Raw genomic sequence first — 57671 nt, 5'->3', positions numbered from 1 at the left:
TGGTCGAAACTGACGGGATTCTCGGGCACGGTTGCCTATCTTGGCTCTCTGGGTGCGCCGCTGCCGATGGTAGCCGCATCCATCGCGGTATTGATGGAGGTTGGCGCTGCAATTTTGCTGGTAATCGGCTTCTATACGCGGCCGGTCGCCTTTTTCTACACCTTGTTCGTCCTCGGCACCGCGCTGATCGGCCACCATTACTGGACGATGGTCGATCCGGAGCGTGCCGCCAACATGACCCAGTTCTACAAGAATCTGAGCATCATGGGTGGCTTGCTGCTGCTGGGCGTTACTGGCCCCGGTAAGTACTCGGTAGATGGCAAATAGGCAATTCCCACGCTCCAGCGGCCAGCCATGCTGGAGCACGACCTAAGCGATTTAAGGCTTGGGTTTCGAGCAGCGACCATTTCATATTCATCAGCCCTACGGAGGCTACCTAGTGGGACTACTGAAAGATCTGATAGCGCGAATAACTGGCAACGACTCTGGTACGACTCAATTCCATAATGAGGACTTAAAAATGGCAAAAGTATTGGTTCTATATCATTCGATGTATGGACACATCGAAACCATGGCTCAAAAAGTCGCGGAAGGTGCACGCAGCGTTGCCGGGGTCGAGGTCACGATTAAGCGTGTACCTGAAACTATGTCGGCAGAGGCCTTCAAGGCCGCCGGTGGCAAGGTTGAGCAGACCGCACCTGTTGCGAGCCCTGCTGAACTGGCCGATTACGACGCGATCATCTTTGGCACTCCGACCCGTTTCGGGAACATGTCGGGACAGATGCGCAACTTCCTCGATCAGACCGGGGGACTGTGGGCCAACGGATCTTTGGTTGGCAAGGTTGCCAGTGTGTTTACCTCCACAGGTACTGGCGGCGGTCAGGAAATGACCATTACCTCAACCTGGACGACCCTGGCCCACCACGGGATGGTGATCGTTCCAATCGGGTACAGCAATCCAGCCCTCTTCGATGTCTCGCAAGTGGGTGGCGGAACGCCCTACGGCGCGTCGACCATCGCCGGTGGCGACGGCTCTCGCCAGCCCGATGCGCGAGAGCTGGATATCGCTCGTCACCAGGGTGAATACGTGGCGAACTTCGTGGTGAAGCTAAACGGTTAAAGCTTTCCCCCACCCTGCTGAATAGCTCTCGTGATATTTAGCAGCGGTGGGGTTCTCGATCCAGAATAGTTGCGCTCAGGCTTTACACCTTGTGAACCCTGAGTCCCAGCTAAAAATAGTTAAGTAAGCTGCGCACTCAGTCGTTTCTGTCATTTTCAGAAGACGACTGCACCGTCGTGCTGGCTGAAACACCTGATGCGCACAGGACTTCTGATGACCGGTTGATTAATAGTTACATACATCATTGTCGATCCCCGTGCCTCGCCACCACGATCAGGTCGGCTGTTTACCGTTTTGGGATCAAGTGCTAATTCTCCGCTAGACCAATCCCTGTACCTCCACAGAATGCTGAGACCATGGGCCGGGCTTTCTTCATCCCACGCTAAACCAATGGCTTCCAGGGAGGCGAAGTAATCGTACAGATCTAACTTAGCTGCGCCTTACGGTCACCCGCTGAGAGGATTATTTCAGGGCATTGATGTTTTCGGGCTCAGTTTCGAGCTTGGTCTGATGAAGCCAGACCCTGAAATTTATCGATCCCTGTGCCGTGCCTTTGGCGTACAGCCAGGGCTCGGATGGACTGGTATCGCCCCTGCGGTTGTAATGAACGGCGACTCGCAGCGATGTGACCGGGATGGCCCCTAGGTCTGTAGGTGTCATGGGCTACCACCTCGACCGTCGCGGCGCGGGGAAAATCAATGATCTCGTCCAGTTTGCACAACTTGTTATCGACGAGAATCGGTTACTGTCTTGACTTGATGGGCGCGAAGGGCCGAGTGCTTTATGAGTCAGCGGGCCCGCTTCTGCCACTGTCTTTCGGGCGCGACCCTATCGCCGCCACTGCGAGGCTGCTGGTATTACCCGCCGCTATTCTTTCCGCCATAATTATTTCGATTCGTTCCAGCGCCGTCCTCCTAGGCGGCTATTTTTGATGTATTACAGGGAGGAGTTACGTCATGACTGACAATCAAGGGGCTAGTGTGGCTTTATTTTGTCAGGGTGTGCGGATCCCTGCTTTCTGTTTTGAGCCATTCGAGAATTGCGCGAATCTCAGGCGAGTTCTGTTTCCCCGGGGAGCACAGAAAGTGATACCCAGTGTCGTTCTCCATTTCTTCAGTGAGCAACTTCTGAAGCGCTCCTGTGCGGATTTCATCAGAAATATGTGATGTCCTGGCCATCGCAACGCCCAGGCCTCTTATCGCAGCCGAGACAGCCATATTGGAGTGAGGCACTACGAGCACGCAGTTGAGCGAGGAGGGTGCCAATGCGTTTTTCTGGAGCCAGTAATCCCAGGAGGGCGTTGAGATCTGCTCTCCATTGGCCATGCTCCGAGCGCGCAGAATGATGGGGAAGTTGAGAACGTCTGCTGGTGTTTCAGGAACACCGATCCGATCGATCAGCGTGGGGCTGCACACCGGAAAGATTCGTTCGGGAAGAATGAATTCCGAGTAGAAACCTGGCCACGTGGCCTCTTGGGTTTGCAAGCGTATGGCGGCTTGCCCGCTGGCATTGTCGAATCTGGAGAAGTCGTCGGTGTTGAGCTGAATTCGGATGTCGGGATGGGCAGCATAAAAGGCTGGCAAGCGCGGGATCAACCAAGTGTTGGCAAACGAGTCGTGGACGAACAATTCGATCAGCGTCGAGCCCTGAACGCCACGTTCGAAACGAGTGGCGAGCGCAGCGAAGTCTTTCAAAAACTGACGGACGATGGACAGCAGTTCGATGCCGGCTTGGGTCACTATCATTGCGCCTGCACTACGATCAAAAAGCTCGGTGCCAAGTAGAACGGCCACATTCGGGCTCTGTTAACCAAGGAGCGTGAGCGCACTCGTACTGGTGTGCGCGCCTGTCTTGATCGAGCGCGAGAATGCGGCGAGATCCCAGCGACGAAAGACGTTGCGACCCTGGCAACCCTATTCGAGACTTTTCTGTTCGGCATTACGATACAGGCGCGCGATGCAATGTCATTGCATGCAATCGACAGCGCGATTACCGAAATCATGATGCTGCTGGACCAACTCTCATCATAAAGGGCTCTGATCAGGGCGACCCGTGGACGAAAATTCTGAAGACAGGAGGGAGCCACAAAAGCTGCCTGTCTGGTTACTTCTCACTATACTGGGGAGCCTACAGAATTCGGAGAAATCGTACGTTAAGATTTCCGATCTGCCGTAGCGGTCTGATTTTACCGTCTTCCAGTTGCGGCTCTACCGCCAGACGAATCCCCTGTCAGGCTTATGTGTTAAAGGTATTGCAACAGGTCGGTGTTCGCCGGCTTCCCGGCGTTCGTCAGTTATCAAGATTGGTGCATGGGCCAAGACACGCGCTGGCTAAACAGTGAACCGCGCTTCCCGGACGAGCACATCGACATCGCGCCCGATGCCGTGAGAAGTAAAATCATGGCCCGCTGCGGCCAGCAACAAAGGAGTTCAACATGCCAATCCATGACCAGAGCGCCATCAACATCTCGCGACGAAGCGCACTGAAATTCGCCGGTGCCAGCCTTGCGGTAACAGCGCTTGCCGCTGGCCACGTGGCTGCCCAGACGCCGGAGGAAATCAGCAGCGCCGATCTCAATATCGTGCGCAGGGGCACCGACAAGAAGCTCGACATCTTCAACATCGACCTGTTGGAAGAACAGGCCAAGCAAGTGTACGGGCACGGCACCTACGTGTTCGTGGCCAACGGCTCCGGCAAGCAGTGGACATTGGCCGAAAACCAGCGCGCCTGGGGCGATTACGCCTTTGTACCGAAGCGCATGCAGGGCGTGGTGCGCGATAAGATCGACCTGTCGGTTGACCTGCTCGGGCTGCGCCTGCCGCACCCGTTCATCATCACGCCCTTCGGCAGCCACGGCCTGCACCATCCTCTGGCCGAAGTGGCCACGGCGCGCGGGATCGCCAAATCCGGCGGGCTGCTGACCGTGTCGAGTTCGTCCACGGCCAGCATGGAAGACATCGCCAAGGCGAGCGACGGTCCGAAGTGGTTCCAGATCTACCTGACCACCGACGACGGCTTTTCGCGCGCGGTGCTGCAGCGCGCCAAGGCTGCAGGCTTCAAGGCCATCGTGCTGACAGTAGACGCGATCGGCCAGGGCTCGTCCGACGAATACATGCGCCTGGGTAATCCACGCCCGTGGCTGCCCTACGGCAACTTCCCGGACGGCAAGCAACCAGCGTTCAAGACCAACCTGAGCTGGGCCGACGTCGAGATGATCCGCAACGTCACCGGCCTGCCGGTGGTCGTCAAGGGTATCACCCGGCCCGAGGACGCGCGCGCGGCGATTGCCGCCGGCGCTGCGGCGATTCAGGTCTCCAACCACGGCGGCCGCGCGCTCGACGGCACGCCGGCCGCCATCACCGCGCTGCCGGCGATAGCGGAAGTGGTCAAGGGCGAGGTGCCCTTGATTCTGGACAGCGGCATCCGCCGTGGCACCGACGTGGTGAAGGCGCTGGCGATGGGCGCCAACGCGGTGGCGATCGGCCGGCCGGTCATGTTCGGCTTGGCCCTGGGCGGTGCGAGCGGCGTCGACAGCGTGATCGACTTCTTGCACCGCGAAACCGTGAACACGCTTCTTCACCTGGGTGCCAGCAACCTCGGCGAGCTGCGCAGCGAGCACGTGCGCCAGGCTGCTGCGCCGGGTACGCACGGGCCGGTGAGGGTTGGCGCAGAGCGGCTGGGCTGACGAAACGGCGCGCGGCGGGCCTGGCCGCGCGCGTGACACTTGTAGGTGGTATACCTACTCCAACCCACGAATAAGACAGTGGCACACCAACCCCTGATGAAAGGAAATCCCATGAGCAGCTCTGACAAGAACAGTGTTTCGGGTTCGACGACCGGTTCCGGCGCGCCGGCCGCGAGTGATCGCAACTCCCTGACGATCGGCGCCGACGGCCCGATCGTTCTGCACGACGTACATTTCCTCGAGCAGATGGCGCACTTCAACCGCGAAAAGGTGCCCGAGCGCCAGCCGCATGCGAAAGGTGCGGGCGCGTTCGGCGTGCTGCAAATCAGCGAGGACGTCTCGAAGTACACCAAGGCGGCGTTGTTCCAGAACGGCGCGTCCACCGAGATGCTGGCGCGTTTCTCCACCGTGGCCGGCGAGTCGGGCAGCCCCGATACCTGGCGCGACGTGCGCGGTTTTTCGCTGAAGTTCTACACCACTGAAGGCAACTACGACCTGGTGGGCAACAATACGCCGGTGTTCTTCGTGCGCGACCCGATGAAGTTCCCTCACTTCATCCGCAGCCAGAAGCGCCTGCCCGACTCGGGCCTGCGCGACAACCACATGCAGTGGGACTTCTGGACCAACAACCCGGAAACCGCGCACCAGGTCACCTACCTGATGGGCGAGCGCGGGCTGCCGCGCAGCTGGCGCGAGATGAACGGCTACGGTTCGCACACTTACATGTGGGTCAACGCGAGCGGCGAGAAATTCTGGGTCAAATACCACTTCCACACCCAGCAGGGCATGGCCTTCTTCAGCAACGCCGATGCCTCTGCCATGGCGGGCAGCGACGCCGACTTCCACCGCCGCGACCTGTTCGAGGCCATTACCCGCGGTGAGCATCCGAGCTGGACGCTGTCGATCCAGGTGATGCCGTACGCCGACGCCAAGGCCTACCGCTTCAACCCGTTCGACCTGACCAAGACCTGGTCGCACCAGGACTACCCGCTGATCAAGGTCGGCACGATGACCCTGAACCGCAACCCCGAGAACTTCTTCGCCCAGATCGAACAGGCGGCGTTCTCGCCGGGCAACACCGTGCCCGGTATTGGCCTGTCGCCCGACAAGATGCTGCTGGCGCGCGCGTTCGCCTACGCCGATGCCCAGCGCAACCGCATCGGCACCAACTTCCACCAGTTGCCGGTGAACCAGCCGAAGGTGCCGGTCAACAGCTACCTGTTCGACGGCCAGATGACCTACCACCACAGTGGTGCCGCGCCGACGTACTTGCCCAACAGCGGCGGCCGCCCATGGGCGGACGAGACCGGCCCGGCGGCGGACGGCTGGGAGGCCGACGGCGAGATGGTCCGCAGCGCCTACACCCTGCATGCGCAGGACGACGACTTCGGCCAGCCCGGCACCCTGGTGCGCGAAGTGTTCAACGATGCCCAACGCCAGTTGCTGGTCGACCAGGTGGCCGGCAGCCTGCTCGGCGGCGTGCGCAGCCCGGTGCTGGAGCGCGCCTTCGACTACTGGAAAAGTGTCGACGCCGGTGTCGGCCAGCGCATCGAGGACAAGGTGCGCTCCGGCAGTGCGCCGCAACCCGCCGAGGGCATGGGTGAAGGCTGAAGCGTCGCCCGACGAGTACACTCGTCGGGCACTTTTCCCAAGGGAGATGCAACAGTTCTCGACGCCAGCAAGCCGTCCGATTGGATGCTGTTGGTCGAAGGAGGAAGCGTGAATACGCACGAACATCATCAGGACGAGCATGCGCATGGCCAGCGGGCGGCTGCTAGCGGCTGCTAGCGGCCGCCACGGTGCAGCGGCGCAAGCGTCCACATCCGACAAGGCGAACGATCCCGTCTGCGGGATGACGGTCGATCCGCAGACCTCGCCACACCACACCGAACACGTCGGCACGACCTATCACTTCTGCTCGGCCGGTTGTCTCGCAAAGTTCGTCGCCGATCCCGGCAAGTATCTCTCTCCGAAGCCGGCCGAGCCTGCGGCCGCGCTTCCGGGTTCAATGTACATCTGCCCGATGCATCCACAGATCCGCCAGGACCATCCCGGCACCTGCCCGATCTGCGGCATGGCGCTGGAGTCGGAGATGCCCGGTCTCGACGACGAGGAAAACCCGGAGCTGCGCGACTTCAGCCGCCGCTTCTGGTGGACGCTGCCGCTGACGCTGGTCGTGCTGGTGCTGTCTATGCTGGGGCATCAATTCGACTGGCTGCCGACCGATGTCCGCACCTGGATCGAACTCGTGCTGACCACGCCCGTGGTGCTCTGGGCCGGCTGGCCGTTCCTGCAACGCTGCGTGCAGTCGATCCGCAACCGCAGCCCGAACATGTAGACCCTGATCGGCATCGGCGTGACTGCGGCATTCGGTTACAGCGTGGTCGCGACCGTGGCGCCCGGCCTATTCCCCGATTCGTTCCGCGAGCACGGCCGCGTCGGCGTGTACTTCGAAGCCGCTGCGGTGATCATTTCGCTCACCCTGCTCGGCCAGTTGCTGGAGCTGCGCGCCCGTTCCAAGACCTCCGCTGCGATCAAGTCGCTGCTGGGCCTTGCCCCGAAAACCGCGCGCCGCCTGCGCGCCGACGGCAGCGAGGAAGACATCGAACTGAGCCACGTCCACGTCGGCGACCGCCTGCGCGTGCGCCCCGGCGAGAAGGTCCCCGTCGACGGCAAAGTGCTCGAAGGCCGTTCCAACATTGACGAGTCGATGCTGACCGGCGAACCGACCCCTGTCGAGAAATCGGTCGGCGACGCCGTCATCGGCGCCACCATGAACGCCACCGGCAGCCTGGTGATCCAGGCCGAGAAGGTCGGTTCGGAAACCGTCCTCTCGCAGATCGTGCAGCTGGTGGCACAGGCACAGCGCTCGCGCGCTCCGATGCAGCGCATGGCCGACAAGGTCGCGTTCTGGTTCGTGCTCGCCGTGCTGGCCGTGGCCGTGGCGACGTTCCTGGCGTGGGGACTGTTCGGACCGGAGCCGTCGTGGACGTACGCGGTGCTCAACGCGGTGTCGGTGCTGATCATCGCCTGCCCCTGCGCGCTCGGCCTGGCGACGCCGATGTCGATCATGGTCGCCACCGGTCGCGCCGCGCAGGGCGGCGTGCTGTTCCGCGATGCCGAGGCGATCGAGAACTTCCGCCGCATCGACACCCTCATCGTCGACAAGACCGGCACATTGACCGAAGGCCGGCCGGCGTTCCGCGAGGCGATCGCCTCGAATGGTTTTGCCGAGGACGAGGTGCTGCGCCTGGCCGCCAGCCTCGACCAGGGCAGCGAGCATCCGCTGGCCGACGCCATCGTCGCCGAGGCGCGTCGCCGCAACCTGGCGCTGGAGACGCCCGCAGACTTCGAATCGTCCACCGGCATCGGCGTGCGCGGCACGGTTGGCGGGCGCACGCTCGCAATCGGCAACACACAACTGATGCAGGAGCAGGGGGTCGATCCAACCTCACTGCAGGAGCAGGCCGAGGCGCTGCGTCACGAGGGCGCGAGCGTCATGTACCTGGCAGTTGACGGCACGCTGGCCGGACTGATCGCCGTGGCCGACCCGATCAAGGCGTCCACTCGCGAAGCCATCAAGGCCCTGCAGGCCGACGGCCTGCGCATCGTGATGGCCACCGGTGACGGCGTGACCACGGCCAACGCGGTGGCGCGCGAGCTGGGCATCGACGAGGTGCATGGCGAGGTGCGGCCGAAGGACAAGATCGATCTCGTGCAGCGGCTGAAGGCCGAAGGCCACAAGGTCGCGATGGCCGGCGACGGCATCAACGACGCCCCGGCGCTGGCCGGCGCCGACATCGGCATCGCCATGGGCACCGGCACCGACGTCGCCATGTCCAGCGCGCAGGTCACCCTGGTCAAGGGCGACCTGCGCGGCATCGTGCGTGCGCGCAACCTGTCCAACGCCACCGTGGCGAACATGAAGCAGAACCTGACGTTCGCCTTCCTCTACAACGCGCTCGGCGTGCCGATCGCCGCGGGCGTGCTGTACCCGTTCACCGGCCTGCTGCTGAGTCCGATGATCGCGGCGCTGGCGATGAGCCTGAGTTCGGTGTCCGTGGTGGCGAACGCATTGCGACTGGGCAAGACGCGATTCGAGTGACTGCCATGCGGGTGCGCCCGAAAACCGCGACCGCAGATCTCGGTTTTGGTGTCGTACCCCATCTTCCGAAGCGCGCTGTTCACGGTGTTTTCGGACATCGGTTTCCAGGAGTTGGTATCGCCTGCGAAGACCAAGTCAAATCTGCCTGTGATTTCGTGGATCTGCTCTAGCAGGGCGACCGCTTGCGGCGATAAGGGTACAAGATGGATATCGCCTGCCATCTTCGTACCTCTTGTGGAAAAGGGTACGCCTTCCAACGCTGGGCGCGTGTCGGGTATTTCCCAGACGCCACGCTTGAGGTCGAACTCGCTCCAGCGGGCGAAGCGCAGTTCGCTGGAGCGTACAAACACATGCAGTGACAGCATGACCGTCAGCCGGGTAAGTGCGCGGCCTTTATAGGTGTCGATCCGCTCCTGTAATTCAGGCAAGCGCGATAAGGGTAAAGCGGGGCGGTGGACTACCCGAGGAGCTTTGATCGAGCCTTCGAGGTCGTAAGCAGGGTTTACGGTGATAAGCCGGAGGCGCTTTGCCTCGCGCATGATGCTCTGCAGGTAGTATTGTACCCTTAAAGCAACGTCTATCGTTCCGCGCTTCTTGATCGCTTCCAAGGGCCGCAAAAGGTCGTGGGTGTCGAGGTCGACAATGGCGCGGGCGCCGATCAGTGGGAAGAGGTGGGTTTTGAGGCGACTCATCACTGTCTTGGAATAGTCTGGTGCCCACTTGGCTGACATTTCCGTGTGCCAGCTTAGGGCAACGCTTTCAAAGGTACGGCCTTTGATCAGGGCTTGGGTCTTGGCTTCTATGGGATCAATGCCATCCGCCAGCATTCGCTTGACCTCCAAGCGCTTGCGGCGCGCATCGGCGAGCCCTATAACGGGGTAATTGCCGAATGCAGTAAGTCCTTCCCGGCCATCAGGTTTGACGTATCTGAGACGCCAGCCTTTGCGGCCATTGGGTTGGACTAGAAGGTAAAGGCCGTCGCCGTCGAAAAGCTTGTAGGCGCGGTCTGTGGGCTTGGCCGAACGGCAAGCGGAATCGGAGAGTGGAGCAGTGGTGCGCGACAGAAGGGTACTCCCTTTTATCGAAGTGACCTTTACCCCCAACTCTACCCTTAAAACGGTTGGAATCCACCGGAGTCCGACGGAACGCCAAAACGAAAAAACCCGCCAGAAGGCGGGTTTTTCGGGGGTTTCAGAGATTTTGGAAGCCTTCTCTGGAACCTTGTATGGCTCCACGACCTGGACTCGAACCAGGGACCCAATGATTAACAGTCATTTGCTCTACCAACTGAGCTATCGCGGAATACGCCGTATGTTACTGATTAAAAAAGAGAAGTCAAGCATTTAATGCCTGCGAAGGACGTGAGTCTCGGCGTTCATCTGACTCGAACCGCAGTTAGCGACTTTGTCTCACACCACCTCATGGTGACGATAAAAGCCTTGCATGGAGATCCTTCTAAGTCGTGCGCCGCTCATTCATCAGGCGGGTGAGCGCAGTATTGTAGATGGGAGTAGTTCGCAATACTGACGATGCAGGCACACCGAGTGCAAGTGGCGATTAGCTAGCACGGTCCCAAGTCAACATAATGTGGGAGATGGCCGTGTCGATGAGATCATGGCCGATGCCATCCCGTGCCTGGATGGAAATACCTTGCAGGAAGCTGTCGAACACTGTTGCCAGGGCTTGCGCATTAGTGTGTGCAGGCAACTCACTATTGGCGATGGCGCGTTCGACACAGCTCACGATTCCTGCGCGGGTGCGTTCGCGGGACTGGGTCAGGGCGGCGGTCACTTCGCGGCTTTCCGGTGCCGGGGCGCTCATGACACCCAGGCTCACCATGCAACCCTTGGGGTGACCGTCTTCACACTGCATGCTGGCGGATTGGCGTAGGGCAGTCTCTACAGCCTCACGAGGTGCGAGGTTTTCATCCCACAAACACTCAGTAACCTGGGCAAAACTGGTCAGGTAACGCTGCACGCATTCCTGGAACAAATCCTCCTTTGAACCGAACGCGGCGTAAAAACTCGGCGCGGAAATCCCGCCGCCCAGGCCAGCCTTCAACTGGTTCAGTGACGTAGCGTCGTAACCGTACTCCCAGAACAGGTGCAAGGCTTGTTCCACCGCGTGGTCGCGGTCGAAGTTGCGGGGGCGGCCCATCTGCGCCATGACGAAATCCTCTGAGTGATAACTTAAATACTAGTCGATACAGAAGTCATTGACAACGACAGTCCGCCTCCCTAACATTTGTACCGATCAGTATTCATATAGCTCTTTGAGCTGCCCTCAATCAAGGAGCCTCCCTGTGACTGCCTCAATTTCCTTGCCGGCCGATGCCGTGCCGGATCGCTTGCCCGTCGGTGCCTTGTTGGCCCTGGCGATGACCGGCTTTATCTGCATCGTTACCGAAACCCTGCCCGCCGGCTTGCTGCCGCAGATCAGCGAAGGCCTGGCGATTTCCCCATCCATGGCCGGGCAGATGGTCACGGCCTATGCACTGGGTTCGGTGCTGGCGGTGATTCCACTGACCATTGCCACCCGGGGCTGGCGCCGGCGCAATGTGCTGTTGCTGACCATCGTTGGTTTTCTGCTGTTTAACTCCATCACCGCGCTGTCGTCCCACTACGGGCTGACGCTGGTGGCGCGCTTCTTTGCCGGAGTGGCGGCGGGGCTGGCCTGGAGCCTGTTGGCCGGTTACGCGCGGCGCATGGTGGCGCCTCATCAACAGGGCAGGGCGCTGGCGCTAGCCATGGTCGGAACGCCAATTGCGCTGTCGCTGGGGGTTCCGCTGGGTACCTGGCTGGGCAGTCTCGTCGGTTGGCGCACGGCCTTTGGCATCATGTCGGCGATGACCTTGGTACTGATCGTCTGGGTGCTGGTGAAGGTCCCGGATTATCCCGGCCAGGCGTCCCACCAACGGATGCCATTGCGCAAGGTGCTCACCACACCGGGTGTGCGGCCGGTGCTGGCGGTGGTGATTGCCTGGATGCTGGCGCACAACATTCTCTATACCTATATCGCGCCGTTCGTGGCGCCGGCGGGGTTGTTGGCGAGGGTGGATCTGGTGCTGTTGGTGTTCGGTGTGGCGGCGTTGGTGGGAATCTGGATCACCGCCCGGTTGGTCGAGCCATTGCTGCGCAGGACGGTGCTGGTCAGCCTTGCGACCTTCGCCGCGACGGCCCTGGCATTTGGTTTCTTTGCCGAAGTACCGGCAGTGATCTACGTCGGCATGGCGGTGTGGGGGTTGAGTTTTGGCGGTGCGGCGACGTTGTTGCAAACCGCTCTGGCCGACGCTGCCGGTGACGGTGCCGACGTCGCGCTGTCGCTGAACGTGGTGGCCTGGAACAGCGCCATCGCGGGAAGTGGCGTGGTGGGAGGGGTATTGCTTGATACCTGGGGTGTGGTTTCGTTTCCGTGGGCGGTGGTGTTTTTGGTGGTAGTGGCATTTGTTATTGCGTGGACTGCCCGTTCCCATGGTTTCAAATCGGGCCCGCGCGGAGCCGGTAAATCAGCGGTGGCCGGGCATTGAGTACTCTGCCCAATGGTTACAGTTTTGTTCTGCGCACTGAGTGCTTTTGCCCCATTTTCGAGCGTGCTGCGCAAATTATTGAGTGACACCCTGCCTATCCCCGGGCCTGACCGCTGCGGTCCGTTTCTTGCTAGAGCCAGCTTAAACAATGACATGGCATTTTGCCGCTAATCATTTCAAGGCTGCATCCACGGCTGCAGTGTGTGGGTTGTTCAGGGGAGTAGTCGGACATGCAGGGTATTTTGTCGCCAGGCATCCGCCTGCTCGGGCGTTTCGGATTTGCGCGCAAGTTTCAGATACTGTTTTTTCTTTTCATGCTGCCCTTGGCGGGCAGTCTGTGGATGATCGGGCAGGACTATCGCGGCAAGCTGACAGTGATTTCAAATGAGCAATCCGGGGTGGGCCAATTGCTGGCGCTCGATGCATTGGACGGTCAGCTGACCACGCAGCGCAACCTCGCGGCGCGCTGGAAAGCGGCTGACATCCTGCATGAGCCAACACCTGCGGCCAAGGCTGCGATGGCTGCGGTCGATGCCAATAACCCGGTGATATTGCAGAGCCTGCAAGCGCTGGGCGACGCGCTCAAAGTACAGAATGCCAGTGCGGACACCCTGGCACGCTTTGAGGTGTTGCAGGTGTCGGTCAAAGGCATGGACACCCAATCCTTGCGTACCGTGGGCTGGTGGCCGGATGGCTACGACCGCTTTACTTCAGCGCTGACGGCGATGCAAAGCCTGCGCGAACAGATCACCCTGGACTGCGGATTGATCCTCGATCCCTGGCTTGAAACCTACTTGCTGATGCAGATTGCCACCCAGCAGGCGCCCGATCTGATTGAGCGTATCGGTCGCATGGCGAGCGTCGGGCAGTCGTCCATCGCCTCGGGGCAGTTCACCTTGCAAAGTCGTTTGCAGATGCGTGACCTGCGCGGTCGCATCGGCGATGCGCGGGATCAGTTGGTCAAGGCGGCTGCATCGCTTAAAGCCAAGCAGTACTCAGGGGTGCAAACCTGGACCGCTCAGTACGACAACAGCTTGCAGCTGCTGGATAACGAACTGAAAGTGCTGGACGACGGGGTGTTCGGCGGCACGATCAAGCTCGATACCAGCGGGTTCGAGCGCAGTGTCGACGGCATGCTCGGGGCCTTGGGCGCACTGCGCAATCAGTCGCTGACCTCCCTTGATGCGCGCCTGAGCTACTACCGCGCCCTCTCGTTCAAGCAAATCATCCCCGTGGCGGTGACGTTCAGCATTCTGGCGTTGGCGGCCCTGTACCTGTTCGTGTGCCTGCAGGCATCGATTCGGCGCAGCGCCAGCAGTATCACCACCCTTGCCGAATCCCTGCGCGACGGCAACCTGTGTGTCGAGGTAGCGATTGAAGGCCGTGACGAACTGGCCGCGATCAGCACCGCGCTCAATGTCGCGGTGGTGCAGTTGCGCACCAGTCTGCTGGGCGTTAATCACGAAACGCAGCAGTTAGGGTCTGCGGTGCTGACGCTCAATACCCAATCGGGCAGCACGCTCACCGAAGTGGAAGACCAGCAACTGCAAATCAGCCAGATTGCAGCGGCAGCAACGCAGTTGGCGGCGACGTCCATGGGTGTCGCCAAAAGTTGCGAGCAGGCCGCAGGCAGCGCCCAGCAAACCCGACGTATTGCCGAGGACAGCAGCCGTGACAGCCAGCGCACCACGGCCAGTATTCAACAACTCAACCAGCGCCTGACCGACACCGCCAATGCGCTGGGGCAAGTGAGCCAGCAGGGGCAGCAGATCCAATCGGTGGTCGACACCATTCGAGGTATTGCCGAGCAGACCAACTTGCTGGCGCTTAACGCCGCCATTGAGGCCGCACGAGCGGGCGAGCAGGGCCGAGGTTTTGCCGTAGTGGCCGATGAAGTTCGAAGCCTGTCACAACGCACCCAGGCATCCACGGCGCAGATCGCCAGCACTGTGGACAGCTTGCGCGCGACGGTGAGCCAGGCGGTCAGCCTGATGGGCGCCGCCTGCGACCAGGCGATGACCGATGCGGAATCCGTAACCGGGCTGGGCAATCGGCTGGGAGAGATCGCCAGCGCGGTGCAAAACGTCACGGATACATTGGCGCAGATCGCCGTGGCGGTTGAGGAACAGGCCGCGACGGCGGATGAGGTGAGCGGGAATATTCAGCAGGTTGATCAGGCAGCGGGGCGCTTGCTGGAGGGCGCGCGGGCGGTGAATCAAGCGGCGGATACGTTGAGTAAGGGAAGCCGCGCGTTGAGTGAGAATACGGCGCGGTTTCGGCTGGGGTGATGTTAGGCGCTCTATTTCCTTAACTTGCCGGCATACCCACGCCTACGCGCTTTTCCGGTGTCGTCACATCATGCAGGGAAATCCTTGAAGTCTCCGGCAATGCCAAACCACCCGCCAGTGCCAGCAATGCAACCGCGATCAGATAAAACGCTGGCGACAGGTTGCTGCCGGTGGTGCTGATCAACCACGTCGCCACCAGCGGTGCGGTGCCGCCGAAGATCGTGTAGGCCATGTTGTAGGTGATCGCCGACGCGGTGTATCGCGTACGGGTCGGGAAGGTTTCCGAGAGTAAGGCCGCCGTGACCACGCCACACAACACCGCGCCAATCGCCAGGAGCATCACGCCGACGATGGACGCTGTGAACGAGCCAGAACTGGCCATCAGGAACGAGGGATACACCACCACAATCAACAGCGCGCACGCCGTCATCACCGTGATTCGACGTCCGACTCGATCCGAATACAGCCCGGCCAGCGGGCAGATCGCCGCCGCGAATAGCAAGGCAATCAGCGACACCAGCAACGCCGTTGCGCGACTCAAGCCCCCGGCGACTTGCAGGTAAGTCGCGAAGTAGGTGGTGAACATATAAAACGACAGCGCCGTAAGCGATACAAAAGCGCCCAGGCAGCAGATCGCCGCACCATGGTTGCGCAAGGTTTCCTTGAGCGGGGAGTGTGCAACTGCATCTTCCTGAGTCACCGCCTGGAAAGCCGGTGTCTCATCCAGCTTCCAGCGCAGGTAAAGACCCACCAGGCCCAGCGGCGCAGCAATCAGGAACGGCAGGCGCCAGCCCCAGCTACCCATTGCTTCGGCCGATAACGACGCCTCAAGTGCGTAGGCCACCACCGCGGCCGCAGCGAAGGCGGAAAACGTCGACACCGGAATAAAACTGCCGTACCAGGCGCGTTTATCACTCGGTGCATGCTCCATCAGATAGGCGCAGGCACCGGCGTATTCTCCCCCGGCGGAAAAACCCTGGGCGCAACGAATCAGCGAAAGAAGAATCGGCGCCATGACCCCGATCGCGGCATACGTAGGCAGCAGGCCGATCAAGGTCGTCGCACCGGCCATCAGCAAAATCGTCATCGCCAGCGTTCGCTTGCGGCCGATCCGGTCCCCCAGCATGCCGAAGAAAATCCCTCCAAGAGGCCGAAACGCAAAGGCCACGGCGAATACCGCAAAGGTCTTGAGCAACGCAGCACTGGCATCGCCGCTGGGGAAAAACTGCTGAGCGATGGTCGTGGCCAAAAAGCCATAGACGGCGAAGTCGAACCACTCGACGAAATTGCCGATGCCGGCGGCTACGATCACTTTTCGTAGGGTTTTTGGGCTTACCTGCTCGGTGGATGCGCTCGTCATTGGGGCCTCGGCGTTTCGTCAGTAAGCGTTCGATTATCGAGGGAGTGACTGAGGCGGCGGGGTTCAAAAGTGTCATCCGCGTAGTCAGTACCGACTTGATGCGGGTGAAACGGGCATGATTCGGGCCAGGTGGGTCGAGTCTCCCCGGCTATGGACGATAATTTGGAAGAGTCGGCGTTAAACCCCGTTTATGCATTCATCCGGCATGTACGTCGATCGGCTCAGGGCGATGATGAGTTGTTGAACGACTGCTACCGCTCGCGAGCGGCCGTTACCTACCCAAAGCGGCCGGTCAAGTCCCGACCGTTGACTGAGGCTGACCTCTGCGCCATATCATGCGGAGCATATATAAGTTCATTACCCATAAGGCACCAGGATGGCGCTCAGATTAAGACAAGCATGCGTTACCGATCTTCCTTCGATATACAGGGGAGAGCAGGACTACATCCGGTGTTGGGAGCCTGATCACGAAGACACATGGCGGCTCCAGTTAGAGCGACACCTCGTTCGCTGGGTAGAAAACTTTGATCGGTTGACGGTCGCGATCATTGACGAGCAGTTCGCCGGTTACTCGTTATGGACACCCGAGCAAGACTACGCAGAGCTGTCTACGATCAACGTCAGCCAAGCCTATAGGCGAAACGGTATTGGCCGAACGCTACTCGACGCTTATGCGGCCACTGTAAAGCAACAGGGCTTCACTCATCTGAGGTTAAGCGTGCGTCCTGATAACCCTGCCGGGCTCATGTATGAGCGAGCAGGTTTCGTCTGCGTTGGGACCGATTCCCACGGCTACCTTCGATACGAGCGGCCTGGCTGATCAAGGCCGGTGCCTGCTACTCGAACCTAAATGGGTTGACCGTCCGCTCCTAGCCGAAAGTAGCCGTTCCCAATACCTGCACCTAGCTGGCACCTTCTCTAAGAAAAAGCTACGCAGTTGAGTCGAGAAAACCTCGCGCTCGGCGCAGGGGCTTCTGGCCTGGGAGAAGAAAAAATCCGGGGTCTCATCGACGGGTTTGCGCGACGCTTCCCGCTGCAGACGATGTAACTCTGCCGACGCTTTACCCGGCCTTCCTCACCACGCATTATGCGTCGCTCGCACTCATGCCCAAGGTGTCGCACATTCGTGGTGAAAAGGAACTGCAGTTGAACGAACAGACATTGTCCATGCGCCTGGAGCGCGTGGCAGCGCATGTGCCAGCAGGTGCGCGCCTGGCCGATATCGGCTCGGATCACGGCTACCTGCCGGTGGCGTTGATGCGCCGTGGCGCCATCGTGGCGGCAGTGGCCGGCGAGGTGGCATTAACGCCGTTCCGCTCGGCCGAACGCACCGTGCGAGAGAGCGGCCAAGACCTGCGGGTCACCGTGCGCCTGGCCAATGGCCTGGCGGCGATCGAGCCGGAAGACGGGATCACGGCGATCAGCATCTGCGGCATGGGTGGCGAAACGATCCGCGACATCCTCGACAGCGGCAAGGCGCGCCTGAGCGGTCAGGAACGGCTGATCCTGCAGCCCAACGGCGGCGAGCAGCCACTGCGCCAATGGCTGATGGAGAATGACTACCGCATCCTCTTCGAGGAACTGCTGCAGGAAAACCGCTTCTACTACGAAATCATTGTCGCCGAGCGCACCGGGCCGGTGGCGTACACCGCCGAGCAGCTGTACTTCGGCCCGCTACAGATGCAGGCCCGAAGCCCGGCGTTCCTGGTCAAGTGGCAGCGCATCCTGCGCCACAAGCAGCAGACCCTGACCCACTTCGCCCATGCGCGGCAGGCCGTGCCCGAGGAGAAAGTGCAAGACATCGCCCGGCAGGCCCTATGGATCACCGAGCTGCTGGGTTGAGCCTAAGACAAAGCGAGGGCCAATATGAATCGCCCTCAACTTCGTAGATACATCTGAATGACGGCTTTCGACCCATTGCTGCCGGTTGCGACAGGCAGCAATGGGCCAATCTCTCTCGTCCGCTGCGTTGGCAGCCGTGTCAGCACATCCTTGAGATAGGCATTCGGATCATGCCCATTCATGCGTGCTTAGATATCCAGGCAAATTTTGCCGAAATGCTGGTTGGTTTCCTGATACTTGAACGCTTCGACAATCTCGCTCAAAGGGAAATGACGATCAATAATCGGGCGCATGTCATTAGCATTGATGGCTCGGATCATGTCTTGCTGCTGGCTGCGGCTACCCACCAATACACCCTGCAGACGCACTTGCTTGATCAGTGCCGGTACAAAATTCATTGCACCGCTTACGCCACTCAATATCCCGATGACGGAGATGTGACCAGCAACCCGAATTGCAATCATCGATTGCTCAAGCGTCGCAGGGCCGCCGACTTCGATAATGTGGTCAACACCACGGCCACCCGTTAGAGCGCGTGCAGTTTCGCCCCAGTTAAGGTCTTTGCGGTAATTGATCACATGATCAGCGCCTAGCGCTTTCAGACGTTCCAGTTTTTCGTCGCTTGAAGAGGTAGCAATGACGGTAGCACCGGCCATTTTAGCGAACTGCAGGGCGAAAATTGAAACGCCACCAGTGCCTTGGACGAGCACGGTGTCGCCCGGCTTGAGTGAGTCATCGGCCATCAGGGCGCGCCATGCAGTAAGGCCTGCGGTGGTAAGCGTCGACGCTTCAGCATGGCTGTAGCCAGTAGGCGCGAGGGTGAACGATGTGGCTTTGGCCGTCACTTGCTCACGAGCGTAGCCGTCAATGCCATCACCTGGCACGCTAACAAAGCCTTCAACCAGTGGCGCACCGTTGATCCACTCCGGGAAGAAGGTGCTGACGACCGAGTCACCCACCTTGAATTCAGTGACATCTGGGCCGACAGCAATGACTTCACCTGCACCATCGGCCATGGGGATGCGTTTTTCGCTAGGGCCCCACATACCGCTGACCACCGCGAAGTCGTGGTAGTTGAGCGAGTTGGCGTGAAGGCGTACGGTGATTTCGCCACGCGCTGCGGCTCGGACTTCGCTGTTGCCAACCACAACCTTTTCATAGCCGCCACCGGGTTGGACGAAGATAGTTTTGCTGCTCATAGGGGTTTCCTTATGTTTTCTAATTACGCGAAATAACGAAATGAAAATTTAAAAATTACAATTCGATGATCAACCTAGCCGCAAAGTCATCAATCGCCTGCTCATTGCGCCGGTAGTAAGTCCACTTTCCGATGCGGGTGGTTAGCACGAAGCCTGCACGTTGCAAGATAGCTAAATGTGCAGACGCGGTAGAAGGTGAAAGCCCGGCCTTGTGCTGCAAATGGGTTACGCACACTCCTATCGCAGGATCGCCATGATCCTGAGGTGGGAAATTACTGAGTGGGTCTTTGAGCCACTCCATCATTTGCATGCGAGTGTCATTGCCCAGGGCTTTGAGCTGTTCGAGTATCATAGCCGGCAATGTTACGCTTTTTTCCGAAATGTTCAATAAGTAATCTATTACCCTTCGCAAGGGTTTGAAATCAAAAAAACGCATCCAGCTGAATCGACCCTACTTTTGTAGGCGCATTGAATGACTGCTTGGACTACCCCGCTCTGGTAGACATCCCCGGTCTATGCTTGAACGTCCGCTCATGGCCGATAGCAGCCCTTTTATTCCCATACCGGTCTACCATGCCACCCCGGCAGTGGTTTCACGCGCTATCGGCCTCAAGCCTACAAGGTATACCAATGACCTCGCTAACCCGCAACACCCCGTCGTTCACCTCGGTAGAGGTAACCCAATGAGCATCGACCAGATCAGCCTGCCCAAGGGCGTAGGCCCGCACGCCGCCAAACTGCTCGACGCCATCACTGGCGCTGACACGAAAGAAGACCTGAACCGCGCTGGCGGCAAGGCCGAAGGGTTTGTGTTAGGTCTGGAAAGCGCCAAGGCGATTAAAAGCCAGGTCGCCGAGTCGCTGTATGTGGCTTATGACGACGCGGCGAGCCATCGGTTGAGTGAGTTGAAGGGCTAGTTTCATTAGGGCCGCGCTGGGCTTTAGCTACAGGGTGTTTCGCGGTCCATCAGTTTGCCCATCAGCAGCACGCCCAACTCGCTCAGTTGGTGAATGGCCAGTGCTATGCCGCCGTCTTTGCCGGTCAGGTCGTGGGACAGGTCGAGCAGCAAGGTGCTCTCATTACCTGGCTCGACTTAACGCCGATTCAACCACACCGTCTGCGCATTGCAGAATTCCCTTACACCAAAGTGCGACAACTCCCGCCCAAACCCACTCTTCTTCACACCCCCAAACGATACCCGAGGGTCGGACACGCTGTAGGCATTGATAAAGATGCCGCCGGTCTCCAGTTCGTTGGCAATGTGGCGGGCTTTTTCCGGGTCGGTGGTGAACACGCTGGCGGTCAGGCCGAATTCGCTGTCGTTGGCCAGGGCCACGGCGTGTTCGGCGTCACGGGCGGTGATGATCGAGGCCACGGGGCCGAACAGTTCCTGTTTGAAAGAGGTCATTTGGTCGGTGACGTTCGCCAGTACCGTCGGCGCGTAGAAGTTGCCCGGGCCTTTGCCCTTGTTACCGCCCAGCAGGAGGGTGGCGCCTTCTGCCAGGGTGGCCTGGACTTGCCCGTCTAGTTCATCGCGCAGGTCGAAGCGCGCCATCGGGCCGATGTAGGTGTCGATGGCGGTTGGGTCGCCCACCACCAGGTTGCGGCTGGCTTCGAGGAATTTGGCAGTGAAGGCTTCTACCACGCCTTCTTCGATGATCAGGCGCTTGGCGGCGGCGCAGACTTGGCCGCTGTTCTGGAAGCGGCCGATCACGGCGGCTTGCACGGCTTCGTCGAGGTTGGCGTCGTTGAGCACGATGAACGGATCGGAGCCGCCCAATTCAAGCACGCATTTTTTCAAGGCTGCACCGGCCTGGGAACCGATGGCCATACCGGCGCGCACGCTGCCGGTCAGGGTGACGGCGGCGATGCGCGGGTCGGCAATGGCCTTGGACACGCCGTCCGGGGTGACGTTGATCACTTCGAACAGGCCGTCGGCGAAGCCCGCACGTTGGAACGCTTCTTTCATCAAGTACGCGCTGCCCATCACGTTGGGCGCGTGCTTGAGCACATAGGTGTTGCCGCTGAGCAGGGTCGGCACGGCGCCGCGCAGTACCTGCCACACCGGGAAGTTCCACGGCATCACGGCGAGGATTGGCCCCAGCGGGCGGTATTCGATATGGGCCTGGCCGTTGTCCACCAGGGTCGGCTCCGGGGCGAGCATGGCCGGGCCGTGGGCGGCGTACCATTCGGCCAGTTGCGCGCACTTTTCGATTTCGCCACGGGCCTGGGCGATGGGTTTGCCCATTTCCAGGGTGATCATCTGCGCCATGGCTTCGGCTTGGTCGCGCAGGATGGTGGCCAGAGCCAGCAGCAATTCGGCGCGCTGCCCGACAGGTGTGCGGCGCCAGCTGCGGAAGGCGCTGCTGGCGCGGGTGAGGGCGGCGTCCAGCTGCGACTCGGATTCAAACGGGTACTGGCCGACTGTTTCGCCGTTGGCGGGGTTGATCGACAAGGCATGGGTCTGGTGAGAAATAGCGTTCATGGCACCGTCCTGCGCAGTGAATGAGAAGGAGGCCAGCGTACGGGGCTGTATATTTTTCGGGAACTGAATAATATTAAGCAATACGTTCACGTTTGGAGAATGACTTGGATCTTGTCCAGCTGGAAATTTTCAAAGCCGTTGCCGAGCAAGGCAGCATCAGTGCTGCCGCGCAGTTGATTCATCGGGTGCCGTCGAACCTGACCACCCGCATCAAGCAACTGGAGCAGGACCTGGGAGTGGATCTGTTTATCCGTGAGAAGAGCCGCCTGCGTCTGTCACCTGCCGGGTGGAGTTTCCTCGGCTATGCCCGGCGCATTCTCGACTTGGTGCAGGAAGCCCGCATGACCGTCGCCGGGGAGGAGCCCCAGGGGCCGTTTGCGCTGGGCTCACTGGAAAGCACCGCCGCTGTGCGCATTCCGGCGGTGTTGGCGGCGTATAACCAGAAGCACGCCAAGGTGGAGCTGGACCTGACCACCGGGCCTTCGGGGACGATGATCGAGGGCGTGCTGTCAGGCCGGCTCGCCGCCGCCTTTGTCGACGGCCCGGTGCTGCACCCGACCCTGGAAGGCGTGGCGGTGTTCGAGGAGGAGATGGTGGTAATCGCCCCGTTGAACCACGCGCCGATCACCCGGGGCCAGGACGTTAACGGCGAGAGCATCTATACCTTTCGCTCCAACTGTTCCTACCGGCACCACTTTGAACGCTGGTTCTCCCAGGACGCCTCGGTGCCCGGCAAGATCTTCGAAATGGAGTCCTATCACGGCATGCTCGCCTGTGTCAGCGCCGGTGCGGGGCTGGCGTTGATGCCGCGTAGCATGCTGGAAAGCATGCCGGGCTTTACGGCGGTGAGCGTGTGGCCGCTGGCAGACGAGTTCCGCCTGTTGAACACCTGGCTGGTCTGGCGCCGGGGCACGGTGTCGCAAAGCTTGAACAGTTTTGTGCGCCTGCTGGAAGAGCGTGCAGTGGCGTTACCGTAGCATTGTCGAGCCCCAGCGAGACTACGTTGGCCACATCGCCGTCCTCAGATCAGCCACCAAATTGCAGGGTGCCCATCGCCAGTTTGGCCATCAGCGAAGTAGCGGCCAGTTGCACCAGCCACAAGGCCAGGCCGCCGAGGAACACGCCGAGGGCCACTTGCAGGACCAGGCTTTTTTGGCCCTTGGCGTGCTGGGGGCGAGGGGTGAAGTGGTCCAGTTCGTCACGGTCGGCGTGCAGGTCCATGTCATCGTTTTTCATAGGGTACTCAAGGGAAAGGGAGTGAGTTGCTACCAGTCTAGGGGCGACGCGTTGAAAACAGCGAATTTTTAAGGCTGCTTACTCGCCACAGGGGCGGTGTTTACAAACTAAAAGGGGAAGCCAGTGGCTTCCCCTTTTTTACATCGCCGGCAGGTTACAGCACCTGAACGATAGCCTTGGTCACAGCACCAATGTTTGCCTGGTTCAACGCAGCCACGCAGATGCGCCCGGTGTCCAGGGCATAGATACCGAATTCGTTGCGCAGGCGAGTGACTTGTTCAACGGTCAGGCCGGAGTAGGAGAACATCCCACGTTGGCGACCGACGAAGCTGAAGTCGTGGCCCGGTGCAGCCTTGGCCAACTGCTCGACCATCTGCACCCGCATGCCGCGAATGCGTAGGCGCATCTCGGCCAACTCCGCTTCCCATTGGGCGCGCAGTTCAGGGCTGTTCAGCACGGCTGCGACAATCGCTGCGCCGTGGGTCGGCGGGTTGGAGTAGTTGGTGCGGATCACGCGTTTGATCTGGGACAGGATGCGCGCGCTTTCTTCTTTTGACTCGGTAACGATGGACAGGGCGCCGACGCGCTCGCCGTACAACGAGAACGACTTGGAGAACGAGCTGGAGACAAAGAAGGTCAGGCCCGACTCGGCGAACAGGCGCACGGCGGCGGCGTCTTCTTCGATGCCATCGCCAAAACCCTGGTAGGCCATGTCGAGGAATGGCACCAGGTTCTTCGCCTTGACCACATCCAGCACGTTCTGCCAGTCGGCCGGGCTCAAGTCGACGCCGGTCGGGTTATGGCAGCAGGCGTGCAACACAACGATGGACTGCGCCGGCAGTGCATTGAGATCTTCCAGGAGACCTGCACGGTTCACGTCGTGGGTGGCAGCATCGTAGTAGCGATAGTTCTGCACCGCGAAGCCAGCACCTTCGAACAGCGCGCGGTGGTTTTCCCAGCTTGGGTCGCTGATGGCGACGACAGCGTTGGGCAGCAATTGCTTGAGGAAGTCCGCGCCGATTTTCAGGGCACCGGTACCGCCGACAGCCTGGGCGGTGATGACACGGCCGGCGCTGATCAGCGGCGAATCGTTACCCAGCAGCAGCTTTTGCACGGCCTGGTCGTAGGCGGCGATGCCATCGATCGGCAAGTAGCCGCGGGCCGCGTGTTGCGCCACGCGAACGGCTTCCGCTTCGGCAACGGCACGCAAGAGTGGAATCTTCCCCTCCTCGTTGCAGTAAACGCCCACGCCAAGGTTGACCTTGGTGGTTCGTGTATCGGCGTTAAATGCTTCGTTGAGGCCCAGGATAGGATCGCGTGGTGCCATTTCGACAGCGGAGAACAGGCTCATTTTTGCGGGGGCTCTGAATGGGAAAAGGAGGGACGTGTCGCGCTCCAGCCGAATGCACTAGAGCGGTGCACAAACGGGGAGCTAGTATAGAGGCCATCACTGCTCGCGGCGACAGCCGAAACGGTTTTTCGGGCAAGTTTTTCGGTTTATTTACTGACCGTTAGTCTTATTGCAACAGTGATGGCAAACCGCATGCAGGACGATTGCCTTGAAACCCTTCACATTCGCCTCCACTTCTACAGTTATCATGGTTTTTTCCTGCAGCGAGCGCTTTTGCAGCCTTCGTTGCATGTTGTTTTTTTCGTCCTTGCCAGTTCCACCGTGCCGGGGTGACTTCAGAGGTAGCGTATGTCGGATTTCCAGCTAGTCACCCGCTTTGAGCCCGCCGGCGATCAACCGCAAGCCATCCGTCTGATGGTTGAAGGCATCGAAGCCGGCCTGGCCCACCAGACGCTGCTTGGGGTGACTGGCTCGGGCAAGACCTTCAGCATCGCCAACGTGATCGCGCAGATCAATCGCCCGACCCTGGTGCTGGCGCCGAACAAGACCCTGGCCGCGCAGTTGTACGGTGAGTTCAAGGCGTTCTTCCCGAACAACGCGGTGGAGTACTTCGTTTCCTACTACGACTACTACCAGCCGGAAGCCTATGTGCCGTCCTCCGATACCTTTATCGAGAAGGACGCCTCGATCAATGATCACATCGAGCAGATGCGGTTGTCGGCGACCAAGGCCTTGCTGGAGCGCAAGGACGCGATCATCGTCACCACCGTGTCCTGCATCTACGGGCTGGGCAGTCCGGAAACCTATCTGAAGATGGTGTTGCACGTTGATCGCGGCGACAAGCTCGACCAGCGCGCCTTGCTTCGCCGCCTGACGGACCTGCAATACACCCGCAACGACATGGATTTTGCCCGCGCCACCTTCCGCGTGCGTGGCGATGTGATCGATATCTACCCGGCGGAATCCGACCTGGAAGCGATCCGCATCGAACTGTTTGATGACGAGGTTGAAAGCCTGTCGGCCTTCGACCCGTTGACCGGCGAAGTGATCCGCAAACTGCCGCGTTTCACCTTCTATCCTAAAAGCCACTACGTTACGCCGCGAGAAACCCTTTTGGGGGCTGTCGAGGGCATCAAGGTCGAGTTGGCCGAGCGCCTGGAATACCTGCGTTCCAACAACAAGCTGGTGGAAGCCCAGCGCCTGGAGCAGCGCACCCGTTTCGACCTGGAGATGATCCTCGAACTGGGCTACTGCAACGGCATTGAAAACTACTCGCGCTACCTGTCGGGCCGTGAATCCGGGTCGCCACCGCCGACTCTCTACGATTACTTGCCGGCAGACGCCTTGCTGGTGATCGACGAATCCCACGTCAGCGTTCCGCAAGTCGGCGCGATGTACAAAGGCGACCGTTCCCGTAAGGAAACCCTGGTGGAATACGGCTTCCGCCTGCCATCGGCGCTGGACAACCGGCCCATGCGCTTTGACGAGTGGGAAAGCATCAGCCCGCAGACCATCTTTGTCTCGGCCACGCCAGGCAACTACGAAGCCGAGCATGCCGGTCGGGTGATCGAACAACTGGTACGGCCGACCGGCCTGGTGGACCCGCAAATCGAAATCCGCCCGGCGCTGACCCAGGTCGACGACCTGCTCTCGGAAATTGGCAAACGCGTGGCCCTGGAAGAGCGGGTGCTGGTCACCACGCTGACCAAGCGCATGTCCGAAGACCTGACCGATTACCTGGCCGACCACGGCGTGCGGGTGCGCTATCTGCACTCGGACATCGACACCGTGGAGCGGGTAGAGATCATCCGCGACCTGCGCCTCGGTACGTTCGATGTGCTGGTGGGGATCAACCTGTTGCGCGAAGGCCTGGACATGCCGGAAGTGTCCCTGGTGGCGATTCTCGATGCCGACAAGGAAGGCTTCCTGCGGTCCGAGCGTTCGCTGATCCAGACCATCGGGCGGGCGGCCCGTAACCTTAACGGTCGCGCAATTCTCTACGCAGATCGGATCACTGGCTCCATGGAGCGGGCCATAGGCGAGACCGATCGTCGTCGTGAGAAGCAAATCGCCTTCAACCTGGCCAATGGCATCACCCCTAAAGGTGTATTCAAGGATGTCGCTGACATCATGGAAGGCGCCACGGTGCCGGGTTCGCGCAGCAAGAAGCGCAAGGGCATGGCCAAGGCCGCCGAGGAAAACGCCAAGTACGAAGCCCAACTGCGTTCGCCGAGTGAAATCACCAAGCGTATTCGCCAGTTGGAAGAGAAAATGTACCAGTTGGCCCGCGACTTGGAATTCGAAGCGGCGGCGCAGATGCGTGATGAGATTGGCAAGTTGCGCGAGCGCTTGTTGACTGTCTGATTTGCAGTGACTGCCAGGGCCCCATCGCGGGCTTGCCCGCGATGGCGGCGACTCGGTCTAGTGGGCTTCCCCAGCCTTCAAACCCGCCGGCAACGCCTTGGTCAACAAAATCGCCAGCATGCTGATCCCCAGCGCCAATCCGACAAAATGAAACCCATCGTTGTAGGCCATGATCTGCGCCTGCTGATGGGCAATTTCACTGAGCTTGCCCAGCGCCGCCGTCTCATTGCCGTACATCTGCGTCAATGTCGCCATGCGTTCGGCCACCTGCGGGTTGGTCGGCACAATGGCCTCGCGCAAATAATCAAAGTAGGTCTTGGTGCGCGCATCCAGCAAGGTCGCCAGCAGCGCAATGCCAATCGCGCCGCCCAGGTTACGCAGAATGTTGAACAGGCTCGACGCTGATCCGGCGTCCTGGGGCAGGATGTACGCCGTGGCAATCAACGAAATGGTCACCATGATCAACGGCTGCCCAAGTGCGCGGATGATCTGTATCTGGTTGAACTGGCTGCCGGCAAAGTCCGGATTGAGCACCCCCGAGGAAAAACTCGCCAGGCCGAACAGCCCGAATCCTATCGTGCACAGCCATTTCGGTGACACGTACTTCATCAGCTTGGGCACCAGCGGAATCAGGAACAGCTGAGGAATGCCCATCCACATGATCACTTCGCCGATTTGCAGGGCGTTGTAGTTTTGGATCTGCGCCAGGTACAGCGGCAGCAGATAGATAGAGCCATACAACCCCACGCCCATGCCCAGGCTGGAGATGCTCGACAGGCCGAAATTGCGGTTGCCCAGGATACCCAGATTGATCAGCGGATTGGGCTTGGACACCTGCACGATGACAAAGGTGATCAGGCTCAGCAGTGCGATGCTGCCCAGGCTGACAATCAGGCTCGATTCCAGCCAGTCCTTGCGGTGGCCTTCTTCAAGAAACACCTGCAAACAGCCCAGGCCCACGGCGAGAGTGAGGATGCCGGTGTAGTCGGTGTTTTTCAGCAAGCTCCAATTGGACGCTTTTTTCTCCAGGCCGTAGAGCACCCCGGCAATCAGCAGCAGCCCCGGCGGCACGTTGATATAGAAAATGTACTCCCAACCCCAGTTTTCGGTGAGCCAGCCGCCAATGGTCGGTCCGATGGAGGGGGCGAAGGTGGCGGTCATGGCGAACATGGCCATGCCTTTGGCACGGTGGTGTTCGGGCAGCTTGATCAGGGTCAGGGTGAATGCCAGGGGGATCAGCGCGCCGCCGGTAAAGCCTTGCAGGGCGCGGAAGACGATCATGCTTTCCAGGCTCCAGGCCATGGAGCACATCAACGAGGCGATCAGAAAACCGACGGAAACCCACACGGCCAACCGGCGTGCCGACAACAGCTGCACCAGCCAGGCGGTGAGGGGGATCATGATGATTTCCGCCACCAGGTACGAGGTGGAAATCCACGAGCCTTCTTCCAGGGTGGCCGACAGTGCGCCCTGGATATCCTTGAGGGACGAGTTGGTGATCTGGATGTCCAGCACCGCCATAAAGGCGCCGAGCATCACGCTCATCACCGCGATCCAGTCGCGCCGGGTCGGTTCGCCGACCGGGCGCAGCAGTTGATCACCGGTCATCGGCTGGGTCTTTGATGTTCACTTTGACGGTGACCGACATGCCAGGGCGGATTTTGCCGTGCAGCGGATTGTCGGCGGCGAAGGTCAGTTTTACCGGAATCCGTTGTACGACTTTGGTGAAGTTGCCGGTGGCATTGTCCGGCGGCAACAGGCTGAACTGTGCGCCGGAGGCGGCGAACAGGCTGTCGACGCGAGCTTCGATGGGCGTGTCACCGTAAGCGTCGAAGGTCAGCTCGGCCTTTTGCCCAGGCTGCATGTGGCCGATCTGGGTTTCCTTGAAGTTGGCTTGGATCCAGATGTCCTGGTCCGGAACGATCGACAGCAGATAAGCACCGGCCTGCACGTACTGGCCATTGCGGGCGGCGCGCTGGCCGATCAGGCCGCTGATGGGTGCGTGGATTTCACTGCGGGTCAGGTTCAGTTCGGCCTGGGCCAGGTCGGCGTGGGCATTGGCGATCTGCGCGTCGAGGCGCTTGATCTCGGCGTTCAAGGCGTTGACCTGTTGGCGCTGGCCTTGCAAATCTGCCTGGGCCTTGGCCACTTGGGAGCGGGCGATATGGTTGTCGGCGGAGAGGGTGGTGACCCGCTCTTCCGAAACATAGCCGGGTTTACGCAAGGTTTGCGCGCGGGACAAGTCGATCTGCGCACGGCCGAGGCTGGCCTGGCTGGAGGAGACCTGGGCGTCTGCGGCTGCGATCAGGCTGGCTTGCTGGGTCAATTTGCTCATGGCCTGCAAACGCTCGGCTTCGCGGGTGGCGAGGGCGGCGTTGGCGCGGTCCACGGCCAGGTGGAAATCGTCACCTTCGAGCTTGATCAGCAACTGGCCTTTTTTCACATGCTCGTTATCGCCCACCATGACCTCGGCGATGCGCGCGCCGAGCTGGCTGGAGACACGGGTAATTTCGCCCTGGACGTAGGCGTTGTCGGTGCTTTCATAAAAGCGGCCCTTGAAGAACCACTGGGCGAAAAATCCTAGGGCGATCAGGGCGACAATAAACAGAAAGATAAACAGGCGACGTTTGAGTTGGGCAGGCATGAGGGCAGAGTCAGTAACAAAAGGTAATGAAATATAGCCAGCTAACGATTTGGCAAATAGCCATGTCCGGTCAAAGCATTCCTGTAGACCGAAGCTTGGCTTATATGCCCTTTGTTGGCCGCCATACGCTGGAGCCCGAGTGCTTCGGGCTGTTACCATTCGCCCCTTGTTTCAATTTCAGTTTTATCGCCCATTCGAGACCCGCCATGACCACCGTCCGCACGCGCATCGCGCCATCGCCCACTGGGGATCCCCACGTCGGCACTGCCTACATCGCTTTGTTCAACTACTGCTTTGCCAAGCAGCATGGCGGTGAATTCATCCTGCGGATCGAAGACACCGATCAGATGCGCTCTACCCGCGAGTCGGAACAGCAGATTTTCGACGCCCTGCGCTGGCTCGGTATCACTTGGGCCGAAGGCCCGGATGTGGGCGGCCCTCACGGCCCATACCGTCAGAGTGAGCGCAGCGAAATTTACAAAAAGTACACCCAGCAACTGGTCGACCTGGGCCATGCCTTCCCGTGCTTCTGCACCAGCGAGGAGCTGGACCAGATGCGCGCCGAGCAACAGGCCCGTGGCGAGACTCCGCGCTACGACGGCCGGGCGCTGCTGCTCTCCAAGGAAGAAGTGGCCCAGCGCCTGGCCGCTGGCGAGCCTCACGTGATCCGCATGAAGGTGCCGAGCGAAGGCATTTGCGTGGTCCCGGACATGCTGCGTGGCGATGTCGAGATCCCGTGGGATCGCATGGACATGCAAGTGCTGATGAAGACCGACGGCCTGCCAACTTACTTCCTGGCCAACGTTGTCGATGACCACTTGATGGGCATCACTCACGTACTGCGGGGCGAAGAATGGCTGCCTTCGGCGCCGAAACTGATCCTGCTTTACGAATACTTCGGCTGGGAACAGCCGCAGCTGTGCTACATGCCGCTGTTGCGTAACCCGGACAAGAGCAAGCTGTCCAAGCGCAAGAACCCGACCTCGGTGACCTTCTATGAGCGCATGGGCTTTATGCCCGAAGCGATGCTCAACTATCTGGGTCGCATGGGCTGGTCGATGCCGGACGAGCGTGAGAAGTTCTCGTTGCAGGAAATGGTCGACAACTTCGACCTGTCGCGCGTCTCCCTGGGTGGGCCGATCTTCGACGTTGAGAAACTGTCCTGGCTCAATGGCCAGTGGCTGCGTGACCTGCCGGTGGAAGAGTTCGCCAGCCGCGTGCAGCAGTGGGCGTTGAACCCTGAGTACATGATGAAGATCGCGCCGCACGTGCAGGGCCGGGTGGAAACCTTCAGCCAGATCGCACCACTGGCCGGGTTCTTCTTTGCCGGAGGCGTGACGCCGGACGTGAAGTTGTTCGAATCGAAGAAGCTGTCGGGCGATCAGGTTCGCCAATTGATGCAGTTGATCCTGTGGAAGCTGGAAAGCCTGCGTCAGTGGGAGAAGGACCCGATCACCGCGACTATCCAGGCCGTGGTCGAGTCTCTGGAGCTGAAGCTGCGCGATGCCATGCCGCTGATGTTTGCCGCCATCACCGGGCAAGCCAGCTCGGTGTCGGTGCTTGATGCCATGGAAATCCTCGGCCCGGACCTGACCCGTTTCCGTCTGCGCCAAGCCCTTGATTTGCTTGGTGGTGTGTCGAAGAAAGAAAACAAGGAATGGGAAAAGCTGTTGGGCGCTATCGCTTAACCGGGCTGTTGTGTCGACCAAACCCCGGTTTTCCGGGGTTTGGTCGGTAAGTGATTGTTATGCCGACAAAAAACTTTGGAAATTGTTGAGAAAAAATTTGACAGCTTTCCAAAGCGCCATTAAGATTCGCCCCGTCCTCACCGATGAGGGGCTATAGCTCAGCTGGGAGAGCGCCTGCATGGCATGCAGGAGGTCAACGGTTCGATCCCGTTTAGCTCCACCAATTTACAGGTTCAAGGTCTGGCCACACCGTCCTTGAATCGATCAGGCTTAGCTTGATCATGTTGTATAGAAGGTTTGTGTCCCCTTCGTCTAGTGGCCTAGGACACCGCCCTTTCACGGCGGTAACAGGGGTTCGAGTCCCCTAGGGGACGCCAGTTTCAACAAGCAGCTCGCAAGGTCTGCTGCGCCGCGAGGCGAAAAATCGGGGCTATAGCTCAGCTGGGAGAGCGCCTGCATGGCATGCAGGAGGTCAACGGTTCGATCCCGTTTAGCTCCACCAATTTTACAGTTCAAGGTCTGGCCACACCGGCCTTGAATCGATCAGGCTTAGCCTGATCATGTTGTATAGAAGGTTTGTGTCCCCTTCGTCTAGTGGCCTAGGACACCGCCCTTTCACGGCGGTAACAGGGGTTCGAGTCCCCTAGGGGACGCCACGATTACCCGCTCTGCGGGATTTTTAAGGGTCATTCAATTATTGAATGGCCCTTTTGTTTGTCTGGCGTTTAGCCAATTCTCCCTCTTCCAAAATGTTCTTCTGACCAGCGGTCATACGGAAAGCTTGCGCAGAAGTATTATGCGTATAATATTTCAATCGTAATATTCTGAGGCGACGATGAACGATAAAAAAGCGCAAACCCGTGAACGCATCCTGCAGGCCGCCAGTGCCGCGCTGATCCAGCGTGGCCCGGCCGAGCCGAGTGTCGGCGAAGTCATGGGCGCGGCGGGGCTCACGGTGGGCGGCTTCTACGCGCACTTCGAAAGCAAGGATGCCTTGATGCTAGAGGCTTTCCAGCAATTGCTGGCGCGGCGTCGAGCGTCTATTGATGAGATGGATACCGAACTGACGGGCGAAGAGCGTCGGGCTTTGGTGGCGGCGTTTTACCTGTCACGCAAGCACCGTGACTCTACAGCCCTGGCCTGCCCGATACCGGCAACGGTGGGGGAAATGAGCCGCCTGCCAGACGAATTTCGCGAAGTCTTGAATGAACACGTCGAGTTGATGGCCGCGCAATTGGCGGCCACCCCTGAAGACACCGACAAGGCCCTGGCCGACATGGCATTGATGATCGGTGGCCTGGCGTTGGCCCGTGCCTTGGGGCCGGGTGAGTTATCGGATCGGATATTGCGCGCCGCCAAGTCGGCAGTGCGCTGAAGGTGGCCGCTGGCCTGAGGAGTGAGCGATGGGCACGTTAAAGTGGATTCGTGGCATCAACGGCACCTTGGGCTGGCTGGCGCCGCAAACCGTGGCCAGCAGGATGCGCCTGGTTTTCATGACGCCTAGGGGGTTGCCGCCAAGGGACTGGGAGTTGCCGTTGCTTGCGCAGTCGGAGCGCATCACCTTGCGTTTCGGCCTGTCGGCATTGCGCTGGGGGCAGGGACCGACCGTATTGATGATGCACGGCTGGGAAGGGCGGCCGACTCAGTTTGCCAGTCTGATCAGCGCTCTAGTGGATGCCGGGTATTCGGTGGTAGCGCTGGACGGTCCGGCCCATGGCCGCTCGCCGGGGCGCGAGGCCAATGTGGTGTTGTTCGCCCGCGCCATGCTGGAGGCAGCCGCCGAGTTGCCGGCGTTGCGCGCGGTGATCGGTCATTCCATGGGCGGAGCCAGTGCGATGCTGGCCGTCCAGTTGGGCCTGCGTACCGAAGCGCTGGTGAGCATTGCGGCCCCGGCGCGGATTCTGGGTGTGCTGCGCGGTTATGCGTGCATGGTCGGCTTGCCGCCCAAGGCGCGTTCGGCATTTATCCGTGAGGTTGAGCGGGATGTGGGAATCCAGGCGGCGCGTCTGGATGTCGCCCACTATCAATTGGAGATGCCGGGACTGGTTGTCCACGCCGAAGACGACACGTTCGTGCCAGTGACGGAATCACAGTTGATTCACGACGCCTGGTTCGACAGCCGCCTGCTGCGCCTGGAGCAAGGCGGGCACCAGAAAGTGCTAGCCGACCCGCGGGTGGTGGAGGGTGTACTGGCGCTGCTGGCCGGTCGCCGCCTGCCAGAGCGGCAAACGGCCTGAACCATGGGTTACACTGCTCGCCGCCGACATTAATCGACCGGGAGCAAGGTATGGGCTGGGATTTGGCAACGCCGTTTATCATCGATCTGCAGATCGCTGCCGAGGACATCGACGGGTTGGGCCACGCCAATAACGCGGTGTACGTGTCCTGGCTGGAGCGCTGCGCCTGGCGCCATTCCCAGCGTCTGGGGCTGGACCTGACCGAGTATCGGCGGCTGGATCGTGCCATGGCGGTGGTCCGTCATGAGATCGACTACTTGGCCGCTGGCTATGAAGGCGACGAGCTGCAACTGGCGACCTGGATCGTCGACTGGGACCAGCGCCTGAAAATGACCCGGCGCTTCCAGCTGGTTCGCCCCAGTGATGGCACCACCTTGTTGCGGGCGCAAACCACCTTTGTCTGCATCGAGCTGTCCAGCGGCAAGCCCAAGCGCATGCCGACGGAATTTATCGAAGGTTACGGCCAGGCATTGCGTATCTGACGCAGGGGTTAACGGTTGCTGTGGGAAACCCAGTAAACTGCTCCACGTTTTTTGTTGAGTGTTTCCCATGCAAATTGCTTTGGCGCCCATGGAGGGGTTGGTCGACAACATCCTGCGTGACGTGCTGACCCAGGTCGGCGGTATCGATTGGTGTGTGACCGAGTTCATTCGGGTCAACGACCGCCTGCTGACGCCAGCCTATTTCCACAAGCTTGCTCCAGAATTGCTGCACGGCGCCAAAACCGCTGCGGGCGTGCCGCTGCGCGTGCAATTGCTCGGGTCTGATCCGGTGTGCCTGGCGGAAAATGCCGCCCTGGCTTGCGAGCTGGGCTCTGAAGTTATCGATCTGAATTTCGGTTGCCCGGCCAAGACCGTCAACAAATCCCGTGGCGGCGCAGTGTTGCTCAAGGAGCCGGAACTGCTCAACCAGATCGTCGAGCATGTGCGCCGTGCAGTACCGGCACATATTCCGGTCACCGCGAAGATGCGCCTGGGCTTCGACAGCCCGGATGGCGCGCTGGTCTGCGCCACCGCCCTGGCGGAAGGCGGCGCCGCGCACATCGTCGTTCATGCCCGCACCAAAGCGGATGGCTACAAACCGCCTGCTCATTGGGAGTGGATTCCCCGGGTGCAGGACGTGGTCAAGGTGCCGGTGTTCGCCAACGGCGATATCTGGAGCGTCGAAGACTGGCGTCGTTGCCGGGAAATCAGCGGTGTCGAGGACATCATGCTCGGTCGCGGCCTGGTGGCCCGTCCCGACCTGGCTCGGCAGATTGCTGCTGCTCGTGCGGGCGAGGATGTGGTGGAAATGACCTGGGCGCAAATGCAACCCATGCTCCACGAGTTCTGGACGCAATCCGTCGCGCAACTCACTGAGCGCCAGGCTCCGGGCCGTTTAAAGCAGTGGCTGGCGATGCTGACCCGTAACTATCCCGAGGCGGTGGAGCTATTTACGGCAATGCGCCGGGAAACCGATCTGGGGCAGGTTAGTCGTTTACTGGGGATGGCTCATCCAGAAGCAGCCTGAAGTTTTTTGAAGAAATATGACGGGCACTCGGTGGCGGTGATTGGCGGTCATGAAGATCGCTATGGGATCAAGGGCGCGGCACCGCCGTTGCACTGGCGGTTGGTCGCCGAATACCAAGGCATCAAGTTGGTTTGATTGGCGTCGGGCTCACCTTGCGCAAGGTGAGCCCTTTTCACGTTTGACTACATCAGCAATTGCTTGAACCCCTCCATCGGCAGTGGCCGACTGTGCAAATACCCCTGATACAAATGACAGCCCAAGCCCTGCAAAAATGCCAGTTGCTCAAGTGTCTCCACGCCCTCGGCAATCACCTCCAGGTTTAAGCTGCGGGCCATGGCCACGATGGCGCGAATGATTTCCGCGTCGTTGGGGTCGTGGGTGGCATCGCGTACGAAGGACTGGTCGATCTTCAGCGCGTCCACGGGTAGACGCTTGAGGTAGGTGAGCGATGAGTAGCCGGTACCAAAATCATCCATGGCAAAACTGACGCCGAGTTTCTTCAGGCGGCGCATCTTACTGATGGTGTCATCCAGGTTCTGGATCACGATGCCTTCGGTAATTTCCAGTTTCAGCAGAGTAAAGGGCAGCTTGTTCTGCTTCAGGCTGCGTTCGACCCGTTCGACAAAGTCATTCTGGCGAAACTGACGGGGGCTGATGTTCACGCACAGGCTGAAATTCAGCGGGTCCACCAGGCCTTCGGCAATCAGTTGGGCGAAGGCACCACAGGCCTCGTCGAGAATCCAGGTGCCCACCTCGAGAATCAACCCGCTGTCCTCCAGTACCTTGATAAATTCAGCAGGAGATTGCGCCCCCAGTTGCGGATGCTGCCAGCGCACCAGGGCCTCGGCACCCACGATGCGGTTGCCCCGGGCGTCTACTTGCGGCTGGTAATGCACGCTGAACTCACCACGAGACAGCGCCATCCGCAGGTCGGTTTCCATGCGCAGCCGCTCACTGGCGGTGCGTTGCATGCTGTTATGAAACATCTGGATGGTGTTGCGCCCGGAGTCCTTGGCCCTGTACAGCGCGATATCGGCACGCTTGAGCAGATCTGCCGGTGTCGAGCCATGATCGGGAATCAGCACTACCCCAATGCTGGGGGTGACCTGCAAGCGATGCCCATCGAGAAACATCGGTTCCGACAGTAGCTCACGCAGGGTATCGGCCAACTCCTGCACCTGTCTGCTGACTTGCCCCCGTGAACCCTCCAGGCCGCTAAGCAGCACCACAAACTCATCGCCTCCCAGGCGCGCCACCGTGTCTTCCATGCGTACGCTGGCTTCCAGGCGGGCGGTGACGATTTTCAGCACCGTATCGCCCACCGGGTGGCCGAGGGAGTCGTTGATGTGCTTGAAGTGATCCAGATCGAGAAACAGCAGCGCGCCTCGCAGGTTGTGGCGCTTGAGCAGGGCGATTTGCTGGCTCAGACGGTCCATCAATAATGCGCGATTGGGTAGGTTGGTCAGTGGGTCGTGATAGGCCAGGTGGCGGATCTGCGCCTGCGCGTTTTTCAACAGGCTGACGTCCCTGGCGGTCAGCAGCAGGCACGGGGTTTCATTGAGGGTGATTGGCTCCACCGACACCTCCACTGCCAGGATTTCCCCGCGTTTGTTGTGCCAGAGCATTTCCAGACGATGGATGCGCCCCTTGATCTGAAGTTCAGCCAGCAGCGCGGCCCGCTGGTTCTCGTCGGCCCAGATGCCGATCTGGTAAAGCGTTAGGCCTATGGCTTCGTCAGCCCGGTAGCCGGTCAAGCGACAGAATCCGTCATTCACCTCCAGATAACGGCCGGTGTCGCGTTCGGTGATGGACACCGCATCGGGGCTGGAATGAAACGCCTTGGCGAACTTCTCCTCGCTCGCCTTGAGCGCGGCTTCCGAGCGTTGCTGCTGGGTGATGTCCCGCAGGGTGGTAACGACGCAAGGCTGGTTTCCGACTTTGATCAGGCGACTGGACATCACGCAGGTCAGGCGCTGGCCGTTTTTGTGATGGGCGATGATCGCCACGTTGCTCAGGGCTTGTTCGCGGATCACTTGTTCAATGCGTTGCAGGCGGCTGGTGGATTCGTCCCACAGGCCGATTTGCTCGGCGCTGTTGTTGATCACCTCGGCTGCGGTCCAGCCGAAGGTCTGGGTAAAGCTGGGGTTGATCTCGATGAACTGGCCGCTTTCCAGGCCCGTGACACAAATCGGGTCGGGGCTGGCGAGGAACAGGCTGGCGAATTTTTCTTCGGAGGCGCTAAGGCGCTGTTCGCGCTCCACCTGGTCAGTGATGTCGAGCAAGGTCCCGGCCATGCGTAACGGCTGGCCTTGGTCGTCGCGGTAGAGGCGGGCGCGGCTTTCCAGGTAGCGCGAGCTGCCGTCCTCCAACTGTACGCGGTAGGTCAGTTGGTAATTGCCCGCCGGGCCTTCGCGAAGCGTGCGATAGGCATGGCGCATGTTTTCCCGCTCCTCATCGGGCATGCCTTCAAAAAAGGCGTCGAAAGATTCGTGAAATGGCTGGGATTCCAGGCCGTGCAACTGTGCGGCGCGGGCCGAGCCATAGAGCATGCCGCTGGGGATGTGCCAGTCCCAGGTGCCCAGTTGTGCTGAATCCAAGGCCAGGTCCAGGCGTTCCTGGCTGTCCTTGAGGGCTTGCTCGGCGTTTTTGCGTTCGGTGGTGTCGAGGAAGGTGCTGAGCAGGTAGGCCTGGCCCTCCAATTCGACTTTCTGGGCGCTGAGGGTGCCGTCATGCATCTGGCCGTTGCTGGAGCGAAACTGCACCTCCATGGTGATGGGCTCGCCCTTGCGTTGTGTGGCCTTGACCAACAGGGCGCGCTGCTCGGGGTGTACCCACAAGCCCAGGTCCAGCGTGGTGCGGCCAATGACGTCGGTCACCGGCCAGCCGAACAAACTTTCGAAATACTGGTTGGCCTCGCTGATCAGGCCATCTTCCTGGCGGGTCAGCAGAACCATATTGGGGCACAGGTGGAACAGCGTGGCGAAGCGTTTTTCCGAATGGCTGAGGGCATGTTCCCGCTCGCGCTGGTGGGTGATCTCGCGAATTACGCCGATCATTCGCCGCCTGCCTGTCTTGTCCGGTAGCAGGCTGCCATTGATTTCCAGCCAGTGCAGGCTGCCATCGGGCCATTGAATGCGGTGGTGCATGGCGTTCGCGAAGGGTTCGCCGGCTAGCACGGCATGAAAGGCGCGGACTACCCGTTCGCGGTCCTCGACGGCCAGCAGGTCGAGATAATCCAGGTCCTTGGGCAGCGGCTGGCGGGGATCAAAACCAAATAACGCCTGGGTGCCCCGCGACCAACTGATCCGCCCGCTGTCTATTTCCCAACTCCAGGCGCCCAGCCGAGCGGCATTGAGTGCTGCCAGCAGTTGCGGGGCGCTGTCCCAGCTTTGCTCCGCCTCCTGGGGGTCCAGGGCGTAGATGCGTGGCAGCGGTGGCACGGGGTTGACGGGATTGCGCATTATCAAAGGGCCTTGGCTCGATGGGCGTTCGGCGCGGGTTCAGGGTCTACGGGCCGCACGGCTTCAGGCCAGCATCCCTGCCGGATCGACCTGTGCATCCAATAGGCTCATGAAAGCCCGTGCAGCGTTCGACAGTGTCCTTTCGGTGTGCACGATATAGCCTAGCTGGCGACTGAGTTGTATGCCCGGCAAAGCAATACTTGTCACCTGTTCATCAAGCATGGTGCGCGGCAACACGCTCCAGGCCAGGCCGATGGAGACCATCATCTTGATGGTTTCCAGGTAGTTGGTACTCATGGCGATGTTCGGCGTCAGGCCCTGGGCCTCGAACAGCCGTTGCACGATATGGTGGGTAAAGGTGTTGCCGCCGGGAAATACCGCCGGGTGCCGGGCGATGTCGGCCAGGTTGACCGTGCCGTTATTGACCAGACTGTGTTCTGGCGCCACCACGAAATCCAGCGGGTCATCCCACACTGGTGTCGCTCGTACCAGTGTATGCGGCTCCGGCGCCAGGGTAATCACCGCTACTTCGGCGCGGCCATGGAGGATTTCTTCGTAGGCCACTTCCGAATCGAGAAACTGAATATCCAGGGCTACCTCCGGGTATTGTCGGGTAAACGCACGCAATACCGGCGGCAGGCGGTGCAGGCCGATGTGATGGCTGGTGGCCAGGGTTAGCCGCCCGGTGACCTTGCCGGTCAGGTTGGTCAGGGCGCGGCGGGTGTCATCCAGTACGTTGAGAATCTGATACGCCCTGGGCAAAAGCTCCCGGCCGGCCTCGGTCAAGCCCACTTCACGGCCCAAGCGGTCGAACAAGCGCACCTTCAATTGCTGCTCTAAACCGGCGATGCGCTTGCTGATGGCCGGTTGGGTCAGGTGCAGCCGTTCACCGGCACCGGAGAAACTGCCGGTCTCGGCGATGGCTATAAAAGCATTGAGGTTGGCCAGGTCCATGGTGGTATTCCAGTTGGTTATCCAAAGCATGAAAAATATGAATTTGAGTTATTTAATGTAACCCCATAGGATCGACCTCACAAGCCAAGGGGTTATTGAACAAAACCCACGGCATAGAAAGAAAAGCTGATGAGGACCGACTGATGGCCGGCAAAACGCTTTACGACAAGCTTTGGGATTCCCATGAAGTGAAACGGCGTGATGATGGGTCGTCGCTGATCTATATCGACCGTCACATCATCCATGAAGTGACCTCGCCCCAAGCGTTCGAAGGCCTGCGACTGGCCGGGCGCAAGCCTTGGCGCGTCGACTCGATCATCGCCACGCCAGACCACAACGTGCCGACCACCCCTGAACGCAAGGGCGGTATCGACGCCATTGCCGACACGGTCTCGCGCTTGCAAGTCCAGACCCTCGACGACTACTGCGACGAGTACGGCATCACCGAATTCAAAATGAATGACGTGCGCCAGGGCATCGTTCACGTCATCGGCCCTGAGCAGGGCGCCACCTTGCCAGGCATGACCGTGGTCTGCGGCGACTCCCACACCTCGACCCACGGTGCGTTCGGCGCCTTGGCTCATGGCATCGGCACGTCCGAGGTGGAGCATGTGTTCGCCACCCAGTGCCTGGTTGCCAAAAAAATGAAGAACATGCAGGTAGTCGTCGAAGGTGAGTTGCCCTTCGGCGTGACCGCCAAGGACATCGTCCTCGCCATCATCGGCAAGATCGGCACCGCCGGCGGTAACGGCCATGCCATCGAATTTGCTGGCAGCGCCATTCGCGACCTGTCCGTCGAAGGTCGCATGACCATCTGCAACATGTCCATCGAAGCTGGCGCCCGTGTGGGCCTGGTGGCAGCAGACGAAAAGACCGTTGCCTACGTCAAGGGACGCCCGTTCGCACCGAAAGCTGACGAGTGGGATGCGGCGGTCGAAGCCTGGAAAGATTTGGTGTCTGACGAGGACGCGGTGTTCGACACCGTGGTCACGCTCGATGCCACGCAGATCAAACCGCAAGTCAGCTGGGGCACCTCCCCGGAAATGGTCCTGGCCGTTGATCAAAACGTCCCGGACCCGGCCAAGGAAACCGATCTGGTCAAGCGCGGTTCCATCGAACGTGCCTTGAAGTACATGGGCTTGAAAGCCAATCAGGCGATTACCGATATTCAGTTGGATCGCGTATTCATCGGCTCTTGCACCAACTCGCGGATCGAAGACTTGCGCGCGGCGGCCGTGATCGCCAAGGGCCGCAAAGTCGCTTCGACCATCAAGCAGGCGATCGTGGTCCCGGGTTCGGGCCTGGTTAAGGCGCAAGCCGAGGCAGAAGGCCTGGACAAGATCTTCCTCGAAGCCGGTTTTGAATGGCGTGAGCCGGGCTGTTCCATGTGCCTGGCGATGAACCCGGACCGTTTGGAGTCGGGCGAGCATTGCGCGTCTACCTCCAACCGTAACTTCGAAGGGCGTCAGGGCACCGGTGGTCGTACCCACCTGGTGAGCCCGGCCATGGCCGCAGCCGCTGCCGTCAACGGTCGTTTCATCGACGTTCGCGAATTGATCTGAGGAATACCCGATGAGAGCTTTTACCCAACACACAGGTTTAGTCGCGCCGTTGGACCGTGCCAACGTCGACACCGATCAGATCATTCCCAAGCAGTTCTTGAAATCGATCAAGCGCACTGGCTTCGGCCCTAACCTGTTCGATGAGTGGCGCTACCTGGACGTGGGCTACGCCTACCAGGACAACTCCAAGCGCCCGTTGAACAAGGACTTTGTGCTCAACGCCGAGCGCTATCAGGGCGCCAGCGTGCTGCTGGCCCGGGAAAACTTCGGCTGCGGCTCCAGCCGTGAGCACGCGCCGTGGGCCCTGGAAGAATATGGTTTTCGCAGCATCATCGCGCCGAGCTATGCCGATATCTTCTTCAACAACAGCTTCAAGAACGGCTTGCTGCCGATCATCTTGAGCGATGCTGAAGTCGATGAGCTGTTCCAGCAGGTGGAGGCCAACCCTGGCTATGAACTGAAGATCGATCTCGCGGCGCAAACCGTGACCCGTCCGGATGGCAAGGTGCTGAGCTTTGAGCTCGACGCCTTCCGCAAGCATTGCCTGATCAATGGCCTGGACGATATCGGCTTGACCTTGCAGGACGGCGAGGCGATTGCTGCGTTTGAAGCCAAGCACCGGGCGAGCCAGCCGTGGTTGTTTCGCGACGCGTAAAAACTGTAGGAGCGAGCTTGCTCGCGAAAAACCTGAGAGCGCCATTGGGTGTCAGGTTCCCAGCGTTATCGTTGGCGACCTTCGTGAGCAAGCTTGCTCCTGCAAAAAGAAGCACTCCAATAAGGAAATGACGATGACCAGCACCGTCCACACCCAAGTCGTACAAAAACAATTCGGTGAACAGGCTTCGGCCTACCTGAGCAGTGCTGTTCACGCTCAAGGCACCGAATTCGCACTGCTACAGGCCGAGCTGGCCGGGCAGGGCGCTGCACGACTGCTGGACTTGGGTTGCGGTGCGGGTCATGTCAGCTTCCATGTTGCGCCGCTGGTTAAAGAAGTGGTGGCCTACGACCTGTCGCAACAAATGCTCGACGTGGTTGCTGCCGCTGCTGTGGACCGTGGGCTGAGCAACATCAGCACCGTGCAGGGCGCCGCCGAATGCTTGCCGTTCGCCGATGGCGAATTCGATTTCGTGTTCAGCCGTTACTCGGCTCACCACTGGAGCGACCTGGGCCTGGCCCTGCGGGAGGTGCGCCGGGTGCTCAAACCGGGCGGTGTAGCGGCTTTCGTCGACGTCTTGTCACCGGGCAGCCCGCTGTTGGACACTTACCTGCAAACCGTCGAAGTGCTGCGCGACACCAGTCATGTGCGCGATTACTCCGCCGGTGAGTGGATGCGCCAGATCAGCGAAGCCGGTTTGCACGTGCGCAACAGCAGCCGCCAGCGTCTGCGCCTGGAATACAGCTCCTGGGTTGAACGCATGCGCACGCCGCCAGTCTTGCGCGCCGCCATCCTGCAGTTGCAGCAGGCGATGGGCCAGGAAGTCCGCGATTATTTTGAAATTGAAGCCGACGGCTCCTTCAGCACCGACGTGCTGGTAGTGTGGGCCGAACGCTAGAATTGTTCCCGACCTGCCTGTGGGTGGGTCGCCCGATGAAATGAGGAAAGCATGAGCAAGCAGATTCTGATTCTCCCAGGCGACGGCATTGGTCCGGAAATCATGGCCGAAGCGGTCAAGGTGCTGGAACTGGCTAACGAGAAATACAGCCTGGACTTCGAATTTAGCCACGACGTCATCGGCGGCGCCGCCATCGACAAGCACGGCGTGCCCCTGGCTGACGAAACCCTGGACCGTGCTCGTGCAGCCGACGCCGTGCTGCTGGGCGCTGTGGGTGGCCCGAAATGGGACAAGATCGACCGTGACATCCGCCCTGAGCGCGGCCTGCTGAAAATTCGTGCGCAGTTGGGCCTGTTCGGCAACCTGCGCCCGGCGATCCTGTACCCGCAACTGGCCGACGCCTCCAGCTTGAAGCCGGAAATCGTTGCCGGCCTGGACATCTTGATCGTTCGTGAGCTGACCGGCGGTATCTACTTTGGCTCGCCCCGTGGCGTGCGCGAACTGGAAAACGGCGAGCGTCAGGCCTACGACACCCTGCCGTACAGCGAAAGCGAAATCCGCCGTATCGCCCGTGTCGGTTTTGACATGGCGCGGGTGCGCGGCAAGAAGCTGTGCTCGGTGGACAAGGCCAATGTGCTGGCTTCCAGCCAACTATGGCGTGAAATCGTCGAGCAAGTGGCCCTGGACTACCCGGACGTCGAGCTGAGCCACATGTACGTCGACAACGCCGCCATGCAGCTGGTGCGTGCACCCAAGCAGTTTGACGTGATCGTCACCGACAATCTGTTCGGCGATATCCTGTCCGACCAGGCGTCGATGCTCACCGGCTCCATCGGCATGCTGCCGTCGGCGTCCCTGGACACCAACAACAAGGGCATGTACGAGCCTTGCCACGGTTCGGCGCCGGACATCGCTGGCCTTGGCATTGCCAACCCCTTGGCGACCATTTTGTCGGTGTCGATGATGTTGCGTTATAGCTTCAGCCTGGGCGACGCGGCAGACGCCATCGAGAAGGCGGTAAGCCTGGTGCTGGATCAAGGCCTGCGCACTGGCGACATATGGTCGCAGGGTTGCACCAAGGTCGGAACGCAGGAAATGGGCGACGCAGTAGTCGCCGCGCTGCGGAATCTGTAATCTCTCGGGCCCGCTTGCAGTTGTTGCTGCAGGGCGGCCCACTTTTGAACAAGGTGTAGTTGCGATGAAACGTGTAGGTCTGATCGGTTGGCGCGGTATGGTCGGTTCCGTGCTCATGCAGCGGATGCTGGAAGAGCAGGATTTCGATCTTATTGAGCCGGTGTTTTTCACCACTTCCAACGTTGGTGGCCAAGGGCCGTCTGTGGGCAAGGACATTGCTCCGCTCAAGGACGCCTACAACATTGAAGAGCTGAAAACCCTCGACGTGATCCTGACCTGCCAGGGTGGCGACTACACCAGCGAAGTATTCCCCAAGCTGCGCGAAGCCGGCTGGCAGGGTTACTGGATCGACGCTGCCTCCAGCCTGCGCATGCAGGATGACGCGGTCATCGTCCTCGACCCGGTGAACCGCAGGGTCATCGACCAGCAGCTCGACGCCGGGACCAAGAACTACATCGGCGGCAACTGCACCGTCAGCCTGATGCTGATGGGCCTGGGCGGCTTGTTCGAAGCCGGCCTGGTGGAGTGGATGAGCGCCATGACCTATCAGGCGGCCTCCGGTGCCGGCGCGCAGAACATGCGTGAACTGATCAAGCAAATGGGCGCCACCCACGCCGCTGTCGCGGATCAACTGGCCGACCCGGCTAGCGCCATTCTCGACATCGACCGCCGTGTCGCCGAAGCCATGCGCAGTGATGCCTACCCAACCGAGAACTTCGGTGTGCCGCTGGCTGGCAGCCTGATCCCGTGGATCGACAAGGAACTGCCTAACGGCCAGAGCCGCGAAGAGTGGAAGGCCCAGGCCGAGACCAACAAGATCCTCGGTCGCTTCAAGAGCCCGATTCCGGTGGATGGTATCTGCGTGCGCATCGGCGCCATGCGTTGCCACAGCCAGGCGCTGACCATCAAGCTCAACAAAGACGTGCCGATCGCCGATATCGAAGGGCTGATCAGCCAGCACAACCCCTGGGTCAAGCTGGTGCCGAACCAGCGTGAAATCAGCATGCAGGAGCTGAGTCCGACCAAGGTCACCGGCACCCTGAATGTGCCTATCGGCCGTCTGCGCAAGCTGAACATGGGTACCCAGTACCTGGGCGCGTTCACTGTAGGCGACCAATTGCTGTGGGGCGCGGCCGAGCCGTTGCGTCGCATGCTGCGGATCTTGCTGGAGCGTTGATCGCGTAAGGCAATAATGAAGAAACCCGCGCTCTGGTAACAGGCGCGGGTTTTTTATTGTTGTTTCGGGCCTCACCACACAACCCAGGCCAATTGCCTCGCTCCCACCCAGCCGGTAAAGTGCCGCTCCCCCCGTAATGCCCGAGGCAGCCTCCATGACCCAGACCTTTGATATCGCCGTGATCGGAGCCACAGGCACGGTTGGCGAAACGCTGGTGCAGATTCTCGAAGAGCAGGATTTTCCGGTGGGGGCCCTGCACCTGTTGGCCAGCAGTGAATCGGCTGGGCATTCGGTGCCGTTTCGCGGCAAGAACGTGCGGGTTCGGGAAGTGGATGAGTTTGATTTCAGCAAGGTCAAGTTGGTGTTCTTCGCCGCAGGCCCAGCCGTTACCTTGAGCTTCGCCCCACGGGCCACGGCGGCGGGTTGTGCGGTAATCGACTTGTCTGGCGCCTTGCCTGCCGATCAGGCGCCTCAAGTGGTGCCAGAAGCCAATGCTCATGTGTTGGACTCGCTGAAAAAGCCTGTGCAACTGGGCAGCCCAAGCGCATCTGCCACCGCCCTGGCCGTCGTACTGGCGCCGCTGCGCGGTTTGCTGGACATCCAGCGCATCAGCGTCACCGCCAACCTGGCGGTTTCCTCCCAGGGCCGTGAGGCCGTCAGCGAACTGGCCCGGCAAACCGCCGAGCTGCTGAACGTGCGCCCTCTGGAGCCAAAATTCTTCGACCGGCAGATTGCCTTCAACCTACTGGCCCAAGTTGGCACCCCTGATGCACAAGGCCATACCTCCCTGGAGAAGCGCCTGGTGCACGAGTTGCGCGCTGTTCTGGAAATGCCCTTACTAAAGATTTCCGTAACCTGTGTTCAAGCCCCGGTATTTTTTGGCGATAGCCTGAGTGTGTCGCTGCAATTGGGCGCAGCGGTTGACCTTGGCGCCATCAACCTTGCATTGGATGCAGCACCCGGCGTCGAGTTGGTGGAGGCGGGCGATTACCCTACCGCCGTTGGGGATGCGGTCGGCCAGGATGTCGTCTATGTAGGCCGGGTGCGCGCGGGTGTAGATGATCCTGCGGAACTAAATCTCTGGCTGGCGTCAGATAACGTACGCAAAGGCGCCGCACTCAACGCCGTGCAATTGGCGCAGTTGTTGATAAAAGACCTTGTGTAAAAGATACTTGGCAGCAATTTGTAGATTGATTCTAACTAGGCGCTATGCTTGGCCTGATTGCAGGAAGTGAGCCGCTGTCGAAGGCTGCAGGCCCATGCAGGAAAAATTGCGCGTCGGTGCCCCATCGACTCGCCATGCCTTGTGGCAGCGGTACCAAACCTTCTCGCCATGCGAGGAGTGTTCAAACATAAGGATGAGGCTATGGTTCAAGTTCGCAAACTGGTGTTAGCAATAGCGGCCGCCTCGGCGCTGTCCTCCGGTATGGCGCATGCGCTGCAACTTGGGGAGATGACACTCAAGTCGCAGCTGAACCAGCCGCTGTCAGTAGAAATTGAACTGCTTGATGTGGGGGGTCTGGCAGCCTCTGATATCGTTCCTAGCCTGGCATCCTCCCAGGCCTTTGTTGACGCGGGCGTCGACCGTCAGGCCTTTCTTGACGACCTGACCTTCACACCGGTGCTCAACCCCGCCGGTCGCAGCGTGGTACGCATCACCTCCAGCAAGCCGCTGCCTGATTCCTATGTGCGCTTCCTGTTGCAAGTGCAGTGGCCCAACGGCCGGCTGATGCGCGATTACAGCGTGTTGCTGGACCCGGCCAAGTTCGATCAGTCGACCCCGGCGGCCAATGTACCTGCGCCACGGCTCGATGCGCCTGCTATCCCGGCGGCGACCATCAGTAAACCCTCCGAACACACCACCACTTCCCGGGATACGCTCTGGGAAATCGCTGCCAAGGCCCGCAATGGTGGGTCCGTCCAGCAAACCATGCTGGCCATCCAGGCACTGAACCCCGACGCCTTTGTCGACGGCAATATCAACCGCATGAAGACCGGCAAGGTCCTGCGCCTGCCTGACCCGGTGCAAAGCACCAGCTTGCCGCAGCCTCAGGCGATAGCTGAAGTGACCGTGCAGAATGCTGCCTGGCGCCAGGGCCGGCGTGGTGCGAACAGCCAGGTCGCAGGGCGGCAACAGTTGGACGCTACCCGGCGCACCCAGGTTGGCAATGCGCCTTCGCAGACCTCAGCCAAGGACAACTTGAGCCTGGTTTCGGCCGAAGCCGCCAAGGCTGGCTCGAAAGGCGCAGCGGGTGACAGCAAGGCCTTGAACAATAAGCTGGCGGTGACCCAGGAGAGCCTGGATTCGTCCCGTCGCGAAAACGAAGAACTGAAAAGCCGCATGACTGACCTGCAAAGTCAGTTGGACAAACTGCAGCGGTTGATCGAACTCAAGAACAATCAACTGGCGAAGTTGCAGGCCGAAGGTGGTGCGGCGGTGCCGCCTGCCGCGATGCCGGCCGAACTGGCCGCGACGCCCGCAGCACCGGAAAACCCTGCGACTGCTCCTGTGGCTGCTCCCGCAGCAGCGCCTGCCGAGGCGCCAATCAAGCCCGAAACTCCAGCCACTCCCGAAGGCAAGTTCAATGACCTGCTGACCAACCCGATCGTCCTGGGTGTGATCGGTGGTGCGGCAGGTTTGCTGGTGTTGTTGCTCCTGCTGCTGTGGGCCCGTCATCGCAATGCGCGACTGGAAGAAGAAAAACACCTGCGCATGGCGCGGGCACTGGCAGAGGAGCCGGAGTTTTCGTCGAATATTGATCAAGATCTGCCGTCCGACAGCTTCGAAGGTCTTGAGGTCCCGCCGGCGAACGTCAAGCTCGCACCAGCACCAGCACCAGCACCAGCACCAGCACCAAAGCCCGCGCCCGTCATTGTTCCGGTGATTGCGCCTGTGATAGCGCCAGTGGCTGCTGAGCGTGTGAGCGACGCCTTGGCGCGTGCCGAGTCCCACTTGGATCGTGGTCATCTGAACCAGGCTGGTGAAGTGCTGGAGGACGCCATCAAGCAGGAGCCTGCGCGTAGCGATCTGCGCCTCAAGCTGATGGAAGTCTTCGGCCAGCAGGGCGACAAGGATGGGTTTGTGACCCAGGAGCGGCAGTTGGTCGCCAATGGCGAAAACCACGCTCAGGTCGAACAGTTGAAAAGCCGCTTCCCGGCCATGGCTGTACTGGCTGTCGGCGTCAGTGCCGCCGTCGCGGCCGCCGCGATGGATGCCCAGTACGTCAAGGACCTGCTCAAGGACGAACCTGCGCCGCCCGCCGTTACTGAAACGGATGCGTTCGACACGGATTTCGACCTGAGCCTGGACGATCTTGAAGCCGCCTCTCCGGCCGTTGTTACCCCCCAAGTTGATGACCTGAGTTTTGAATCAGTCTTGCAGCAACAGACTGAAGCCAAGGCCGGTCAGGATGATCTGTCGGATTTCGACCTGGATTTGCAGCTTGATCCTCCGTCCTCGACTCAGGACGATGACGACTTCCTGTCAGGCCTTGAAGATCAAATGAAGGATCTGCCTGCCGTTGAACCGCCGACCCTGACGCCGGCCGCGTTGGACGACCTGGACCTGCCGGAAGACTTCGACCTGTCCCTGGCCGATGAACCGGATGCTCCCGCGGGCGCCAAGCCGGACGAGTTTTCCTCGGAGCTGGACGACGTCAACGCCGAGTTGGATCGTCTGTCCCAGAGCCTTGAGCATCCGCCGATCGAGCCGACGTTCACGGCCGAAGATGCGGCGTTGGACGGTGATGAGCCGGAATTTGACTTCCTTTCCGGCACTGACGAAGTCGCCACCAAGCTGGACCTGGCCCAGGCTTACATCGACATGGGCGACGCCGATGGCGCGAGGGACATTCTTGGAGAGGTACTCAGCGAAGGGAGTGACGGCCAGAAGAGTGAAGCCAAGGAAATGCTCAGCCGGCTGGCTTGATCGGTGAGTTGAACAAAGCGGCAGCCTTCGGGCTGCCGTTTTGATTTCGGCCTCCAACTAAAAACACGAGATACATGGCGCCCGGCCCTCGCAGCCTTATAATGGCCGCCTTTGCGCAACTCATCAGGCTCTCAGTTCTTGGCAAATATAGATAACGCGGCCGCCGAAATGGCGGCCCCAGACTTTTTCAGGATCGCCTTGGGCGTGGAATACAAAGGCTCGCGCTATTGCGGCTGGCAGCGCCAGGCTTCTGGGGTGAAGACCGTGCAGGAGACCCTTGAAAAGGCGCTGTCAAAAGTCGCCGACTCACCGGTTTCGCTGATGTGCGCCGGGCGGACCGACTCTGGTGTGCATGCCTGCGGGCAGGTGGTGCATTTCGACACCCAGGCCGAGCGTTCGATGAAGGCCTGGGTCATGGGCGCCAATATCAATTTGCCCCATGACATCAGTGTCAGTTGGGCCAAGGTGATGCCAGCCGATTTTCACGCGCGGTTCAAGGCCATCGCCCGCCGTTACCGCTATGTGATCTACAACGACCAGATTCGCCCGGCGCACCTGAACGAAGAAGTCACCTGGAACCATCGACCTCTGGATGCAGAGCGCATGGCGCAAGCGGCCCAGCATCTGGTTGGCGTCCATGATTTCAGCGCGTTTCGTGCCGGCCAGTGCCAGGCCAAGTCGCCGATCAAGCAAGTCCATCACCTGCGGGTAACCCGCCACGGCAAGATGATCGTCCTGGATATCCGCGCTGGAGCTTTCCTGCATCACATGGTGCGCAATATCGCCGGGGTGTTGATGACCATTGGTACCGGCGAGCGCCCGGTGGAATGGGCCAGGGAAGTATTGGAAGGCCGGGTTCGCCGCACGGGTGGGGTGACGGCTCATCCGTTCGGCCTGTACCTGGTGGATGTCGAGTACCGGAGCGAGTTTGAGCTGCCGCAACGTTTCATCGGGCCACACTTCCTCACTGGTTTCACTGAACTTGACGGCTGACGCCCGGAAAAGCATTTGTTACCATCCGGAACTTTCTCGGATAAGCCCTGAGGTTCCAACGACATGTCAGCCGTTCGCAGCAAGATTTGCGGGATTACTCGCATAGAGGACGCATTGGCGGCAGTCGAGGCGGGGGCCGATGCCATAGGTTTTGTGTTTTATGCCAAAAGCCCACGGGCGGTGAGTGCGCAGCAGGCGCGGGCGATCATCGCCGCATTGCCGCCGTTTGTGACCACCGTGGGGTTGTTCGTCAATGCCAGCCGCTGCGAGCTCAATGAAACCCTCGATGCCGTGCCGCTGGACCTGTTGCAGTTCCACGGCGACGAGACCCCGGCCGACTGCGATGGGTATCACCGCCCTTACATCAAGGCGCTGCGGGTCAAGGCAGGCGACGATATTGCGGCCAGTTGCGCAGCATTTACCGGGGCCAGCGGGATTCTCCTCGATACGTATGTCGAAGGTGTCCCGGGTGGCACAGGTGAGGCGTTTGATTGGTCATTGATACCTGAGGGTTTAAGCAAGCCGATCATCCTCGCCGGCGGCCTGTGCGCAGGCAATGTCGCCCAGGCTATTGCTCAGGTCCGGCCTTACGCCGTCGACGTCAGCGGTGGGGTAGAGCAGGGCAAGGGCATCAAGGATCACGCCAAGATTCGCGCATTTATGCAGGCAGTACGCAGCAGCAGTGGCTCGATGTGACGGCTGGCAGTCTGCCGCCGTCAGTAACTACCACTGTGTAAAACAGGCCGGCGCTGCCTTTTGGGCGGCGCCCAATGAAGTGGCAACCACGCGCTGGCGGGTTGTCTGGAAGGCTGAGGGTACAGGCAGGAAGTGGCTGGTCGAACGCTTGACCCCGTCCTGGATGTGTCATCGCCACATAATGAATTTAGCTCAAGGGCATACGCGGGGCTGTGTTCAAGCCACCGGTACTGGAGAAAGAAAGCATGAGCAACTGGTTAGTAGACAAACTGATCCCCTCGATCATGCGTTCCGAGGTGAAAAAAAGCTCGGTCCCTGAAGGTCTTTGGCACAAGTGCCCGTCCTGCGACGCGGTGCTGTACCGTCCGGAGCTGGAAAAGACCCTGGACGTTTGCCCCAAGTGCAACCACCACATGCGTATCGGCGCCCGCGCCCGCATCGACATTTTCCTTGATGCCGATGGCCGCGCCGAACTGGGCGCTGATCTGGAGCCGGTGGACCGCCTCAAGTTCCGCGACGGCAAGAAGTACAAGGACCGCCTGACCGCCGCTCAGAAGCAGACCGGTGAGAAGGACGCGCTGATTTCCATTAGTGGCAAGCTGCTGGGCATGCCTGTGGTGGTTTGCGCATTTGAGTTCTCCTTTATGGGTGGCTCCATGGGTGCCATCGTTGGTGAACGTTTCGTGCGTGCCGCCAACTACGCCCTGGAAAACCGTTGCCCGATGATCTGTTTTGCCGCCTCCGGTGGTGCGCGGATGCAGGAAGCGTTGATCTCGCTGATGCAAATGGCCAAGACCTCTGCGGTGCTGGCGCGTCTGCGTGAAGAAGGTATTCCGTTCATCTCGGTGCTGACCGATCCGGTCTACGGCGGCGTTTCCGCCAGCCTGGCCATGCTGGGTGACGTGATTGTCGGCGAACCCAAGGCCCTGATCGGCTTTGCCGGCCCGCGCGTGATCGAGCAAACCGTTCGCGAAAAACTGCCAGAAGGTTTCCAGCGCAGCGAATTCCTCCTGGAGCATGGCGCGATCGACATGATTATCGCCCGCTCCGAGTTGCGTCCACGCCTGGGCAACCTGCTGGCGCAAATGATGGGCCTGCCGACGCCTGTGTACATTGCACCCGCTGTCGAGCTGATCGTGGTTCCGCCGGTGCCTGCAAACATATGATCCAACGTACCCTGGGCGAATGGCTCGCCTACCTTGAGCAGTTGCATCCATCAGCCATCGACATGGGCCTGGAACGTTCGCAACAGGTAGCGGCCCGCCTTGGGTTGGGGCGTCCGGCTCCTCGGGTGATCACGGTCACTGGCACCAACGGCAAGGGTTCTACCTGCGCCTTTGTTGCCGCCTTGCTGCAGGCCCAGGGCTTGAAGGTCGGCGTCTACAGCTCGCCGCACCTGCTGCGTTACAACGAGCGCGTACAGCTCAATGGTGTCGAAGCTACTGATGAGCAGCTGTGCGAAGCCTTTACTGCGCTCGATGCGGGGCGCGGCGATATTTCCCTGACTTATTTCGAAATGGGTACCTTGGCAGCGCTCTGGCTGTTTGAGCGTGCCCGGCTGGATGTGGTCGTACTCGAAGTCGGCCTCGGCGGGCGCCTGGATACGGTCAATGTGGTGGATGCCGACCTTGCGTTGGTGACCAGCATTGGCGTCGATCACGTCGACTACCTCGGTGACACCCGTGAGTCGGTGGCCTATGAAAAGGCCGGGATCTTCCGTCAGGGCAAGCCTGCGCTATGTGGCGACCTGGACCCACCGCTAACCTTGCTGGACAAGGTTGGCGAGCTGGATTGCCCGTTCTTCCTGCGGGGGCGTGATTTCACCCTTGAGGTTGGCGATGAGCATTGGTCGTGGCGTGGGCTCGATGTTCGCGGGCAAGTGGTCGAGTTGCGCAATTTGCCGCTGCTGAACTTGCCGATGGAAAACGCCGCGCTCGCCCTCCAGGCCTATCTGTTGCTGGATTTGCCGTGGGATACCGTGCAGATTGCCGATACCTTGCAGGGTACACAGATGGTCGGTCGTCTGGATCGCCGTGCATTCGAGTGGGACGGCAAGCGCCTGAGTCTGTTGCTGGACGTGGGGCATAACCCCCATGCCGCTGAATACCTGGCCCGGCGTCTGTCACGCAAGCCGCCGGTGGGCCGCCGCCTGGCGGTGTTCGGGCTGTTGTCCGACAAAGACCTGGGCGGTGTCGTTGCTCCTTTGTTGAATAACGTACAGTCATGGGCAGTTGCGCCGCTGGATACGCCTCGCAGCCGTCCTGCCGCCGATGTGCAGGTGGCGTTGCAGAACCTTGGTGCATCGGTGACGTCCTATGCAAGCGTGACTGCTGCATTGGAAGCCCAGTGCGCTGTTGCAGTGCCCGAGGACGAGATTCTGTTGTTCGGATCATTTTATTGTGTTGCCGAGGCGCTTGAGTGGTTAGCCCGGCGCTCCACGGAGGAAGCTGCACATGGCATTACTGGATAGCGCGTACAAGCAGCGAATGGTCGGGGCCTTGGTTCTGGTGGCGCTGGCAGTAATTTTTCTGCCGATGCTGTTTTCCCGCCAGGATGAACAGCGCCAGGTGACTGTTGAAGCTCCGGCTGCCCCTCAGGTGCCTGTGATGCCTCAGGTTCAAGTTGAGCCGGTGGTGGTGCCTGAACCTCAGGCCTTACCGCAAGAGCCGGTGCCGAGCGACGAAGAGATCGCCGAGCAGGAAGCGACTTCGATGCCGGCCCAGCCAAGCGTTCCGGTGGTAAAGCCGACGCCTGTGCCAGCCAAGCCCGCGGCACCGAAGGCTGTGGCTCCGCAGCCAGCAGCGCCGGGCAAGCCTGATGTCGGACAGAGCCGTATTGATCCCAATGGCCTGCCGATCAGTTGGTCGGTGCAACTGGCCAGCCTGGCCAATCGCGAAAGCGCCGAAAGCTTGCAGAAAACCCTACGTAGCCAGGGTTACAACGCCTACATACGTACCGCCAATGGCAAGAATCGGGTATTTGTCGGGCCGCTGATTGAGCGGGCCGAGGCTGACCGCTTGCGTGATCTGCTGGGTCGCCAGCAGAACCTCAAGGGCTTTGTCGTGCGCTTCCAGCCAGAGCGCGGCTGACGCTGGAGAGGGTGGAGGGCTTCTGTGGCGAGGGGCTTGCCCCCTCGCCACAACTCATTGATTTCAAAAGCACTGCTAATCGCAGCTTACCGATAGCCCGGCGCTCTGCTAAAATGCGCCGCCTTATCCGTCTGTAGGCTGTACTGTGCCATTTACCTGGGTTGACTGGGCGATCGTTGCAATCGTCGCCATCTCCGCTTTGATCAGTCTAAGCCGCGGCTTCGTTAAAGAAGCATTGTCGTTGCTGACCTGGATCATCGCAGGAGTCGTAGCCTGGATGTTCGGTGGCTCTTTGGCCGTGTATCTCACCGGATATATCGAAACACCTTCGGCTCGCGTCATCGCGGGCTGCGCCATCATGTTCATCGCCACGCTGCTGGTGGGAGCAATGGTCAATTATCTTATCGGCGAATTGATACGTGTCACCGGACTCTCCGGGACCGATCGATTTCTCGGCATGGTCTTCGGCGCCGCGCGTGGCGCATTGCTGGTGGTCGTGGCGGTCGGGCTGTTGAGTCTGGGCCCGGTACAGCAGGATTCGTGGTGGCAGGAGTCAGCTCTTGTGCCAAAATTTCTATTGGTTGCAGATTGGTCCAAGAACCTCATATTGGGGTGGAGCAGTCAGTGGCTGGCCAGCGGAATCAGCGTGCCCGCTGATCTTCCGTTCAAGGAACACCTCTTGCCGGCCAAAACGTCGCAATAAGTTGTGTTCAGTCAAGATTCATTAAGTAGGGGTTGCGTCGCATGTGTGGCATCGTCGGTATCGTCGGTAAGTCGAACGTCAATCAGGCGCTGTATGACGCGCTAACCGTCCTCCAGCACCGCGGCCAGGACGCTGCCGGTATTGTGACCAGCCACGACGGCCGGTTATTCCTGCGCAAGGACAATGGTCTGGTGCGTGACGTGTTTCATCAGCGTCACATGCAGCGCCTCGTCGGGCACATGGGCATTGGCCATGTGCGTTACCCGACTGCGGGCAGCTCGACCTCGGCCGAAGCTCAACCGTTTTACGTCAACTCGCCCTATGGCATCACCCTGGCGCACAACGGCAACCTGACCAACGTTGAACAGTTGGCCAAGGAGATTTACGAGTCTGACCTGCGTCACGTCAACACCAACTCCGACTCGGAAGTGCTGCTTAACGTGTTCGCTCACGAACTGGCCCAGCGCGGCAAGCTGCAGCCAACCGAGGAAGACGTGTTCGCCGCCGTGACTGACGTGCACAACCGTTGCGTCGGTGGCTATGCCGTCGTGGCGATGATCACCGGCTACGGCATCGTCGGTTTCCGCGACCCGAACGGCATTCGTCCGATCGTCTTCGGCCAGCGTCATACCGACGAAGGCGTCGAGTACATGATCGCCTCCGAAAGCGTGTCCCTGGACGTGCTGGGCTTCACCCTGATTCGTGACCTGGCGCCGGGCGAGGCGGTGTACATCACTGAAGACGGCAAGCTGCACACCCGTCAGTGCGCCCTCAATCCGAAACTCACCCCGTGCATCTTCGAACACGTCTACCTGGCGCGTCCGGATTCGATCATCGACGGCGTTTCGGTGTACAAGGCGCGTCTGCGCATGGGTGAGAAGCTCGCCGACAAGATCATGCGCGAGCGTCCAGAACACGACATTGACGTAGTGATCCCGATTCCGGACACCAGCCGTACTGCAGCGCTGGAGCTGGCCAACCACCTGGGCGTCAAGTTCCGCGAAGGTTTCGTCAAGAACCGTTACATCGGCCGCACCTTCATCATGCCGGGCCAGGCTGCGCGCAAGAAGTCGGTGCGCCAGAAGCTCAACGCTATCGAGCTGGAGTTCCGCGGCAAAAACGTGATGCTGGTGGATGACTCCATCGTGCGTGGCACCACTTGCAAGCAGATCATTCAGATGGCCCGTGAAGCTGGGGCGAAGAACGTCTACTTCTGTTCCGCTGCGCCTGCCGTGCGTTACCCGAACGTCTACGGCATCGACATGCCGAGTGCTCATGAACTGATCGCCCATAACCGTTCGACCCAGGACGTTGCAGACCTGATCGGCGCTGACTGGCTGATCTACCAGGACCTGCCGGACCTGATCGAGGCGGTCGGCGGTGGCAAGATCAAGATCGAAGAGTTCGATTGCGCGGTGTTCGACGGCAAGTACGTCACTGGCGATGTCGACGAGGCTTACCTGAACAAGATCGAGCAGGCGCGCAACGACTCCTCGAAGATCAAGACCCAGGCGGTCAGCGCGATCATCGATCTGTATAACAACTGAGTAAACACCGGCCCTGAGGGGCCGGTTTTGTATCTTTGATAAAGTATCGAGTTGAGGAGTAGAGCATGAGTCAGGAATGGGATGCCGGTCGCTTGGACAGCGACCTCGATGGCGTAGCTTTCGATACCCTGGCTGTGCGCGCCGGACAGCACCGCACGCCGGAAGGCGAACACGGTGATCCGATGTTCTTCACTTCCAGCTATGTCTTCCGCACTGCGGCCGATGCCGCGGCGCGCTTTGCCGGCGAAGTGCCGGGCAACGTTTATTCCCGCTACACCAACCCAACCGTGCGTGCGTTCGAAGAGCGTATTGCGGCGCTGGAAGGGGCCGAGCAGGCCGTCGCCACTGCAACGGGCATGGCCGCCATTTTGGCGGTGGTCATGAGTTTGTGCAGTGCCGGCGATCACGTGCTGGTGTCGCGCAGCGTATTTGGTTCGACCATCAGCCTGTTCGAAAAATATTTCAAGCGCTTCGGCATTGAAGTGGACTACGTGCCGCTGGCGGATCTGTCTGGCTGGGACGCGGCCATCAAGGCCAACACCAAATTGCTGTTCGTCGAGTCGCCCTCCAATCCGCTGGCTGAGCTGGTGGACATCGCTGCGCTGGCCGAAGTGGCCCACGCCAAGGGCGCAATGCTGGTGGTGGACAACTGCTTCTGCACCCCAGCCCTGCAACAGCCGCTGAAGCTGGGCGCGGACATCGTTGTGCATTCGGCCACCAAGTTCATCGACGGCCAGGGCCGTTGCATGGGCGGCGTGGTTGCAGGTGCAGGCGAGCAGATGAAGGAAGTAGTAGGCTTCTTGCGCACCGCAGGCCCGACCCTGAGCCCGTTCAATGCCTGGATTTTCCTCAAAGGTCTGGAAACCCTCAGCCTGCGGATGAAGGCCCATTGTGCCAGCGCCCAGGTTCTGGCCGAGTGGCTGGAGCAGCAGGACGGTATCGAAAAGGTCCATTACGCCGGTCTCAAGAGCCATCCCCAGCACGAGTTGGCCCAGCGCCAGCAGCGCGGGTTTGGTGCGGTAGTGAGCTTTGAGGTCAAGGGTGGCAAAGATGGCGCCTGGCGCTTTATCGACGCGACTCGGCTGATCTCCATTACCGCCAACCTTGGGGACAGCAAGACCACTATTACCCACCCAAGCACCACGTCCCATGGTCGTCTGGCGCCACAAGAGCGCGAAGCTGCGGGCATTCGCGACAGCCTGATTCGTGTAGCGGTGGGCCTGGAAGACGTGGCTGACTTGCAGGCAGACCTGGCTCGCGGGTTGGCGGCCTTGTGACCGAGTGGTCCCTGGAGGCGGCAACCGCCAGTAATGGTCGTGTCGCGTTGGTCACTGGAGCGGCACGCGGAATCGGCCTGGGGATCGCTGCGTGGCTGATCAGCGAAGGCTGGCAGGTGGTACTGACGGACCTGGACCGCGAACGTGGTTCCAAGGTGTCCAAGGTGCTGGGCGATAACGCTTGGTTTATCACCATGGACGTAGCCGATGAGCGGCAGGTGGTCCTTGGGGTGGCCGAGGTGCTCGGGCAATTTGGGCGCCTGGATGCATTGGTATGCAACGCGGCGGTGACCGACCCGCGCAATATCACCCTGGAAAGCCTGGACCTGGCCTACTGGAATCGGGTGCTGGCAGTAAATCTGAGCGGTCCAATGTTGCTGGCCAAGCACTGTGCGCCGTATTTGCGGGCTCACGGTGGTGCCATCGTCAACCTGACGTCGACCCGGGCTCGCCAGTCGGAGCCGGATACCGAGGCTTATGTGGCGAGCAAGGGCGGTCTGTTGGCCCTGACCCACGCCTTGGCGATCAGCCTGGGGCCGGAAGTGCGGGTCAATGCCGTCAGCCCTGGCTGGATCGATGCTCGAGACCCCGCTGCGCGGCGTGCGCAGCCGCTGACGGACGCTGATCACGCTCAGCACCCGGCGGGCAGGGTAGGCACCGTGGAGGACGTGGCGGCGATGGTGGCGTGGTTGCTGTCGCGCAATGCCGGGTTTGTCACCGGGCAGGAGTTCGTTGTAGACGGTGGCATGACCAAGAAGATGATTTACAGCGAGTAAGGCAGGTCGTGGTCCTGAAGTGATTTTGTCTTTTTCAGAAAAACTTCAAGCAGGCTATTGACTTAGGTCCGCTATCTGCGTAAATTTCGCGGCCTCAACGAAGCAAAGGGTGATTAGCTCAGCTGGGAGAGCATCTGCCTTACAAGCAGAGGGTCGGCGGTTCGATCCCGTCATCACCCACC

The 57671-nt window shown here is 60.3% G+C and carries 45 protein-coding genes, 6 tRNA genes and 6 pseudogenes (1 of these 57 running past the window's edge); 39 read left to right on the top strand and 18 right to left on the bottom strand.

Annotated elements, in window-relative coordinates; genetic code table 11:
• A protein-coding gene (locus tag AAEZ06_RS24870) for a DoxX family protein (RefSeq protein WP_149413741.1) crosses the window boundary here: on the top strand, positions 1 to 327 show its 3' portion. Its footprint begins 87 nt before the window's first position; the window shows 327 of its 414 coding nt (coding positions 88–414); its start codon lies off the left edge, out of view; it ends in the stop codon at positions 325 to 327.
• Positions 328 to 520: 193 nt separating this feature from the next.
• Positions 521 to 1120, top strand: a complete 600-nt coding sequence (wrbA, locus tag AAEZ06_RS24865) for an NAD(P)H:quinone oxidoreductase (RefSeq protein ID WP_149413740.1) — start codon at positions 521 to 523, stop codon at positions 1118 to 1120.
• A 278-nt stretch (positions 1121 to 1398) separates the two neighbouring features.
• Here the strand turns inward: wrbA and AAEZ06_RS24860 are convergent.
• Together AAEZ06_RS24860 and AAEZ06_RS24855 are read right to left on the bottom strand one after the other, a co-directional pair.
• Positions 1399 to 1542: pseudogene (locus AAEZ06_RS24860) on the bottom strand (tyrosine-type recombinase/integrase); the annotation flags it as partial.
• Between the two features lie 564 nt (positions 1543 to 2106).
• The gene (locus AAEZ06_RS24855; protein ID WP_149413739.1) at positions 2107 to 2913 is read right to left on the bottom strand and encodes a LysR substrate-binding domain-containing protein; all 807 of its coding nucleotides are present in this window, start codon (positions 2911 to 2913) and stop codon (positions 2107 to 2109) included.
• 641 nt (positions 2914 to 3554) lie between these two features.
• On the opposite strand from AAEZ06_RS24855, the gene AAEZ06_RS24850 reads away from it, so the two are divergent.
• From AAEZ06_RS24850 to AAEZ06_RS24840, 3 genes and pseudogenes are all read left to right on the top strand, one after another.
• The gene (locus AAEZ06_RS24850; protein WP_149413738.1) at positions 3555 to 4805 is read left to right on the top strand and encodes an alpha-hydroxy-acid oxidizing protein; all 1251 of its coding nucleotides are present in this window, start codon (positions 3555 to 3557) and stop codon (positions 4803 to 4805) included.
• 111 nt (positions 4806 to 4916) lie between these two features.
• Positions 4917 to 6416, top strand: a complete 1500-nt coding sequence (locus AAEZ06_RS24845; RefSeq protein ID WP_149413737.1) for a catalase — start codon at positions 4917 to 4919, stop codon at positions 6414 to 6416.
• A gap of 145 nt (positions 6417 to 6561) precedes the next feature.
• A pseudogene (locus AAEZ06_RS24840) lies at positions 6562 to 8910 on the top strand (heavy metal translocating P-type ATPase).
• A gap of 14 nt (positions 8911 to 8924) precedes the next feature.
• On the opposite strand, the pseudogene AAEZ06_RS24835 reads toward AAEZ06_RS24840, so the two are convergent.
• The 3 genes and pseudogenes from AAEZ06_RS24835 to AAEZ06_RS24825 form a co-directional block, all read right to left on the bottom strand.
• Positions 8925 to 9974: pseudogene (locus AAEZ06_RS24835) on the bottom strand (tyrosine-type recombinase/integrase); the annotation flags it as partial.
• 162 nt (positions 9975 to 10136) lie between these two features.
• Positions 10137 to 10212 (bottom strand) — tRNA-Asn (locus AAEZ06_RS24830).
• 255 nt (positions 10213 to 10467) lie between these two features.
• Entirely contained in the window at positions 10468 to 11076 is a 609-nt protein-coding gene (locus AAEZ06_RS24825; RefSeq protein WP_350616718.1) for a TetR/AcrR family transcriptional regulator, read from the bottom strand.
• 136 nt (positions 11077 to 11212) lie between these two features.
• On the opposite strand from AAEZ06_RS24825, the gene AAEZ06_RS24820 reads away from it, so the two are divergent.
• Both AAEZ06_RS24820 and AAEZ06_RS24815 read left to right on the top strand, forming a co-directional pair.
• Positions 11213 to 12436: an MFS transporter gene (locus AAEZ06_RS24820; RefSeq protein WP_350616716.1), complete on the top strand. Its 1224-nt coding sequence runs from the start codon at positions 11213 to 11215 to the stop codon at positions 12434 to 12436.
• Positions 12437 to 12666: 230 nt separating this feature from the next.
• Entirely contained in the window at positions 12667 to 14724 is a 2058-nt protein-coding gene (locus AAEZ06_RS24815; RefSeq protein ID WP_350616714.1) for a methyl-accepting chemotaxis protein, read from the top strand.
• Positions 14725 to 14743: 19 nt separating this feature from the next.
• On the opposite strand, the gene AAEZ06_RS24810 is transcribed toward AAEZ06_RS24815, so the two are convergent.
• Positions 14744 to 16084: an MFS transporter gene (locus tag AAEZ06_RS24810; RefSeq protein ID WP_149413733.1), complete on the bottom strand. Its 1341-nt coding sequence runs from the start codon at positions 16082 to 16084 to the stop codon at positions 14744 to 14746.
• A gap of 376 nt (positions 16085 to 16460) precedes the next feature.
• Here AAEZ06_RS24810 and AAEZ06_RS24805 point away from each other — a divergent pair, with 376 nt between their 5' ends.
• On the top strand, positions 16461 to 16904 hold the full coding sequence (locus AAEZ06_RS24805) for a GNAT family N-acetyltransferase (protein WP_350616711.1): 444 nt from the start codon (positions 16461 to 16463) through the stop codon (positions 16902 to 16904).
• A 326-nt stretch (positions 16905 to 17230) separates the two neighbouring features.
• Positions 17231 to 17926, top strand: coding sequence for a tRNA (adenine(22)-N(1))-methyltransferase (locus tag AAEZ06_RS24800; protein ID WP_306108730.1), 696 nt, complete (start codon positions 17231 to 17233; stop codon positions 17924 to 17926).
• Between the two features lie 35 nt (positions 17927 to 17961).
• On the opposite strand, the pseudogene AAEZ06_RS24795 reads toward AAEZ06_RS24800, so the two are convergent.
• From AAEZ06_RS24795 to AAEZ06_RS24785, 3 genes and pseudogenes are all read right to left on the bottom strand, one after another.
• Positions 17962 to 18114 (bottom strand): annotated as a pseudogene (locus AAEZ06_RS24795) (transposase domain-containing protein); the annotation flags it as partial.
• Positions 18115 to 19125 carry a zinc-dependent alcohol dehydrogenase family protein gene (locus AAEZ06_RS24790; RefSeq protein WP_149413730.1) on the bottom strand — a complete coding sequence of 337 codons (1011 nt, stop codon included), beginning with the start codon at positions 19123 to 19125 and terminating at the stop codon, positions 18115 to 18117. It lies immediately after the preceding pseudogene.
• 55 nt (positions 19126 to 19180) lie between these two features.
• Positions 19181 to 19477, bottom strand: coding sequence for an ArsR/SmtB family transcription factor (locus AAEZ06_RS24785; protein WP_072405141.1), 297 nt, complete (start codon positions 19475 to 19477; stop codon positions 19181 to 19183).
• Positions 19478 to 19808: 331 nt separating this feature from the next.
• Here AAEZ06_RS24785 and AAEZ06_RS24780 point away from each other — a divergent pair, with 331 nt between their 5' ends.
• Positions 19809 to 20042: a hypothetical protein gene (locus tag AAEZ06_RS24780; RefSeq protein WP_133102975.1), complete on the top strand. Its 234-nt coding sequence runs from the start codon at positions 19809 to 19811 to the stop codon at positions 20040 to 20042.
• A gap of 23 nt (positions 20043 to 20065) precedes the next feature.
• Here the strand turns inward: AAEZ06_RS24780 and AAEZ06_RS24775 are convergent.
• Positions 20066 to 20200 (bottom strand): annotated as a pseudogene (locus tag AAEZ06_RS24775) (DUF6124 family protein); the annotation flags it as partial.
• An 18-nt stretch (positions 20201 to 20218) separates the two neighbouring features.
• The gene (locus AAEZ06_RS24770) at positions 20219 to 21610 is read right to left on the bottom strand and encodes an aldehyde dehydrogenase family protein (protein ID WP_350616708.1); all 1392 of its coding nucleotides are present in this window, start codon (positions 21608 to 21610) and stop codon (positions 20219 to 20221) included.
• A gap of 104 nt (positions 21611 to 21714) precedes the next feature.
• On the opposite strand from AAEZ06_RS24770, the gene ptrR reads away from it, so the two are divergent.
• A complete protein-coding gene (ptrR, locus tag AAEZ06_RS24765; RefSeq protein ID WP_149413723.1) occupies positions 21715 to 22587 on the top strand; it encodes a putrescine utilization regulator PtrR in 873 nt (290 codons plus the stop codon).
• 49 nt (positions 22588 to 22636) lie between these two features.
• On the opposite strand, the gene AAEZ06_RS24760 is transcribed toward ptrR, so the two are convergent.
• Together AAEZ06_RS24760 and AAEZ06_RS24755 are read right to left on the bottom strand one after the other, a co-directional pair.
• Complete coding sequence (locus tag AAEZ06_RS24760; RefSeq protein WP_350616706.1) at positions 22637 to 22846, bottom strand: hypothetical protein; 210 nt, start codon at positions 22844 to 22846, stop codon at positions 22637 to 22639.
• A 154-nt stretch (positions 22847 to 23000) separates the two neighbouring features.
• A complete protein-coding gene (locus AAEZ06_RS24755) occupies positions 23001 to 24197 on the bottom strand; it encodes an amino acid aminotransferase (protein WP_133102971.1) in 1197 nt (398 codons plus the stop codon).
• A gap of 348 nt (positions 24198 to 24545) precedes the next feature.
• On the opposite strand from AAEZ06_RS24755, the gene uvrB reads away from it, so the two are divergent.
• Entirely contained in the window at positions 24546 to 26561 is a 2016-nt protein-coding gene (gene uvrB, locus AAEZ06_RS24750) for an excinuclease ABC subunit UvrB (RefSeq protein ID WP_149413721.1), read from the top strand.
• Positions 26562 to 26618: 57 nt separating this feature from the next.
• Here uvrB and AAEZ06_RS24745 read toward each other — a convergent pair whose 3' ends face one another.
• Both AAEZ06_RS24745 and AAEZ06_RS24740 read right to left on the bottom strand, forming a co-directional pair.
• Positions 26619 to 28169: an MDR family MFS transporter gene (locus AAEZ06_RS24745; protein ID WP_149413720.1), complete on the bottom strand. Its 1551-nt coding sequence runs from the start codon at positions 28167 to 28169 to the stop codon at positions 26619 to 26621.
• Entirely contained in the window at positions 28159 to 29205 is a 1047-nt protein-coding gene (locus AAEZ06_RS24740) for an HlyD family secretion protein (RefSeq protein ID WP_149413719.1), read from the bottom strand. Before AAEZ06_RS24740 ends, AAEZ06_RS24745 begins: the two co-directional genes overlap by 11 nt.
• A gap of 206 nt (positions 29206 to 29411) precedes the next feature.
• Here AAEZ06_RS24740 and gltX point away from each other — a divergent pair, with 206 nt between their 5' ends.
• The 10 genes from gltX (at position 29412) to AAEZ06_RS24690 (ending at position 34774) form a co-directional block, all read left to right on the top strand.
• Complete coding sequence (gene gltX, locus AAEZ06_RS24735; RefSeq protein ID WP_149413718.1) at positions 29412 to 30893, top strand: glutamate--tRNA ligase; 1482 nt, start codon at positions 29412 to 29414, stop codon at positions 30891 to 30893.
• Between the two features lie 147 nt (positions 30894 to 31040).
• A tRNA-Ala gene (locus tag AAEZ06_RS24730) sits at positions 31041 to 31116 on the top strand.
• Positions 31117 to 31194: 78 nt separating this feature from the next.
• Positions 31195 to 31270, top strand: a tRNA-Glu gene (locus AAEZ06_RS24725).
• A gap of 49 nt (positions 31271 to 31319) precedes the next feature.
• Positions 31320 to 31395, top strand: a tRNA-Ala gene (locus AAEZ06_RS24720).
• Positions 31396 to 31473: 78 nt separating this feature from the next.
• Positions 31474 to 31549, top strand: a tRNA-Glu gene (locus AAEZ06_RS24715).
• Between the two features lie 179 nt (positions 31550 to 31728).
• Positions 31729 to 32268 carry a TetR/AcrR family transcriptional regulator gene (locus AAEZ06_RS24710; protein WP_149413717.1) on the top strand — a complete coding sequence of 180 codons (540 nt, stop codon included), beginning with the start codon at positions 31729 to 31731 and terminating at the stop codon, positions 32266 to 32268.
• A 28-nt stretch (positions 32269 to 32296) separates the two neighbouring features.
• Positions 32297 to 33130, top strand: coding sequence for an alpha/beta fold hydrolase (locus tag AAEZ06_RS24705; protein ID WP_350616704.1), 834 nt, complete (start codon positions 32297 to 32299; stop codon positions 33128 to 33130).
• Positions 33131 to 33180: 50 nt separating this feature from the next.
• Entirely contained in the window at positions 33181 to 33612 is a 432-nt protein-coding gene (locus AAEZ06_RS24700) for an acyl-CoA thioesterase (protein WP_149413715.1), read from the top strand.
• Positions 33613 to 33679: 67 nt separating this feature from the next.
• The gene (locus tag AAEZ06_RS24695) at positions 33680 to 34639 is read left to right on the top strand and encodes a tRNA dihydrouridine synthase (RefSeq protein WP_350616702.1); all 960 of its coding nucleotides are present in this window, start codon (positions 33680 to 33682) and stop codon (positions 34637 to 34639) included.
• A gap of 6 nt (positions 34640 to 34645) precedes the next feature.
• Positions 34646 to 34774: a hypothetical protein gene (locus AAEZ06_RS24690; protein WP_256666313.1), complete on the top strand. Its 129-nt coding sequence runs from the start codon at positions 34646 to 34648 to the stop codon at positions 34772 to 34774.
• A gap of 47 nt (positions 34775 to 34821) precedes the next feature.
• Here AAEZ06_RS24690 and AAEZ06_RS24685 read toward each other — a convergent pair whose 3' ends face one another.
• Together AAEZ06_RS24685 and AAEZ06_RS24680 are read right to left on the bottom strand one after the other, a co-directional pair.
• Positions 34822 to 38100: a PAS domain S-box protein gene (locus tag AAEZ06_RS24685; RefSeq protein WP_149413713.1), complete on the bottom strand. Its 3279-nt coding sequence runs from the start codon at positions 38098 to 38100 to the stop codon at positions 34822 to 34824.
• A 63-nt stretch (positions 38101 to 38163) separates the two neighbouring features.
• Positions 38164 to 39054, bottom strand: a complete 891-nt coding sequence (locus AAEZ06_RS24680) for a LysR family transcriptional regulator (RefSeq protein WP_149413712.1) — start codon at positions 39052 to 39054, stop codon at positions 38164 to 38166.
• 143 nt (positions 39055 to 39197) lie between these two features.
• Between AAEZ06_RS24680 and leuC the strand changes: the two genes are divergently transcribed.
• Positions 39198 to 40616 (top strand): 3-isopropylmalate dehydratase large subunit, encoded by a 1419-nt coding sequence (leuC, locus tag AAEZ06_RS24675; protein ID WP_149413711.1) that lies wholly within the window; start codon positions 39198 to 39200, stop codon positions 40614 to 40616.
• Between the two features lie 10 nt (positions 40617 to 40626).
• On the top strand, positions 40627 to 41271 hold the full coding sequence (gene leuD, locus AAEZ06_RS24670) for a 3-isopropylmalate dehydratase small subunit (protein WP_149413710.1): 645 nt from the start codon (positions 40627 to 40629) through the stop codon (positions 41269 to 41271).
• Here leuD and AAEZ06_RS24665 read toward each other — a convergent pair.
• Positions 41270 to 41362 (bottom strand): annotated as a pseudogene (locus tag AAEZ06_RS24665) (outer membrane lipoprotein carrier protein LolA); the annotation flags it as partial. The gene leuD and the pseudogene AAEZ06_RS24665 overlap by 2 nt on opposite strands.
• Positions 41363 to 41404: 42 nt before the next feature.
• On the opposite strand from AAEZ06_RS24665, the gene AAEZ06_RS24660 reads away from it, so the two are divergent.
• The 15 genes from AAEZ06_RS24660 to AAEZ06_RS24590 all read left to right on the top strand — a co-directional run bounded on the left by AAEZ06_RS24660 (position 41405) and on the right by AAEZ06_RS24590 (position 57669).
• Positions 41405 to 42169, top strand: coding sequence for a class I SAM-dependent methyltransferase (locus AAEZ06_RS24660; RefSeq protein ID WP_149413709.1), 765 nt, complete (start codon positions 41405 to 41407; stop codon positions 42167 to 42169).
• Positions 42170 to 42220: 51 nt separating this feature from the next.
• On the top strand, positions 42221 to 43303 hold the full coding sequence (leuB, locus tag AAEZ06_RS24655) for a 3-isopropylmalate dehydrogenase (protein ID WP_149413708.1): 1083 nt from the start codon (positions 42221 to 42223) through the stop codon (positions 43301 to 43303).
• Positions 43304 to 43367: 64 nt separating this feature from the next.
• The gene (asd, locus tag AAEZ06_RS24650) at positions 43368 to 44480 is read left to right on the top strand and encodes an aspartate-semialdehyde dehydrogenase (protein WP_133102956.1); all 1113 of its coding nucleotides are present in this window, start codon (positions 43368 to 43370) and stop codon (positions 44478 to 44480) included.
• 154 nt (positions 44481 to 44634) lie between these two features.
• On the top strand, positions 44635 to 45645 hold the full coding sequence (locus tag AAEZ06_RS24645) for an aspartate-semialdehyde dehydrogenase (protein ID WP_149413707.1): 1011 nt from the start codon (positions 44635 to 44637) through the stop codon (positions 45643 to 45645).
• A 201-nt stretch (positions 45646 to 45846) separates the two neighbouring features.
• Positions 45847 to 48408: a motility hub landmark protein FimV gene (locus AAEZ06_RS24640; protein WP_350616697.1), complete on the top strand. Its 2562-nt coding sequence runs from the start codon at positions 45847 to 45849 to the stop codon at positions 48406 to 48408.
• A 168-nt stretch (positions 48409 to 48576) separates the two neighbouring features.
• On the top strand, positions 48577 to 49401 hold the full coding sequence (truA, locus tag AAEZ06_RS24635; protein WP_149413764.1) for a tRNA pseudouridine(38-40) synthase TruA: 825 nt from the start codon (positions 48577 to 48579) through the stop codon (positions 49399 to 49401).
• A 63-nt stretch (positions 49402 to 49464) separates the two neighbouring features.
• Positions 49465 to 50097, top strand: a complete 633-nt coding sequence (locus tag AAEZ06_RS24630) for a phosphoribosylanthranilate isomerase (RefSeq protein WP_149413705.1) — start codon at positions 49465 to 49467, stop codon at positions 50095 to 50097.
• Positions 50098 to 50342: 245 nt separating this feature from the next.
• Complete coding sequence (accD, locus tag AAEZ06_RS24625; protein WP_149413704.1) at positions 50343 to 51263, top strand: acetyl-CoA carboxylase, carboxyltransferase subunit beta; 921 nt, start codon at positions 50343 to 50345, stop codon at positions 51261 to 51263.
• On the top strand, positions 51260 to 52567 hold the full coding sequence (gene folC / locus AAEZ06_RS24620; protein ID WP_350616695.1) for a bifunctional tetrahydrofolate synthase/dihydrofolate synthase: 1308 nt from the start codon (positions 51260 to 51262) through the stop codon (positions 52565 to 52567). Before accD ends, folC begins: the two co-directional genes overlap by 4 nt.
• Positions 52551 to 53186 (top strand): SPOR domain-containing protein, encoded by a 636-nt coding sequence (locus AAEZ06_RS24615; RefSeq protein WP_350616693.1) that lies wholly within the window; start codon positions 52551 to 52553, stop codon positions 53184 to 53186. The genes folC and AAEZ06_RS24615 overlap by 17 nt, the downstream gene beginning before the upstream one ends.
• 145 nt (positions 53187 to 53331) lie before the next feature.
• A complete protein-coding gene (locus AAEZ06_RS24610) occupies positions 53332 to 53889 on the top strand; it encodes a CvpA family protein (RefSeq protein WP_149413701.1) in 558 nt (185 codons plus the stop codon).
• 41 nt (positions 53890 to 53930) lie between these two features.
• A complete protein-coding gene (purF, locus tag AAEZ06_RS24605) occupies positions 53931 to 55436 on the top strand; it encodes an amidophosphoribosyltransferase (protein WP_149413700.1) in 1506 nt (501 codons plus the stop codon).
• 65 nt (positions 55437 to 55501) lie between these two features.
• Complete coding sequence (locus AAEZ06_RS24600; protein WP_149413699.1) at positions 55502 to 56713, top strand: O-succinylhomoserine sulfhydrylase; 1212 nt, start codon at positions 55502 to 55504, stop codon at positions 56711 to 56713.
• 11 nt (positions 56714 to 56724) lie between these two features.
• Entirely contained in the window at positions 56725 to 57489 is a 765-nt protein-coding gene (locus AAEZ06_RS24595) for an SDR family oxidoreductase (protein ID WP_350616753.1), read from the top strand.
• Positions 57490 to 57596: 107 nt separating this feature from the next.
• Positions 57597 to 57669 (top strand) — tRNA-Val (locus AAEZ06_RS24590).
• Positions 57670 to 57671: the final 2 nt, after the last annotated feature.

This window comes from Pseudomonas sp. HY7a-MNA-CIBAN-0227, assembly GCF_040310325.1.
GTDB lineage: Bacteria > Pseudomonadota > Gammaproteobacteria > Pseudomonadales > Pseudomonadaceae > Aquipseudomonas.
Note: the sequence above shows the minus strand (reverse complement) of the source record. Positions and strands in the feature narration are given on the sequence as shown.

Excerpts from the sequence above, each read along its gene's own strand:
- AAEZ06_RS24815 (WP_350616714.1), top strand. The coding sequence starts at position 12,667 with ATGCAGGGTATTTTGTCGCCAGGCATCCGCCTGCTCGGGCGTTTCGGA.
- AAEZ06_RS24760 (WP_350616706.1), bottom strand. The coding sequence starts at position 22,846 with ATGAAAAACGATGACATGGACCTGCACGCCGACCGTGACGAACTGGAC.
- AAEZ06_RS24615 (WP_350616693.1), top strand. The coding sequence starts at position 52,551 with ATGGCATTACTGGATAGCGCGTACAAGCAGCGAATGGTCGGGGCCTTG.
- AAEZ06_RS24790 (WP_149413730.1), bottom strand. The coding sequence starts at position 19,125 with ATGAGCAGCAAAACTATCTTCGTCCAACCCGGTGGCGGCTATGAAAAG.
- AAEZ06_RS24680 (WP_149413712.1), bottom strand. The coding sequence starts at position 39,054 with ATGGACCTGGCCAACCTCAATGCTTTTATAGCCATCGCCGAGACCGGC.
- AAEZ06_RS24640 (WP_350616697.1), top strand. The coding sequence starts at position 45,847 with ATGGTTCAAGTTCGCAAACTGGTGTTAGCAATAGCGGCCGCCTCGGCG.
- AAEZ06_RS24630 (WP_149413705.1), top strand. The coding sequence starts at position 49,465 with ATGTCAGCCGTTCGCAGCAAGATTTGCGGGATTACTCGCATAGAGGAC.
- AAEZ06_RS24660 (WP_149413709.1), top strand. The coding sequence starts at position 41,405 with ATGACCAGCACCGTCCACACCCAAGTCGTACAAAAACAATTCGGTGAA.
- leuD (WP_149413710.1), top strand. The coding sequence starts at position 40,627 with ATGAGAGCTTTTACCCAACACACAGGTTTAGTCGCGCCGTTGGACCGT.
- truA (WP_149413764.1), top strand. The coding sequence starts at position 48,577 with ATGGCGGCCCCAGACTTTTTCAGGATCGCCTTGGGCGTGGAATACAAA.
- AAEZ06_RS24770 (WP_350616708.1), bottom strand. The coding sequence starts at position 21,610 with ATGAACGCTATTTCTCACCAGACCCATGCCTTGTCGATCAACCCCGCC.
- purF (WP_149413700.1), top strand. The coding sequence starts at position 53,931 with ATGTGTGGCATCGTCGGTATCGTCGGTAAGTCGAACGTCAATCAGGCG.
- AAEZ06_RS24780 (WP_133102975.1), top strand. The coding sequence starts at position 19,809 with ATGAGCATCGACCAGATCAGCCTGCCCAAGGGCGTAGGCCCGCACGCC.
- AAEZ06_RS24745 (WP_149413720.1), bottom strand. The coding sequence starts at position 28,169 with ATGACCGGTGATCAACTGCTGCGCCCGGTCGGCGAACCGACCCGGCGC.
- AAEZ06_RS24685 (WP_149413713.1), bottom strand. The coding sequence starts at position 38,100 with ATGCGCAATCCCGTCAACCCCGTGCCACCGCTGCCACGCATCTACGCC.
- AAEZ06_RS24700 (WP_149413715.1), top strand. The coding sequence starts at position 33,181 with ATGGGCTGGGATTTGGCAACGCCGTTTATCATCGATCTGCAGATCGCT.
- asd (WP_133102956.1), top strand. The coding sequence starts at position 43,368 with ATGAAACGTGTAGGTCTGATCGGTTGGCGCGGTATGGTCGGTTCCGTG.
- AAEZ06_RS24785 (WP_072405141.1), bottom strand. The coding sequence starts at position 19,477 with ATGATACTCGAACAGCTCAAAGCCCTGGGCAATGACACTCGCATGCAA.
- AAEZ06_RS24710 (WP_149413717.1), top strand. The coding sequence starts at position 31,729 with ATGAACGATAAAAAAGCGCAAACCCGTGAACGCATCCTGCAGGCCGCC.
- uvrB (WP_149413721.1), top strand. The coding sequence starts at position 24,546 with ATGTCGGATTTCCAGCTAGTCACCCGCTTTGAGCCCGCCGGCGATCAA.
- AAEZ06_RS24845 (WP_149413737.1), top strand. The coding sequence starts at position 4,917 with ATGAGCAGCTCTGACAAGAACAGTGTTTCGGGTTCGACGACCGGTTCC.
- AAEZ06_RS24600 (WP_149413699.1), top strand. The coding sequence starts at position 55,502 with ATGAGTCAGGAATGGGATGCCGGTCGCTTGGACAGCGACCTCGATGGC.
- AAEZ06_RS24695 (WP_350616702.1), top strand. The coding sequence starts at position 33,680 with ATGCAAATTGCTTTGGCGCCCATGGAGGGGTTGGTCGACAACATCCTG.
- AAEZ06_RS24810 (WP_149413733.1), bottom strand. The coding sequence starts at position 16,084 with ATGACGAGCGCATCCACCGAGCAGGTAAGCCCAAAAACCCTACGAAAA.
- AAEZ06_RS24645 (WP_149413707.1), top strand. The coding sequence starts at position 44,635 with ATGACCCAGACCTTTGATATCGCCGTGATCGGAGCCACAGGCACGGTT.
- accD (WP_149413704.1), top strand. The coding sequence starts at position 50,343 with ATGAGCAACTGGTTAGTAGACAAACTGATCCCCTCGATCATGCGTTCC.
- leuB (WP_149413708.1), top strand. The coding sequence starts at position 42,221 with ATGAGCAAGCAGATTCTGATTCTCCCAGGCGACGGCATTGGTCCGGAA.
- AAEZ06_RS24850 (WP_149413738.1), top strand. The coding sequence starts at position 3,555 with ATGCCAATCCATGACCAGAGCGCCATCAACATCTCGCGACGAAGCGCA.
- gltX (WP_149413718.1), top strand. The coding sequence starts at position 29,412 with ATGACCACCGTCCGCACGCGCATCGCGCCATCGCCCACTGGGGATCCC.
- folC (WP_350616695.1), top strand. The coding sequence starts at position 51,260 with ATGATCCAACGTACCCTGGGCGAATGGCTCGCCTACCTTGAGCAGTTG.
- AAEZ06_RS24740 (WP_149413719.1), bottom strand. The coding sequence starts at position 29,205 with ATGCCTGCCCAACTCAAACGTCGCCTGTTTATCTTTCTGTTTATTGTC.
- AAEZ06_RS24825 (WP_350616718.1), bottom strand. The coding sequence starts at position 11,076 with ATGGCGCAGATGGGCCGCCCCCGCAACTTCGACCGCGACCACGCGGTG.
- leuC (WP_149413711.1), top strand. The coding sequence starts at position 39,198 with ATGGCCGGCAAAACGCTTTACGACAAGCTTTGGGATTCCCATGAAGTG.
- AAEZ06_RS24755 (WP_133102971.1), bottom strand. The coding sequence starts at position 24,197 with ATGAGCCTGTTCTCCGCTGTCGAAATGGCACCACGCGATCCTATCCTG.
- AAEZ06_RS24705 (WP_350616704.1), top strand. The coding sequence starts at position 32,297 with ATGGGCACGTTAAAGTGGATTCGTGGCATCAACGGCACCTTGGGCTGG.
- wrbA (WP_149413740.1), top strand. The coding sequence starts at position 521 with ATGGCAAAAGTATTGGTTCTATATCATTCGATGTATGGACACATCGAA.
- AAEZ06_RS24805 (WP_350616711.1), top strand. The coding sequence starts at position 16,461 with ATGGCGCTCAGATTAAGACAAGCATGCGTTACCGATCTTCCTTCGATA.